Genomic DNA, 57,671 nt, shown 5'->3' on the forward strand with positions numbered 1-57,671 from the left:
CTTCACTTCTTTTAAACGATTTTGCTACTGCTGGAATCGGCTGATCTTGATCATCTAATGCATACAATCCTTCAAATATGTTTTGCATAATGTGTGCTGACGTACCATCCATCGTTTTCGCTGTATCAAGAGAAGGAATTTCTTCTGATACTGTTACATTTAATACTTGTTTTTTTGCCTCTTTATCACTTTTATTTTCCTTATTATTACAAGCTGTTAATAATAAAGATGTAACAAGTGCCATTACCATTAAATGGCTCTTTTTTCGCTTCATGAGTTGTTCTCCTTAAATATAAAATATTATAAAGCGTAATATATTATAGCAGAAATACTACCAGAAAGATGCGACATTCTTTTGAATATTTATTCGTTCAAGAAAAAAGCTACTCTTTAAAAAAGGATAGCTAAAGATTGAATATTTAATCTGCGCTGTTCGCTCAAGTATTTATAAAAAATCTCTTATTGCATACCTCTCTTTTTATTTTAACTTTTCTTCTGTTTCATGTAAATTTCCCCATAACTAACTTAATAGACGTATAGGGTACAGTTTGGTTGGGATATCTTCCTATCTCCATTCAGCAATGCCACTTTGTTTTTTGGAATTCAGATCAAGTAGAAAGTGATATTTTACAAATCTTATACACTTAAGGATTTTGTAAGGATCAAGTAAGAAAAACGTGAACTTTGTTTCGTATAGTCAAAATATAAAGTGAAGGAAGAAAGGTTAGGAATTACCAGAGCGATTACGACAAAATTAGAACTGTTGGTTTTAGATGAACATATCAATGATTTAGACATTGTTACAACAGCACCTTAATTTATCATACCTATTTTTCACCATCACATATTGGAGGTTAAAACATGAATAAAAAAAAGAAAATACAAAAATCAATACTTTCCTTTACCCTGCTCTTTTCTTTAGGCATTTCATCTTTTCCGCTTACAACAGCTATTCACGCAAATACACGTGAGGAACCATCTGTAGAAAAAAAACGAGTCTCTTTAACGGAGCGTACATCATTATTTTTTGAATATCTCCAGCAAGATAAGTATGCAGAGGCACTTCAGTTGACGTCTGCTGCTTTTCAATCCAAGTTTACAGCAAACACATTACAAAACTGGTGGACACAGAGTGGCTGGATCGGTATAAAAAGCATGGGGCCCCCCGTGATAAAAGAACGAAACTTAGTCCATCAGACGGTGGAAATGCCAGCAGTTATCGAAGGAACTACCATACCGCTACTCCTTAAATTTACACCTGGCAGGAAAGTAGATGAAATTGGAGAAAGGCCTCCCAAGGAATCATATACCATCCCGCATCCTAGCTATGATCAACCTGACTCTTATCAAGAACGTGAAATCGTCATCGGAAATTCCACCTATCCGTTACCAGCGACATTAACGGTTCCGAAACATAAGCCTGGTGAAAAGCTACCCGTAGTTGTTCTTGTTCATGGTGCTGGCATCCATGATCGCGATAGCACATATATGGGAACAAAAATTTTACGCGACCTTGCGGTAGGCCTTTCGTCCAACGGAATTGCAGTGTTGCGCTATGAAAAACGCACCTTAGAACACGCATTAAAGATGAGTGCAGAACCTGTTACGTTAGACCGTGATACTACAGATGATGCCATATATGCAGCAAAATCAGCAGCGCAGCAGGAAGGCATTGATCCAAACAATATTTTCATTCTTGGACATAGTCTAGGAGCTGGCACAATGCCGCGTATACTAAGCAAAGCACCTTCCTCACTTGTTAGAGGCGGTATCTTACTCGCACCACCTGCACGGGCATTAACTGACATTGCCATTGATCAGAATCAATACCTCGGGGCGCCAAAGGAAGTAATGGATGAACTAAAAAGACAAGTCGCTTTTATCCAGGATCCTACTTTCAATCCTGACCACCCTCCAGCTGGCTACAATTTTGGGTCACCCCATTTTATGTATGATGTTTCTAGGTGGCGTCCAGTTGAAGAAGCAAAATCACGAAAAGAGCCTTTACTGATTCTGCAAGGAACACGCGATTATCAAGTAACAGTAAAAAATGAATATACAAAATGGCAGGAAGGGCTTTCAAACCGCAAGAATGTTCAGTTCAATGAATACCCAAAATTGAATCATTTCTTCACGGAGGGTGATGGGGCATTAAGCCTTCCTAGTGAATATGAAATCCCTGCTAATGTTCCTGAGTACGTTATCCAGGACATTATTAAATGGGTCAACGAGACAAAAAAATAAGAAACATTTAAATCCTTCATATAATCATTATTACGTGAAGGATTTTTGAAACTAGTGATTTTATCTAAATCATTCTCTTCTGTTTTATTAATAAAAAAAGTTCAGACAAAAAACAGGCTGTGGAGAAGTCTTTCTCCACAGCCTAAAAATACCTATCTTTGTAAACCTCGTTTATAACGACTTGCTTCAAATATAATACGCTCTTCATCTAACGTTTTACATTCGCCATTCCAAACGACACGTTTTCCATTAATAATTACATCGCTTATATCTTTTCCACTAGCAGCATATACAAGGTGTGATAACACTTCATCCGCTGGTTGTAAATGAGGCTTATTAGACGGATCAATTGTAATGAAATCAGCGCACTTTCCAACCTCAAGTGATCCTGTTTGTTTCATGCCGATTACTTCAGCCGCTCCTTTAGTTGCAAGTGTAAGAGCTGTTTCAACCGGTAACGCTGTTGCATCTTGATGAATACCTTTTTGTAATAATGTTGCGATGCGCATTTCTTCAAACATATCTAAATTGTTGTTTGATGCCACACTATCTGTTGCAATACCTACTTTCACTCCTGTTTCTAGCATCGCTTTTACATTCGCTATACCAGAACCTAGTTTTAAATTACTATTCGGGTTATGTGCTACTCGAACATCATGTTCTGCTAAAAATGCACGCTCATTTTCATTTAATACTACACCGTGTGCAATAACTGTTGGGCGTTTAAATAACCCACAACTTGCTGCATATTCTACTGGACGTTTTCCGTACTGTGCTTCAATATCACGTACTTCACGCTCTGTTTCCGAAAGGTGAATATGAACCATCGTTTGATTTTCTACTGCAATACGTGCGCATTCTTCTAACAGTTCTGTACTGCATGTATATGGACTATGCGGTGCAACCATCGTAGTTAACATACCACTTTCATTATAGTAACGCTTCACATATTTTTCAGCTTCTTCAACGGCTTTCTTTTCATCATCTTTCGTTCCGAAGCTAAATAAAGTTCTTGAAACAGCAGCTCGCATTCCACTCTTTGATACCGTTTCCATAATTGCATCTTGATCTACTCCAATTGGATTAAACATATCAGAGAATGATGTTGTACCACTTTTCACCATTTCAAGTAATCCTAATTCCGTACTAGCGACCGCAAGCTCTGGAGTAAACTGACTTTCAAGTGGCCAAATTCTCGTCTCAAGCCATGGTTGTAATAACATATCATCACCAATACCTCTTAAGAGACTCATTACAACGTGTGTATGTGTATTGACAAGCCCTGGTAAAACCCACTTTCCTTTCATGTCAATTACTTCATCTACTTCAAAATCATTAGCGAATTCTCCGCTCTTCACATCTATAATTTGATCATTTTCTACAATGATATATCCATTTTCTATCACTTCATTTTGTTCATTCATCGTTACGATTGTAGCGTTTACATAAGTTGTTTTCAAAAGTATTTCCCCTTTCAACTCTATGAAGTTCCCTTTAATAAGTTACCACCATTATAGTAACTTATTAAAGATTAAGAGTCAAAAGATAATTTCAATTCTTTCGTTATCTTTTTCTTCAACATGCTATATTGTTTTTCATTTGTATCTGCAAATGCTTCTTCTCGATTTGATTCTATATCCATATAATTCAGTTTTTCATTAAATTGAGCCTCTGTAAAATCAAACCTTTGTCCATCTATAAAGTTATAAAAGTGCCACGCCTCTCTTACTTTTGTCTTTTTAATCTCTCCTCCGTATATGTCTTGAACGACTAGAGCTGTAACACCACACTGTCCCTTTGCTGGATTTTCAATTGTCCACTTTGAGCTTGTTTCAATCGACCACGATCTTATTAGTGCTTCATATATTTGCTTTCTCTTTACATGATCCATTCTCAGCTTCTCCTACTATTAATAGTTTTACACATCATATTTCAAAAGAGGCAGTAAACGATCCTTAAAGACCGTTGATGGTGTCTCTCCGATTAACTGTGCGCCCATTTTCAAGTAATATCCTTTTGCATTCGGATCACTATCAATCGTAAAACTTTTTAAGCCTAGTTCATTTGCTTTTTCTATTACATACTTCCAAAGTATTTTCCCGTAGCCTTTCCCTTTGTAACGAGGATGAATGTACAGGAAATCGAGAGCTTTATCATTACTTAAAAATGAGAAAAATCCAATCTTCGTATTATCGTTTTCAAAAACATATACAAAATTATTATTTATATACTCTTCTGTAATAGTTAAATCTTCCTTACAGGCAATTATGAATTCTTCACTATAATTCCACGTCGCTTTTGATTGTAGTGCGAGTTCACTTAATTCATTTGCTTCACTTAATAACGCTTCTCTTATCTTCATGATTCTTTCTCCTCACTTTCGATATGTAAACTATTAAAATGATTCGAAAAGTAATTAAAAAAACCTCTTATTTTCATAAATTAGAGATTACTTTTATAAAGTGAAACTTTAATCAGTACGGCTTGTAACAATATATTTAAAGAAAAAAACGCCATCTTTGAAAGTTGGCGTTTTCTTCTTGTAAAATTTTTTTCAAACTCAATCTTTCGTTTTGCTATTTCTAACGATATACACCTATACAGTTTCTACTACCGCTTCAAGCATTGTTCCATTTTTAGCATAATTCGTATGCCAAGAAAAAGCTTTCTCTAAAATATGAGGAGTTTGTCCACCTCTTGTTTTTGCTTCCTCGTAATAAGCTCGTAACTGGTCACGATACATTGGATGTGCGCAATTCTCAATAATGAGTTCCACTCTTTCTCTTGGCGCTAATCCTCTTAAATCAGCATACCCTTGTTCAGTAACAATAACATCTACATCGTGTTCCGTATGATCTACATGTGAAACAAAAGGAACGATACTTGAAATATTGCCACCTTTCGCAATTGATTTCGTAACAAAGATAGCTAGGCGGGCATTTCTTGCAAAGTCACCAGAACCACCAATACCATTCATCATTTTTGTACCTAAAACGTGAGTAGAGTTTACATTTCCGTATATATCTAATTCTAAAGCAGTATTAATCGAAATTAACCCAAGGCGACGAATGATTTCAGGATGATTAGAGATTTCTTGCGGGCGCATCATTAATTTGTCACGATATTGTTCAAAGTTAGAAAATACTTTTTGCATTTTCTCTTCTGAGAGCGTGATCGAGCAGCAGGATGCAAAATTGACTTTTCCAGCATCCATAAGATCAAAGACCGCATCCTGTAAAACTTCAGAATACACTTCTAAATCTTCAAACTCGGAATCTAGCATTCCATGAAGAACTGCATTGGCCACTGAGCCAATTCCCGATTGTAACGGCGCTAAACGATTTGTTAATCGGCCTACTTCGACTTCTTTTCGAAGGAACTCTATTAAATGCTGTGCCATAATAACAGTTTCTTCATCCGGAGGAACAATTGTCGATGGTGAGTCTAATTGGTTCGTAAACACAATCCCTTTCACCTTTTCAACATCGATTGGAATGCCAATCGTTCCAATTCGATCATCCGTTTTCACAATCGGAATTGGAAGTCTTTCTCCTTGCTTACCTGGTTCATATAAATCATGCAGTCCTTCTAACTGCGTGGATTGAGCCATATTCATTTCAATAATAATGGACTTAGCATTTAAAGAAAACGCTAAAGAATTTCCTATTGAAGTTGTCGGAATAATCATGCCATCTTCAGTAATCGCAACCGCTTCCAAAATAGCAAAATCTACATCCATAACGTCAGCGCGAAGTAACTCTGCTGTATGAGATAAGTGCTGGTCCACAAATAAAAAATCTCCGTTATTAATTCCTTTTCGCATAGTCGCATCAGCTTGGAAAGGCAATCTTTTCCCTAAAATTCCTGCTTCCGCAAATAATTTATCTACATCAGAACCTAAAGAGGCACCAGTATAAACATTTACTTTAAAAGATGTATCATTCTTAACTCGGTTTACAAGCGCAAATGGGACTGCTTTTACATCACCTGCACGTGTAAACCCACTTAAGCCTAAAGTCATTCCACTTTCAATCCATGAAGCTGCTTCTTCAGGTGTAACTACGCGATCTTTCAGACGTTCATCCCTAATTCTATCCAAATTATTCTCCATATGTAATTCCTCTCCCTATGAATATTCATAATTATTTTACACTTTAACAGTATCTAAATAGGGATTTCAGTATACAATGGCAAAAATTCAGACAAAACAGCGAATCTAACCTCTAAAGCAGAATAATTTAGAATCCTAGAAGCTTACGAAAATAACTAGCGTATGACTGACTTACTGGTACCCTTTCACCATTATCCATAGAAAGTAAAAAAGTTGAATGCGTATCAGGATAAATCGCTTTAATATGATTCACATTTACAATAAAGGAACGGTGGCATCTAATAAATGCATCTTTCGGAAGTAAGTATTCGAATTCTTGTAACGAGTATTTATGTGTCCCTGTTAACTCTTCTGCATTCACATACGTCTTTTTATCTTTCGCCTCTAAATACATGACCTTTGAAAAAGGAACCGGAATCCATCCGTCCGTTGTTTTTAAAGTAACGACTGACTTTCCGTCCGTTAAAGCTGGATAAATAGCTGTCACGCAACCTTCAAGCTTCCCATTGTTTGAAAATGGGACAGCCATACCATGATAAGGAATACCAAAAACATCCCGATTCATAAACTCAGAGGTTTTTTGGTTCGTCACCATTGCTTTATGAGCAATCGTTCCTTCCTTTATAGGATCACCGACACTAATCTTTAAATCAATTCGTTTACTTGGCCGATAGTATATATATTCTTTCGTATTCGATACAGCAATTGAAATTTCATCTGAAAATAATTCCCCAACAACATCTAATAGTAAACCTAATGTTTTATCTTCCATTCTATTAACACCTCATTCACTATTATACTACTATTATGAATGAGCATCAGTTGCTTTATAAAATGAAACCTCAATCAGTGTTTTTTCCATCCCGACTAATTATCAATTAAGCCAATCAATTTTTTATGCACAGTTGATGTGGGATAGATTCTTCACTATAATTCCAAATTGCTTTTAAATGTAGTGGAACTTTACTTCGTTCACCTGCTTCAATTACTATCGATTTTCTTACTTTCATAGACTTTAAATCTACTTGCTTCTTATATATCTTGCATTATAAAATAGATAAGTATTCTAAAAAACATTTCATTTAAGGGGGAATTGCCTATGCCGTTGGATTACATTTCAGGTAACGAATAATCCAACATTTAAAGGAGTGCCTGAAATTTGCTAAATTCATACATTAATTCATTTTTATATACGAATATAGAGAAATTCAACGGAACAATTTTAATAGCCCATAAAGAAGAGACTCTTTATAAGCAATCATTTGGAAAAGCTAATTATAATTGGGATATACCTAATACCTCTACAACAAAGTTTCGTATCGGATCAATAACTAAAATTTTCACAGCAGTTTCAATCTTAATACTTGTAGAAGAGAAAAAATTACAACTACATGATACCTTAGATACATTCATTCCTAATTTTCCAAAAGGAAATCAAATTATGATCAAGCATTTACTAAATCATACTGCTGGAGTTGGTAATATTACTGCTCAACATGATTTTTTATCGCAATCTTGTCAACCTCGAACACCAGATGAACTAATACAATGGGTTATTGCATGTCCCTTTGAATCTAGACCTGGTGAAAAATTCAATTATTCGAATTCAGGTTATATTATATTAGGAAAAATTATTGAAGTTATAAGTGGAATATCTTATGAGGAATTTCTTAAAAAGAAAATTTTCTATCCAATCTCCATAATGAACACAAGTATTGATTTGAATCACACTATTCAAAAGCATAAAGCAACTGGCTATGAGTTACATCCAAATTATGGCCTACAGAACGCATCATTTATTCATATGTCTAATTCATATTCAGCTGGTGGATTAGTTTCTACGGCCGAAGATTTATATAGATTTGATAAGGCGCTAAAAGAAAATCGCTTCTTATCAAGTAGGATGACGTCTCGTATGCTTACTGCAGTAATCTTACGGATATGGTTACGGTTGGAATATTGCTATAACTAAAAAAAATAATAAACTTATATTTCATCACGGAGGAATTAACGGCTTTACGTCCTCCTATTTACGATTAATTGACAAAGAGGCTACAATCATCATTTTAAGCAATGTATCAACACTATTAACATCGACTCTTGCTAATGAAATCGCTTCTTATATAGAAAATAATTTTTAAATCTATTATGATTTGAAAAACCGTTCAGCGTTTTGAACGGTTTTTCAAACAATTTAGTTCACCTTAGCCCCATAACACCTTGCTACTGCAACTGCCTGCGCTATATCTAATTTTACATTTTTTAAATCGAAACTTGTAAAATCAATTCTATCAACCATCGCTCCTTTTAAATTTGCACCGCTAAGTTTCGCCTTACCTAACTGTGCACCGGTTAAATCAGCCTCACGTAAATCTGCTTTTTCTAAATTACATTCATATAAGTCCGCTTCAATTAAACGTATACCTTTTAACATTTGTTTACTTAAGTTCGCGAACCTTAAATTCGTGTATGACCAATCACCCGATATGATAGTTATTCCATCTAAATTCGCTTCTTCAAAATCAGAGCCAGTCATTTTACATTCTTCAAACTTCGATACAAATAAATTCGCACCAACAAGCTTACAATTTGCAAATGTAGTTCCTTGATGGATAGAAGCGTTAAAAAGAGCACCGGTAAAATCACATTCTATGAAATTACAATTTTCAGTAGAAATTTCCGATGCATCTATCCCTCTAAAACGACATTTTATGAAAGTACAATTCTTCAATTTCTCTTCTTTAATCAAAACATCTTGAAAATCTATTTCTACATATTCTTTATTAACAAATTCACTCATAACTATTCCTCCATCTCCTTAAAGAAACCTCACTTCAAAAAAGCGAGGTTTTTTCTCATACAATATTGCTTTACTTTTTCACTACTTCTAATAACTTCTTAACAAAATGAATGGAATGATGCGAAGCAGAAGCACAATTATCTTCAAATACTTCTATGCCCGACGCTTCTTCTGTATCTGTTATTGATCTCACTGCTAAAAATGGAATCGTATTTGCATAACAGACGTGAGCTATACTTGCGGTTTCCATATCTACACAAAGTGGATTGTATTTAGAAATTATTTCTACACGACCACTTTCACTAATAAACGCTTCCCCAGTAACAACTTTTCCAAAATAAATATTTTGGATAAATTGATTGTTCTCGATTACTTCACGGCTCAATTCAAGAAGTGTACTATCCGTTTTAAAATATACACTTTCCATCCACGGATGATATTCAGTTAATATCCCTTCATCAACATCGTGATATGCTATTTCTGTTGAAATTACTGTATCTCCGATTTTTAATACTTTGTCAATCGCTCCTGCAACACCTGTTACAATAATATAAGTTACATCAAACTTATCGATTAATATTTGAGTTGCAATAGCTGCGTTAACTTTACATACACCACAATACAATGCAACAACTTCCACATTTTCATATTTCCCACTATAAAACGTTAACATCGCAAGGTTCGTTATTTCTTTATTGGTCATCTCTTCAATAAATGGCATAATTTCATCTTCCGATGGACCGATAATTCCAAATTTCATATATTCATCTCCTTGAAACTATTTTTATATTGTTTTACGCAAAATTCTTTGTCCTCATCTATAACAAATATATACATACAAGCCCAAACTATAAACGGTTTGGGCTTAACTTTCTTATCTATTATGCGCATCTAACCACGAAATCAAATCTTTAAATACTTCATCTCTATTCACTTCATGGAACATTTCATGTCTTCCATTTTCATATAGACGCAGCGTTACATCTTTCACGCCACATTTTTTATAATTTTCATATACTTCTTTTACACCTTTTCCCATATCTCCAACAGGATCACGATCTCCTGAAAAAATATGTATTGGAAGGTTTTGCGGTGTTTTCTTAAACTCTTCTAGTTTATTTACTTCTAATACACCAGAAAATAATTCTCGATAAAAACTAGTCGTACAAATGAATCCACATAATGGATCCGCAATATATTTATCTACTTGACTGTTATCTGAAGATAGCCAATCAAATTTTGTACGATTTGGTTTAAAGTGCGAATTGAAATTTCCGAAAGATAAAAAGTTTAGCATCGGACTTTTCGTTTTCGCTCCGCGTAGTTTCATCTCGATTGTCGCTACTTTATGACCGATACTTCCTAAAAACCCTGGATTTCCACCAGTTCCTGAAATAAGGAATCCATCATACAATTCACCTTTCAATTGTACAGCACGCCTTGATAAAAAAGAACCCATACTATGTCCAAGTAAAAATAGCGGGCATGTCTGCTCTTTTCTTATCGTTTCTGATACAAAAATAACATCAGACACAGCCTCATTCCAACCTACATTTGGTTTAAAATGACCATAATCTTCTTCTCTTTTCACTGTTTTCCCATGCCCTTTATGATCATGTGCATAAACACCATACCCTGCTTCTAATAACGAAGCAATAAAGTCTGTATAAACACCTGCATGTTCTGTCATACCATGTGCAATTTGAATAATCCCTTTCGGTTCACCTTCTGGTAACCACTTGCGTAAATAAATTTCTGATCCATCCAATGCCGTAACGAAACTTTCCTGTACGTTCATTTCGTCAGCCCCCAACTCTATTATGTATCTCAAAAAATGAATATCCATTCATTATTCTTATTATGTATTATATGCAATTGCCTTCATTATGACAAATGACTCACTTCTCCAATTAGCTCTTAAACTAATATATTGACGAACTGAAAATAAAATTATATAGTTACTTACATAAAGTAATTATTATATTTTTAGGAGGTTTCTATTATGATGCCATCATTATTTTTAGCACACGGATCACCGATGCTCGCTATTCAAGATACAGAATATACAAGTTTTTTAAAAACCCTTGGAGAAACATACAAACCGAAAGCAATTGTTATTTTCACTGCTCACTGGGAAAGCGAAGTATTAACGATTTCTTCATCAGATAAAGAATATGAAACAATTTATGATTTTGGAGGTTTTCCCCCTGAATTATACGAAATTAAATATCGTGCAAAAGGTTCTTCTAACATTGCATCCATGTTAGAAACAAAATTTAAAAATAAAGGTATTCCAGTTCATCATAATATGACGAGAGGGTTAGATCATGGCTCATGGACTCTTCTGCATCGCATGTATCCAGAAGCAAATATTCCTGTTGTCCAAATATCAGTCAATCCATTCCTACCTGCAAAAGAGCAATTTAAGATTGGAGAAGCACTAAAAGGACTTGGTCAAGAAGATATTTTAGTAATCGGGAGCGGTGTTACCGTTCATAACTTACGAGCTTTGAAATGGAATCAAACGACACCCGAACAATGGGCAATTGAATTTGATGATTGGATTATTAAACATATGCAGACTACTGATAAAGATGCATTATTTAATTGGGAGAACAATGCCCCTCATGCACAATTAGCAGTACCAAGAGCAGAGCATTTCGTTCCTTTATTTATCGCTATGGGAAGTGGTGAAAATATTGGTGAAGTCATTCACCGCAGTTACGAGCTTGGTACGTTAAGTTATCTTTGTCTCCAATTTTAAATAAAAAGGATGAAGCAATCATTGCTTCATCCTTTTCTTTTTTATTCACCTAGTTAACTAACTTCCAAATGTCGTTTCTCTGATACCTCTTCGTTCTTATTATGAAAATAAACCCAAATGCACGCAATAAACAATAGTGATGATGTAGAGAAGAAAACATATTGAAAACCAGCATGCGCTGCAATTTGTCCACCAAGTATTGGTCCAATCATATTTCCTAAAAACTGAAACGATTGATTATATCCAAATATTCGTCCCGTTACATGGGTTGGTGTATGTTGTTTTAGTAGAGTTTGTACGGAAGGTAATAATCCTGCTTGTGCGATACCTAATAAAAATCGAAGAATTAATAGTTGCCAAGCTGAGGTTACAAATGCTTGCGGAATAAAAATAATTCCTGCAGCAAACAACGCTACAACTAACGTTTTTTGAGGACCGATATGATCTGATAATCGTCCGAGTCTTGGTGCTGCCAAAATAACAGCTAATCCTGTCGCTGACATAACGGCGCCCGCAATTGTTTCAATATGCGCAGTTTGAGGACCAACTAAATTTTTCACGTATAATGTAACAATTGGCTGAACAGACATATTAGCAAGTTGAATAATAAATGTTGTTACAAACAAACTAATAATTAAATGCTTAGCTGGAACCATCGTCCATACTTTTTTCGTTTGTACTTTTTTTGCTTGAGCAGAGTGATTTTCTTCATGTAAGAAGAAAAAAACGATGAGAAAGGAAAGGAATAAAAAAGCTCCTGTAACAAGAAAAACATGGCGCATTCCAATTAACTCAGACAAATATCCTCCAAGTAATGGACCAAGTAAAGAACCGCTCACGCCACCAGTTGAAATTGTAGAAATTGCCCAACCTGAATGTTCTTTCGGAGTTTCTGCTGCAATAAATGTCATTGCGGTTGAAAGGAAACCGGATACTGCTCCCATTAAAAATCTTAGTGCGACTAATTGATATACATCCGTTACAAACCCCATAAGCGTCATAATGATCGCCATACCAAGGCTAGCACGAATTAGCATCAATTTCCGTCCATGTATATCACCAAGCTTTCCCCATATTGGTGATACGATCGCACCCATTAAAAATGTTACACCAAATGCAAGTCCCGACCACTGTGCAATACTAGAAGTGCCAGTCACACCTAATTCCTCAATATAAAAAGATAAAAAAGGAATTACTAAACTCATACCGGCTGCAGTGGTAAAACAACCTAGCCAACAAATCATTAAATTTCGTTTCCAGCTGGCCATTTTCACACCTTCTTTCTTTAGATACCCATTCTACACCCTTTCTTGTAAAAAGTTTAGTAATTTGCTTTACTTGTAAGATTTACTACAAAACCCGCTATTTTCTAGTGAAAATCACTACAATCCCACATTTTTTTCATAATAAAACCAACTCCCACTAAATGAAGTTGGTTAATAATCCATTAAACTATAACCATAAATAAGTGAAACAATGATTCCAACTACTAATATACCTGGAAGTAAATTTGCGACTTTAATTTTAATAAATCCGAGTAAGTTCAATCCAATAGCGGCTATCATAATACCACCTGTAGCTGTCATTTCTACTATAAATTGATTCATTAATTCTTTCGGGACAACACTATTAATTTGTGTTGCAAAAACTGCAATACCACCCTCATATAAAATAACGGGAATCGCTGAAAATACTACGCCAATTCCTAAAGTTGTCGTTAATATAATAGAAATGAATCCATCGATAATCGCCTTTGTAAATAAAATATCATGATTTCCGCGAATCCCACTGTCGAGTGCACCAAGTATCCCCATCGCACCAATTGCAAAAATTAAAGTAGCTGTTACAAAACCTTCTGATATGCTTCCTTTTCCCTTCGATCCAACTTTATTTTCTAGCCAATCCCCTAACAGTTTTAATTTTTCTTCTAATTGTAACCATTCTCCGATTACCGTACCAATTACTAAACTTAAAATAACAACAAGAAAATTTTCACTTTTCAATGCCATTTGAAGTCCAAGCACAGTAACCGCTAAACCGATTGCATGCATTATGGTTCCCTTCATACTTTCTGGAATTCTACTAAATAATTTACCTAGTAAAGTACCAAATATAATACAAATCCCATTTACAACTGCTCCTAATATAACCATTTCTCATTCTTCACCCTTCGAATTCTTTATTTCTATATTTTGGTTTATTCATTGATTTACAGGTTATCTATATGTTAACTTAATATTGAGAATATTAACAAATGTTTTCCACAACATAAATCGCAATTTTTTGTAGTTATACATAATGTAAAACTTCAATTAACGTGAGTTTTATTACCCACAAATTGCGGTATAAATCCAAAAGGGAAGGTATTTATGAAAACTTTACTAAAACGATTTCTGTTAATAGCTTTTTGCATTACACCAATTGTTTTATTAGTTAACTACTCTTTTATTTCAAAAGCGAAAGACAAACCCGATTTGCAAAACAAATCTAGTAAAACCGCTTCAACAAGTGAAAAGAAAATAGAAGACCCGGAAATCACACTCACCTTCTCTGGTGATACAATGTTCGATTGGCAATTACGTCCTGTAATCGAAAAAAACGGGGCTGATTATCCATTCCAACATGTAAAAGAAGAAATAACAAAAGCTGATATTTCTTTCGTTAATTTAGAGTCAGCATTTACAACGAGAGAAAAGAAAGCACCTGGACAGCTATTTTGGATTAAAAGTGATCCATCCACGCTTCAAGCGATAAAAAACACTGGATATGACATCGTAAATATCGGAAATAACCATACACTTGATTATGGGCAAGACGGATTATTAGACACGATTTCTCACGTAGAAAAATTAAAGTTTCCTTACATTGGAGCCGGAAAAAATGCAAAAGATGCATATACAGCAAGAGAAATGACTGTAAAAGGGAAAAAGTTCAAATTTCTTTCCTTCGTTCGATTTATGCCTGATACAAATTGGGTAGCTGGTGACAATAAACCTGGTGTTGCGAACGGGTATGATTTAAATCTTGTAACAAAAACAATTAAAGAGCAAAAGAAAGATGCAGACTATTTAATCGTCTATATGCATTGGGGCGTTGAAAAATCAAATCGTCCGGTAGAATACCAAAAACAATATGTACCTAAAATGGTAGAAGCCGGAGCTGACGCGATTGTCGGGAGTCACCCGCATTGGTTACAAGGATTTGAGTATTATAATAAAGTTCCTATCGCTTATTCATTAGGTAACTTTTTATTCCCAAGTTATGTGAGCGGGAAAAGCGCCGAAACTGGCGTATTAACTTTAACTTTTAAAGGAAAGGATGTCCAAATGTCATTCAATCCTTACATCATTCGAAACAACCAAGTTTCCCCTGTGAATGAGGAGGAAAAGAGAAAAGCTCTACGATATTTACAAACCATTTCAACTGATGTAGAAATTGATGATACAGGGAACATAAAAAACAAACGAAACTAAACAACGCAAAATCTATTTCTCTGTAACATACTTTACAGAATAGGTGATAAACATGCTGAAAGACTTATTAGAAAATGTAAGTTTGTTAGAAAATATTTATAAAATATCTATAGCCGTCCTACTTTTATGTTCACTTTTCTCTGTTAGACTTCTAAAAAAACTAAAACGGGTACGAACACTTACTACCTTTGAATTTACTATGTATGTAATCATTCGTATTGCGATATTTTTTTGGTTAGCTAGCTTTATTCTTCTTGAATTTAATGAATATCTATTTTAACTATAAAAAAGATAGAACAAGCATTATATTTCCTTGCTTGTTCTATCTTTTTTATTTGGATACCAACTTTTTCCTTCTATTAAATAAGCAAATCAAACAAAACAGGATTTTTATTAAGCTCCATAAATTGAATATTATTTTCTTTAAAACGGGTAATTAACTGCGCGTAATCTTCTTTATGTTTTAACTCTACTCCGACTAACGCTGGACCATTTTCCTTATTATGTTTCTTAATATACTCAAAGCGCGTAATATCATCTTCTGGTCCTAATCCTTTATCAAGAAATTCTCTTAGCGCACCTGAACGCTGCGGGAATTCAATGATGAAATAATGTTTTAATCCTTCGTAAATGAGAGAACGTTCTTTCATCTCTTGCATTCTATCAATATCGTTATTTCCACCGCTTAGCGTACATACAACTGTTTTACCTTTTATTTCATCTCTATATAAATCAAGCGCCGCAATAGAGAGTGCACCAGCTGGTTCAGCTACAATCGCATTTTTCTTATACAGTTCTAAAATCGTCGTACAAACCTTTCCTTCTGGTACTAAAACGATGTCATCAATTACATCTTTACACGTTTCAAATGTTAACTTTCCTACCTTTTTAACTGCTGCTCCATCAACAAAACTATCTATTTTCTCTAACGCGACATTTTCATTTTGAAGAAAAGCCTCTTTCATAGATGCGGCTCCCATTGGCTCTACCCCAATAACCTTTGTAGTAGGACTAACACCTTTCACATATGTACCAACACCTGATGCTAATCCACCACCACCAATTGCTGTAAAGATATAATCAACTGGTTTCTCCATATCATGCATAATTTCAACTGCCACAGTCCCTTGACCAGCAACTACATACGGATCATCAAATGGATGAACAAACGTCATTCTATTTTCTTCACAATAACGCTGTGCTTCTTGAAAAGAGCTATCGAATGTATCACCAACTAATACAATCTCTGCGAAATCACCACCGAAAAATTGAACTTGTGATACTTTTTGCTTCGGTGTTGTTGTTGGCATGAAAATTTTTGACGGAATCTTCAATAAATTACACGTATAAGCTACCCCTTGTGCGTGATTACCAGCGCTTGCACAAACAACACCGTTTTGTAATTGTTCTTTCGGTAAGCTTTGAATTAAATTATACGCACCACGAATTTTGAAAGAGCGAATCAATTGTAAATCTTCTCTTTTTACATAAACGTCACAATCATATTTCTCAGATAAAACTGTATCACGTTGTAACGGTGTTTTAATAACGATATCTTTCATGCAATTATGGGCCATTAAGATATCTTCAATTTTCACTCTCTCCTTTACCTTTTGCACCATTTCATATCATCCTTATCTCTTTTAAATTGGCTCAATCAAAATTCGGGACTTTTAGGACTGCACCTGTATTCGCCGACGTTACCATCTGTGCGTAGCGCCCAAGCCAGCCCGTTTTCACTTTCGGTTCTGGTCGTTTCCATTCTTTTTTACGCTGATCTAATTCTTCTTCACTCACTCTTACTTCTAACAATCTTTCCTCAACATCGATACAAACGATATCCCCTTGTTCAAGAAGTGCAATCGTTCCGCCCGCAGCTGCTTCTGGTGAAATATGCCCTACTGAAATACCACGTGAAGCACCAGAGAAACGACCATCCGTTAATAGCGCAACATCTGCACCTAATCCCATGCCAGCAATTGCTGACGTTGGTGCTAACATTTCCGGCATACCAGGGCCACCTCTTGGTCCTTCATAGCGAATAACAACTACATCCCCTTTCTTAACCTTACCAAGCATAATGCCCGCAAGCGCCTCATCTTGTGAATTAAAAATAACGCAAGGTCCTTCAAATCGTTTTACTTCGGTCGCTCCGCTTTTAATAACTGCCCCATCTTTCGCAAGATTTCCTTTTAATATACGTAATCCACCTTCTTCACTATGAGGGTTTTCAAGAGAATGAATAACTTCCTTATCTTTAATCTCTGCATGAGCAATATTTTCTCTTAATGTTTGTCCCGTAGCAGTAATACGATCTAAATGAAGTACCCCTTCTTTTCGGCTCATCTCTTTCAAAATTGCACTAATCCCGCCCGCGCGATCAATATCCTCCATATGCCAATTGGAAGCAGGGCTTACTTTACATAAATGTGGTACACGTCTTGAAACGGCATCAATACGGCTCATATCATAATCTAGTCCTGCCTCATGTGCGAGTGCTAGTGTATGTAACACTGTATTTGTTGAGCCACCCATCGCCATATCAAGCGCGAAAGCATCATCAATTGCTTCTTCCGTTACAATGTCTCGTGGTTTAATATCTCTTTCAATTAAAATCTTTAATTTCTCTGCTGCTTGTTTAATTAATTCTTCACGTCTTGGATCAATAGCTAAAATACTCCCGTTACCAGGAAGAGCTAACCCTAATACTTCGCATAAACAGTTCATAGAGTTCGCTGTAAACATACCGGAACAAGAACCACAAGATGGACAGCCATGATCTTCAATATCCTTTAACTCTTCTTCTGAAATTTTTCCAGATTGATATGCTCCTACTCCTTCGAACACAGAACTTAAATCGACAACTTCTCCTTTAGATGTTTTCCCGGCCGCCATCGGACCACCTGAAACAAAAACAGTTGGAATGTTAATACGAAGTGCCGCCATCATCATACCAGGTGTGATTTTGTCACAGTTTGGAATACAAATCATACCATCAAACCAATGGGCATTTACAACCGTTTCTACTGAATCTGCAATAATTTCACGACTCGGAAGCGAATAACGCATACCGATATGCCCCATCGCAATACCGTCATCTACTCCAATTGTATTAAATTCAAATGGAACCATACCTGCTGCACGCACTGCTTCTTTAACAAGTTTCCCAAACTCATTTAAGTGCTTATGACCTGGAATAATTTCAATAAAAGAATTACAGATTGCTATAAACGGTTTATCAAAATCTTCATCTTTCAAACCAGTTGCTTTTAATAAACTACGATGCGGCGCTTTATCAAAACCTTTTTTAATCATGTCACTTCTCATCTTGTCAAATCCCCTCTTACGTATTTTTCACTTGCAATCTATTACCCTATTTCTTTACTAATTCTTTCGGTGCATCAATCCAGCTCATCATTTCACGAAGCTCAGCCCCTACTTTTTCTAACTGATGATTTTGCTCTGCTTTTTTCATCGCATTATATGTTGGACGCCCCGCTTGATTTTCTAAAATCCATTTCTTCGCGAATTCACCTTGCTGAATTTCTGTAAGTACTCGTTTCATCTCTTTCTTCGTTTCATCTGTAACAATTCTCGATCCTGTTACATAATCTCCAAACTCTGCCGTATCGGAAATAGAATGGCGCATGTTCGTTAAACCACCTTCGTACATTAAATCAACAATTAACTTTAATTCATGTAAACATTCGAAGTATGCAATTTCAGGTCGATATCCGCCTTCCGTTAATGTTTCAAAACCAGCTTTTACAAGTGCAGTTACACCTCCGCAAAGTACCGCTTGCTCACCAAACAAATCGGTTTCTGTTTCTTCTTGGAATGTCGTTTCAATTACACCTGCACGTGTACACCCTACACCTTTTGCATACGCAAGTGCTACATGTAATGCGGTGCCTGTTGCATCTTGATGTACTGCGACTAATGCCGGAACACCATTTCCTTCTTGGAACACACGGCGAACGAGATGACCTGGACTTTTTGGTGCGACCATCGCTACATCTACGTAACTTGGCGGATTAATTTGTCCGAAGTGAATATTAAATCCATGTGAGAAAAGTAACATTTGCCCTTCACGGAGATTCTCTTCTACTTCTGCTTTATACACATGTGCTTGCTGTTCATCTGGCAGTAACATTTGTACAACTTGCGCGGTTCTAACTGCTTCTGAAACAGACATTACTTCAAACCCGTCTGCTTTTGCTACTTCAAAAGACTTACCTGGTCGAACACCAACTACAACTTCCACACCAGAATCACGTAAATTTTGCGCCTGCGCATGACCTTGAGATCCATAACCAATTACCGCAACTGTTTTCCCTTGTAATAACTCTACATTTGCATCTTTCTCATAATACGTTTTCATTTTCCATACACTCCTTATAATTTATTTACTTGCAGTACATCAATTAATTTTTTCAACTGACTAACGAGTAATGTCGCTTCATTTTCAGTACAAACTGCTGTGAGTTTCATTTCAGAAACACCATTATTATCTCTTTCGTTTAAATGTAAAGAAGAAATATAATAACCACGCCGAGCAAAAATCCCACTTATACGTAATAAGACGCTTGGCTCGTTATGAATAACGAGTGAAAAAGTATGACTCATTCTTCCCACCTCTTCATAATCATTTCGTTATTCCCTTTGTTTGGCGGAACCATCGGAAATACGTTTTCACCTTCTTCTACACAAAAATCAACTACGACAGGACCTTCATGAGCAAATGCTTCTAACATCACTTGTTTCGCCTCTGTTGAATTTGTTGCCCTTAACCCCTTCACTCCGTATGCTTCTGCCACTTTCACAAAATCTGGTGATCCAATTCTCGATTCTGACAAACGATTTTCATAAAACATTTCTTGCCATTGCCTTACCATCCCTAAAAATTTGTTATTTATAATAAACACTTTGACAGGGATGTTATTTTCAGCAATTGTTTGTAGTTCTTGAATGTTCATTTGAAAAGAAGCATCACCTGCAATACAAATAACAAGTTCTTCTTCTTTTGCAAGCTGAGCACCAATTGCCGCCGGGAAACCAAATCCCATCGTTCCAAGTCCACCAGATGTTAGAAAAGTCCTTGGGTTTTTCGCTTTATAAAAATGCGCAGCCCACATTTGGTGCTGTCCTACTTCTGTCGTAACAATCGCTTCACCATTTGTTACTTCACTTACTAGGCTAATAACATGTTGCGGTTTTAAATCACTTTCTTTTTGATTATAGGAAAGAGGGTATTCCGCTTTCCATTCCTCGGTTTTCGTAAGCCATTCATCTGTCTGTGTATAAATCGGCATATGTAACAACATGTGTAACGCTTTTTTCACATCCCCAACAACTGGATATTCCACAGTTACATTTTTATGAAACTCCGAAGAATCTATATCAATATGTACCTTTTTGGAATGGGGAGAAAAGAGTTCTAATTTTCCTGTTACACGGTCATCAAAACGAACACCTAAAGCAAGCAGTAAATCACATGCTGTGACTGCCATGTTTGCCGCGTACGTTCCATGCATACCGAGCATTCCTAAAAATAACGGATCTCCCGGCGGATATGCACCCAGTCCCATTAAAGTGGAAACGACTGGAATACGATTCTCACTCGCAAATTTGATTAGTTCCTCAGATCCACCCGAATGAATGACACCTCCTCCAATATAAAGAAGTGGGCGTTTAGCTTTTGAAATTTCTTTAGCTACTTCTCTAAGCTTTATACTGTCTGGCATAGGCTCTATTTTGTACCCTGGAATCTCAATTACTTCATTGTAAAAACTTGTTACCTTTTCGTTTTGAACATCTTTTGGAATATCAATTAATACTGGTCCCGGCCGCCCGCTTTCGGCTATGTAAAAAGCTTCTTGTACAATGCGTGATAAATGATTCACATCACGAACTTGGTAATTATGCTTCGTAACAGGTACTGTGATTCCAACAACATCCGCTTCTTGAAATCCATCTTTACCAATTAAGGACCTTGCAACTTGCCCTGTAATGACAACTAAAGGAATCGAATCCATATAAGCATCCGCTAAGCCTGTAACTAAATTTGTCGCTCCCGGGCCAGAGGTAGCAAAGACTACCCCGACCTTTCCAGAAGCTCTCGCATATCCTTCTGCCGCATGAATGGCAGCCTGTTCATGGCGAGTTAAAACGTGCTTCAAACCACTTCTATATAACGCATCGTATACTGGCAAAATCGCCCCGCCCGGATAACCAAAAACAGTCGTTACGCCTAATTTTTTCAAACATTGAATCACGTGTCCGGCACCTGTCACTTCTTCACACTGTAATTTCTCACATGCTGTATACTGCTGCTCCATTTCAATTAACTCCTCTCCCTTTCTATGCTAAGCTCTCTGCAAGTCCTGGAACACGTACGCCTCTTTCTCTCGTTAACTTTTTAAATTCCTCTGTCAATTGTTTCGTTACACTTCCTGGTTTCCCATCCCCAATTTCTCTTGAATCAACTTTTACAACTGGAATTAATTCTGCTGCCGTTCCTGTTAAAAACACTTCATCCGCTACATATACGTCATGGCGAGTGAATGGTCTTTCCTCACATGGGATACTCAATCGCTCACATAACTCGATAACACTATTTCTCGTAATACCTTCTAACGCCCCTAAATACGAAGGCGGTGTTAACACTTTTCCATCTTTCACAACGAAAACATTATCTCCAGATCCTTCACAAACATATCCTTGTTGATTTAACATAAGGGCCTCTAGCACTCCTGCTTGTGCCGCTTCAATTTTTACAAGTACATTATTTAAGTAGTTCATCGACTTAATGCGTGGGTCTAATGCATCTGGTGTATTACGTCTTGATGCAACAGATACAACACTTAGTCCATTATCGTAAAATTCTTGCGGGAATAACTTTAATTGTTCTGCAATGATAATAACGCTCGGTTTCACACAACTTCTAGGATCAAGTCCTAAGTCCCCTTTTCCTCTTGAAACAATTAAGCGAATGTAGGCATCTGCATACTCATTTTTTTGAAGTGTCTGTAAAACCGCTTCTTCCATTTCTTCAACTGTCAGTGGGATTGTAAGTAAAATAGATTTTGCTGATTCATACAATCGTTTTACATGCTCTTTTAAACAAAATACATTTCCACCGTAACTACGAATCCCTTCAAATACACCATCTCCGTATAAAAAACCGTGATCATATACTGAAACAACTGCCTTTTCTTTTTCTACAAATTCCCCATTCATATAAATGTACTGGTTTCCCATCTCACATCGCTCCTCTTTTTTTCTCTCTATTTTTGCAATCCATTTCCATATCGATTGCTGAGACGAGTTATTTTAACAGAATATTCAGTATATAAACTCTAAAAATATACTCGTCTCAACAATCGATTACATACATACTTGTAGTGATCCATTGCTGAGACGAGGGAATCGTGGTACCACTCAGCTTCCTTACACTTCTCACGAAATATAAGCTCTGCAAGTCCAATTAGACTTTTGTTTTTCTATCGGAAACAACTCCGCTACTTTTTACTAGTTTTCAAAAGTAGTGCTCCGAGGTGATCTTCAATAATGAAATTGTTACCACCCTCACAGCATCTAGGTAGCTCTCTGAAACAATTTTTATCATTTACTCTCCTCTTCTACGCATTCTCTTATTGTATTTTTAAAATAAAAACTCTCGCCTCAGCAATCAACTACTACAATTTAGTAGCTTTGATTGCTGAGGCGAGAGTTTCGCGTTACCACTCAGCTTCCTTATACTTCTCACGAAATATAAGCTCTGTAGGTCCAATTAGACCCCCGTCCTTTTACCGGAGACGATGCCGTCGCCCTCTACTCAGTTTCCCTTTCGCAAGCGATGCTCCGAGGTGATCTTCAATGATTCGATTGTTACTACCCTCACAGCCTAGGAGCAGCTCTCTGAAACGATCATAATCATCTACTTTCCTCTTCTTTGCATATGCAATATATAAAGTTAGAAAATTCTTAATTCACTTTTATTTGTTACACGTATTATAGGACGTTGTTCTTTTCATTGTCAACATGTTTTCAGAAAATATTTTTAATAATACATATATTTTCGAATCTTTTTTATTGCGTAATAAAACGTTTTGTATAATACTATATAAAACATATATATTTAGGAGGATTACAGCAATGTCCGAAAAAACATACGAACTCGCAACCTTTGCAGGCGGTTGCTTTTGGTGCATGGTAAAGCCATTTGATGAACTTCCTGGTATTCATAAAGTACTTTCCGGCTATGCAGGTGGTCATGTAGAAAATCCAACATATGAACAAGTTAAAGCTGGTACATCTGGTCATTTAGAAGTCGTACAAATTGCATTCGACCCTTCTATTTTTCCATATAAAAAATTACTAGATTTATACTGGCCACAAATCGATCCAACTGATGATGGCGGACAATTTTTTGACCGTGGTCCATCTTATCGCACCGCTATTTTTTATCATACTGAAATACAAAAAGAGCTTGCTGAAAAATCAAAACAAGCTCTTGCAGAAAGCGGTATGTTTAAAGAGCCAATCGTAACTGAAATTCGCCCGGCTGCACCTTTTTATGAAGCCGAGGAATACCATCAACATTTCTATAAAAAGAACCCAGAAAAATACGCTACTGAGCAAAAGGAATCTGGCCGTGAAGACTTTATAAAAGAAAATTGGCAAAAAAAATAATAAAAAGGCATCGTGCTTTTTAGTACGATGCCTTTTTATTTTTGATAAAAATACCATACAACGATAAAAACAAAAGCTGTTAATGTCCAAAGTATTATCTCATTTTTAGCTTTATTCTTTTTATTAGTCATTTTATTTTCTCCTTATAGCTATTCAACATATTCAATTTCATTGTCCACCTTATATACGTGAATACATCTTTACAAATCCTTATAACAAGACCACCAACGATTGCAATTGAAATTACTAACATCTGTACAAAACTAAGAGTAGTTGTGTATGTTATGTAGATAACAATGCATACAAGTAAAACATCCGGTAAAGAAAGCAAAAACTTTTTAAGCATTTTTCAGCTCTCCTATGTTGTATTTATAAATTATATCTCTCAAAAAGGAAATCTATTACCATTCTCAAAATAAAAGACCTCCAGTTTAAGTACTAGAGGTCTTCCATTTTATTTCTTTAATCGCTCAATAAAATCATGTAATTTATCAAGTGACTTCATATTCTGATTACAAGCTACACCATCTTTGCAAATATAGTTTCCCTTTTTAACGAAAGTTCCTGGTATATCACCTTTAATTTCAACTAAAAACATCCCAACTTCTTCATGTCCATGACATAATGAACAAATGCTTTTTTTATTTAAACTTTGGAACGTTCCTTGCAGACCAACAAACTTATTTTTATCATTTTTCGCTATAATAAATTTCCTGCTTGACCCTTTATCAATCCAGCTTAAATAAGATAGTTCTTTCATATCCAATTCTTCCATATCAGGAAGTTTCAACTTTTTCACTTTAGGAAATAATTTTTTTAATGTTTGCGCTGTAACTTCCTGAAACGGAATCACATACGGATTTATTTTCGTTAAAAATGATTCTGCATCTTCTCTATTTTGAACTGTTAATACCGTATCAATTAACTCTTTCTGTTCATCCGTTAAATTCTCAAATACATGTATTATTTTTTCAATTGCTAATGATTTTAACGCTTGAATGACACCTCTATCATTTGCCGTTGCATGCCCATTCGCTAAAATATACGCTTGTGATTTTATAAAATTGTATTGATCACTTCTAATAAAAGCTTCCATCTTTATCACTCCATACAAATTGTTGATCTAGTTTTATTGTATACAATGATTACGTTTTTTGATATGTAAAAGATAACTTAGAAACAAACATTACATACATCACTTATTCTCTACCGCTGCATTTCCTGACAAAAGAAGCCATCATCTGTTTTCCATTCCGCATATAATACGTCTTCAAACTTAGTTATCCCCTTTTGTTTTATTTGCTTATACAGCCATCCTTCATCAAAACCAGCTTCTCTCAAATTATCTTTCACTACTTTTCCGTCACTAATTAATGAAATTGGTAAATATACAGGCTTATGTTTTAAACTTAAATCATTTATAGTAGGAGATTCATATTCGCTCTTTTTCAGAACACTTATGTTTCCGTTAGGTTCCAATATCATATATTCAACTTCTCGAATTGAAAAAATATCTTTTTGTTGTCTAAGCATTTGTTGTAATTGATTAATATCCAAATGATTTGAACTTAATTGTTCTCGGTCAATCTTTCCATTACGGATAATGATAGAAGGGGAGCCTTCAAAAAAACTTCTCGTCCCTCTAAATTTTTGTGTTATCACTTCTATTGAATAGATTAACACTACCCATACAAGTACTGCATATAAAATAGACCATACTTTTATTTCCGGATCATATATAGTATTTCCGACTAATTCTCCGAGAACAATGGCAGAAATAAAATCAAATGGCGTTAACTGAGATATTTGTGTCTTCCCTAATATTTTAGTAGCAATCAATAGCACAAAAAAACCAAAAAATAGTTCTATCGTTATTTGTCCTAAATGATTCATATATGCTCACCTTTCTGCTTTTCACTCAAATGCTCTATATTCTAGTAAAAAAACGGCACATTTTTTCTATTATCTTGTCCATTTATACACAATATATCCCGTACATACAAAGCAAAAAGAGTCTAGTTCAAAATAATATTTGAACTAGACTCTTTTATCTTCATTTAGAATACACTATTTTTTTAATCGTTTCTCCGGAAAGAAAATACTCCTCTGCAAGTTGATGAACCGAAATCCCACTTTTAAATGCTTCTTTAATCGCTTTATTTCTTTCATCTAACTGTTTTCTTCCTCCAGATCGTGTACCCCATTTATAACGTTTTGTTTCTTGTTTTGGAATGTATATTGTTTCACCTTGTATATACTTTTGAATTTCAACAATTAAACTTTCTGGTAAAACCGTCGCTGCTTTAACGTATTTCATTTCTGCTCGCCCCTTATTTTTTATGGTTCATTTCAATAAGGTGCAAAGCCAAATATAAAAAATGATACGAGCTCATTTAGGCGATTGTATATTACTTGTCTACCTCACGCAAAGTATCGCCATTTCCATACTTGGCTTTGCATGAGACGCTGCAGTGTCCGGCAATTGAATTATAATCGCCATGTAAACACCTCCTAATATACCTTTTTCATTACATTATATGATAAATCCCTTCCCCTTGCATCCACATCCTTTTTAAAGCATGAAATTACTTAGTTTGATATAATACTTTTTAGTCCAATCAAAAACTATAGTGAGGTCGCGTTATGAAGAAGAAAAAAATCATTACAATCGTTACAATATTCATTATTACTGTAGCATTATTCGGAACATACAAATTGATGAATGCAAGAAGCTTTCAATTATTTGGAGATTTAACAAATCGAGTAGAAACAAATGAAAAGGTGATTGCTTTAACTTTTGATGATGGCCCTACTAACAATGTAAAACAAATATTACCGCTACTAGATACATACAATGCAAAAGCTACTTTCTTTTTAATTGGAAATGAATTGGAGAAAAACCTATCGTTAGGAGAATCTATCGTACAATCTGGACACCAAATTGGAAACCATACATATTCTCATAACAGAATGGTTTTTAAAACACCTTCTTTTATTAAAGAAGAAATAGAAAAAACGAATGCATTAATCCGCCAAATAGGATTTACAGGCGCAATTGATTTTAGACCACCTAACGGGAAAAAGCTAATTGGTCTGCCCTATTATTTAAATAAAAACAATATCGAAACAATCACCTGGGACCTTGAACCTGATACTTTTTATAAATCTGCTGCTGATAAAATTGAATATGTTAATAAAAATGTAAAACCAGGTTCTATCATTTTACTGCACTCTATGTATGATGAGTCTAATGAAAGTTTACAGACCATTGAAGGCATTTTAGACTCTTTATCTAAGAATGGCTATCAGTTCGTAACAGTAAACGAACTGCAAAAAAGAGTAAAATAAGAAAGGTAGCGTATCATTGTATGATAGGCTACCTTTCTGTTTAAATAATGCCAAGTACATTTAAAAATACGATAATAATCGCAATTGGAGCGATAAAGCGAAGTAAGAATAACCATAATACGAACAATTTATAGCCTTTATTTTTACTTACACCAAGCTCTTTCATTAATACATCTTTCTTCATTTTTAAAGGAACGAAGATAGAAACTAATAAAACACCAAGTGGCATGAGTACGTTACTAACTGCATAATCTGCTAAATCAAAGACTGTCTTTCCGAAAATCTTCAGATCGCTTAATATACCAAATGACAATGCTGATGGTACTCCCACAACGAAGATTAGTAATCCTACGATTAACGCCATTTTTTCACGTTTTCCTTTACCTTTTGCAGTTAAAGATGCCACGCTAATTTCTAACATCGAAATGGCTGATGTAATAGTAGCAAAGAAGAATAGTAATAAGAAAACAATGAAGAATAATTTTCCAAATGCCATTTTACTGAAAATAGCTGGCAATACGATAAATAATAGTCCCGGTCCTTGAGATGGTTCCATTCCAAATGCGAACACTACTGGGAAAATTGCAAGTCCTGCAAGTAATGTAATCACAAGCGTTAAAGCTACGATAGAAAATGCTGAACGCGGTAAACTTTCCTCTTTCGGTAAGTATGAGCTATACGTTACCATTACTGCTACTCCGACTGATAGTGAGAAGAACGATTGTCCCATCGCATATAAAATAACTTCTGATGTTACATGTGAGAAATCAGGTTGTAAGAAGAAACGAACTCCTTCTCCGGCACCATCTAATGTAAGTGCACGAACGATTAATACAAAGAATAAAACGAATAGTGCTGGCATGAAATATTTATTTACTTTTTCAACACCATTTTGTACACCTTTACTTACGATAAAAATAGTAATAAGGATGAATAATAGCTGTGAGCCAACTGCTAAATACGGATTGGAAATGATTTCACCAAACGTAGCTTCGTATGCGCCATTCCCTTCCCATAGTCTACCTGTAATTGCATTCCATAAATATAATAAAATCCAGCCTCCTACAACACTGTAGAAAGAAAGTAATATGAAACATGTTACAATCCCTAATTTCCCTAACCATGGCCATAGTGTTTTTGGTGCGATTTCTCTATACGCATCAACGGCCTCTTTTTGTGTACTTCTTCCGATAACAAATTCAGCTAATAATAGCGGTAAGCCAATTAATAATGTGAAACCGATGAAAATAAGGAAGAACGCGCCGCCCCCTCCAATTCCGGCCATGTACGGGAACTTCCAAATTGCCCCTAGACCAATCGCTGAACCTGCTGCAGCTAATACGAAACCTAATTTCGATGTCCATTGCTGTGAATTCATTTGTTAATCTCCTCTCTTTATCTTTTTCTGTTTTACAATTCGGTATTTATATTGTTCTATCCCCACTCTTTCCTAATACGTTCACTTCCTCCCTACTAATAAAAAACGCCCCTACGTAAATACGTAGGGACGACAAAAATATCGCGGTACCACCCTAGTTATGAAGATACAACAAAGTTAGGACCTAAATAAAAAACGCCCCTACGCAAATACGTAGGGACGATAAAATATCGCGGTACCACCCTAGTTATGAAGATACAACAAAGTTAGGACTTAAATAAAAAACGTCCCTACGTAAATACGTAGGGACGATAAATATCGCGGTACCACCCTAGTTGTGAAACAATCTTCACCACTTTATTTGATAACGGTATAAACTACCGTCTTTCATTTCCTCATAATGTGAGATTTATGAAAGATGCTCCAGGACGAACTTCATGAATAATCTATATACTGATTCACACCAACCATCAGCTCTCTGAAATAGGGAGATATTCACTACTATACCCTTTCATTGCCCAAATATTATTTTCCGAATTGATTACTATCATTTTTATCATACATTAAAAATAGTGTCAACTTATATTTTGAATTTTTATGTATTACATTCTATTTAAAAATTCAAAATATGACTTTTAAATGAATAGTATTAGAACATTTATGGTTTATACTGTATTAACTTCCCTAGCAGGTTTATAGTAGTATACGATGAATGCAAGACAGCAAGAGTAGGAGGAAAGAATTTTGTCTACGTCAAAAGTTTTAAAAGGAACTGCTTTATTAAGCGGGGCCACAATGATTTCACGTATATTAGGTTTTATATACTTCTTCCCTTTTCAATTACTAGTTGGAACGCAAGGGGTTGCTTTATATGGATATGCATACTCTTGGTACGGTATTTTATTAAGCTTTTCAACAGCGGGTATTCCTATTGCCGTCTCCAAATTTGTTGCAAAGCATAATGCGTTTGGTGATTATAGTACAAGCAAAAAATTATATCACTCTAGTGTAAAATTAATGTTGTTTATGGGCTTTTTAGGATTTTTAATTTTATTTATTGGAGCACCGTACATATCACAATTTATTATTCGCTCGAAAACACCAGATCCACAATTTATCGCTGACGTAACACTTACGATGAGAGCATTAAGTTTTGCACTTATTATCGTACCAGCTATGAGTGTTACACGTGGTTATTTCCAAGGATTTCAACATATGAAACCAAGTGCTGTTTCTCAAGTTGTGGAACAAATTGCACGTGTTGTTTTCATTTTAGTTGGTAGCTTCATCGTCTCAAAACTATTAGGCGGTTCCGTAGCTTCTTCTGTTGCAGTCGCTACGTTTGGCGCTGTTATTGGAGCACTTGCAAGCGTCTCTATTTTAATGATGTACTGGAAAAAATATAATGGGTTAAAACCTCCCGAAGGTGAATTAAAATCAAGAGCATCCCATATCCCATTAAAAAATATTTATATAGAATTACTTCGTTATGCAATCCCAATTGTATTTGTCGGCATCGCAATTCCACTTTACACGTTAGTAGATCAATATACTGTAGCTGATGTCCTTAGAGCGATGGGAGAGCCGTTAGAAACAGCAAATGCAGTTTTCGCTTATATAACGAACTATGCCCAAAAGTTAATTATGATTCCAGCTTCACTTGCAACTGGATTCTCTTTAACAATCATTCCGGCTATAACGAAATCTTATACAAGCGGGAAATTAGAAGAATTACAAGAACAAATTTCAAAGATATTTCAAGTCTTGTTATTCTTCACTATCCCGGCTGCATTTGGTCTTGCTAGTATCGCTTACGATGCATTCCGCATGGTTTATGTAAATCCTGAAATTGCACTTGGTGGATCACAATATTTAATTTCATTTGCACCGTCTGCTATATTAAGTGCGATTTTCACAGTTTCAGCAGCTATTTTACAAGGAATCGATTATCAAAGAAAAACGATGATTGCTTTCTCAGTCAGTATTCTCGTTAAAGTTGTAGTAAATACACCACTTTTACATTTATTTGGTGGACACGGCGCTGTATTTGGAACTATTCTTGGATACCTCGTTTCAAATAGTATTATGTTGTACTGCATCGTTAAGTTTGCGAAATTTAAAATTGGTGAGACAGCAAAAACAGTATTTCTTATTACAATTTACTCAGCAGCAATGTCTGCTGTTGTAATTGCATTAAAAGCAATTTTAACATGGTTAATTCCTGGACAATCTTATATCGAATCACTTCTCATTGTTGTTATATGCGGCGCTGTAGGAGGACTTGTTTACCTTTTATTCGTATTAACTAGTGGACTTGCTTCACATATTCTCGGTGATAGAATTCAACGCTTACCTATACTGGGGAAATTAGTAAAATAAAAAAAAGAGATGTAACAAGGGTTACATCTCTTTTTTTTTATTTCGCATATTGAATACGCTTTTGCTGTTCAGCAATATGTAATTCCGGAGCATGGTGTTCTACTAACTGTAATAGCTCCTCGATTAACACTTCTAACTCCTGTATACTATACTCCGGTTTCCCTATTAACGTATTCGCCATACGCTCATATAAGTTTTCAGGCTTAATAATCATTCTTTCCACATTATATGGCATCCATTTAAACGCCGGGTGATGTACATACATTTTATTCAAACCAAATAAGACCCCAAATATATTTCTTTGTGCTTCACAAATAACATCATATAGCATAAGCCAGTCTTTTCGTTTTAAAAGTGCCTCTCGATTATGCCAGCGATTACTTAACCAAAGATTTTCTGAAATCATCCGTTTCGCTAGGTCTTCTGGATATGCCATCACCCTATCTTTTAATTCATTTACTTTCTCTTCCCCATACAAACTAACTCCGTCATGCACGGATGATACGATACATTGTTTTTCATAACTAATATCATATTGAACCACCACATCCTCAATAACTTTCTCTACTGTTTCTGTTAAAAAGTTACTAATCTCTAATTTAATTCCTTCTTTCGTCAAATATGTTTCCGACCATTCTTCTTCCTCGTAAGGATGGTATGACAAAATTGTTCCACCAATATAATTAATAGGCCCTTTACGATCCTCATCCTCTGGTGGCATTGACCATAAAATATGTAGTTCTATATCTGAATGTTCATCTTCTAGCTTTCTAGCTACTGAACCAGCTAAAATAATAGCCTCCACTTTCGGATTTTGCCTATAAATCTCCGACATTTCTATTGCTTTCTCTTTTAATTCCACTTCATTTCCCCCTATAATTGCAGTACGCATTTAACTTTTCATTTATCTATTTCGATATTATGCATTGTATTCCCTGTTCAATGTTCCACTAAATCATATTTCTACCCAATAACGCTGAACAATTCCCCCAGTATGAGAAGAAACTACTTCATTTTCTAGCACACCGCCAACCTTTTGAATCGTTTTAGCCGAAGCAATATTAGCTTTATAGCAAGTTATTAACACTTTCTGCAATCCTAACTTTTGCGCTTCATATAATGCGAGTTTCAATTGTTTTATCGCGTAACCTTGACGACGTTTATTTGGATGTACACTATATCCAATATGACCACTTTCCCGCAATAATTCTTCGTTTAATCGATGTCTAATATTCACAAAACCTATAAGTTCCCCTTTTTCAAAGCTTAAAAATTGACTAGATGGTACTCGATTAGCTTTTAAGTTTTCCCCAAGTTCTTGTATATTCACTTTTTCAAACCATTCATCGAGAGAATCAAAATTTTGTAAAGAACTACTGCCATGTGGTTGTTCTCCTGATTGTAAAAACGCATGTTTATATTCCATAATTTCTCCACTATATTCATGTGTTGGTTTTAATAGTTTCATTTTTATTCTCCCCCTCTTTACAACCTAAAACAAACACCGTACTCGTAACAATTTCACGAGTACGGTGTTTTTATCCTTTTCATTCAAATAATCCCATACTCAAATAACGCTCACCTGTATCAGGTGCAATACATAAAACTTTTTTACCAGCGCCTAATCGTTTTGCAATCATAATCGCTGCGTAAACAGAAGCGCCTGAAGACGGCCCAACTAATAATCCCTCTTGTCTAGCTAAGTTTCTCATCGTCGTTAAAGCCTCTTCGTCTGCAATTTGAATAATTTCGTTATACACTTCTGTATTTAAGTTTTTCGGGATAAACCCTGGACTTGTTCCTACTAGCTTATGAGGACCCGGAACACCACCTGATAAAACAGGTGATCCTTTTGGTTCTACTACTGCAATATATAAGTTTGGTAGTTTCTCTTTTAACGTTTCCCCAGTCCCTGTAATCGTTCCGCCTGTTCCTGCCGTTGCAACAAAAGCATCAAGCTCTCCATCCATTTGTTCATAAATTTCAAGTGCAGTTGTATAACGGTGAATATTCGGGTTTGCTGGGTTTTCAAATTGCTGGGGAATAAAACTATTTGGAATTTGCTTTTGTAGTTCTAACGCCTTCGCAATTGCTCCTGGCATTCTTTGTTCTGCCGGTGTTAAAACTACCTCTGCCCCGTATGCTTTCAATAAGTTAATTCTTTCTTTAGACATATTATCCGGCATAATTAAAATTGCTTTATATCCTTTAGCAGCTGCATTCATTGCTAAACCAATCCCAGTATTCCCACTCGTTGGTTCAATAATTGTATCTCCTGGTTTTATGAGACCTTTCTCTTCAGCAACGTGCAGTAAATTGTATGCAGCACGGTCTTTCACACTGCGCGATGGATTGAACATTTCTAGTTTTACATACACTTCTGCTGCGTCTTCTGGAATAAATTTAGATAATCGGACGACAGGTGTATCTCCTATTAATTCTGTTACATTTTCACATAATTTCATAGTGCATCCCCTATTCTATCGTTTTCTTATCACTTGGTAATAACCATGAAGTAAGTCCAATTAATGGTAGACAACTACATAGTAACATAATAAATTGTAGACTATATATATCAGCCAATTTCCCAAGAACTACAGAGCCTAAAGCACCGAGTCCAAACGCAAGCCCTACAATTAATCCTGATACCATTCCTACTTTTCCAGGAACAAGCTCTTGCGCATAAACAACAATTACACTAAAACTACTTGAACTAATAAAACCGATACATAAAAATAGCGGTACAACCCACACGAGCGAAACGTGAGGTAATAAAAGTGCAAGTGGTGCTGAACCTAGCATTGAAAATACAATAATTGTTTTCTTTCCAAATCGATCCGCTAATGGACCACCGAAGAAAGTTCCTAACACACCAGCAATCATAAATGCGAATACGAAATACTGAGCATTTTTTATCGATAAACCGTAATGCTCAATTAAATAAAATTGATAAAAATTCCCGATACCAGCACCGTACCAAGAGCGTACAAAAGTAAGAAAAACAAGAAGTAAAATAACAAATTTAATATGTGTACTGACAATCGCATGTTCCGCCTCAAGCGCAGCCCTCTTTTTTCTTCTCACAGCGCCAGTTGCTAATTCATTTCTATACCAATTTGATACGAAAATTAATAATACAATGCCTACCGCTGCAAAGGCTGTAAAACCTAAAGAACCAATTTGACCGAGCGGAACGAAAATTAACGCTGTAAAAATAGGAGCTAAAGAATTCCCTGTATTTCCTCCCACTTGATAAATCGCTTGCGCTAATCCCCGCTTTGCACCGGACGCCATATAAGCCACTCGGGCACCTTCTGGATGAAAGACTGCGGAACCTAATCCGATAAATAAAACAGAAATAATAACAATAATAAAATTCGGTGCAAATGCAAGTCCGATCATCCCGAGCATACTTGAAAACATACCGAGCGGTAATAAAAATGGTGACGGCTTCTTATCCGAATACATACCAAAAACCGGCTGCATAATCGATGACGTCATATTTAATGCAAACGCAATCCACCCTACTTGCATATAGGATAAATTCATCGTTTTTTCCAAAATAGGAAATAAAGCGGGCACAACTGCTTGCATCGAATCATTTAAAAAATGACCGAAGCTAATCGCAAATAATATTCGATATATTGTCGGTGTTTCTACTGTGTTTTTTTGTGAAACTGCCTGCATATATGAATCTCTCCTTCCTGTACAAAATATATATTTATTACAGTAGGTGTAATAAATTCTGACTTTTGAAACATTTCTATTCTATACTGGTTTCATTTCTTTTTCCAGAAATATCACTTTTCACATAATATATTTTTTCTATATGCTTTATCGGATTTATTTATAGAAATTTTCTATATTTTCTTTTATACTAAGGCAGAGATGAAGGGAAGGTTGACAAATATGAAGAAAAAAACAAAAGGGATCGTTTCACTCTCAATCACATTATCTATGTTTTTAACAGCATGTGGTCAAAAACAAGAGGCAACAACTACCGGAGAAAAGAAAAAAGCATCTTCAAAACAAGTATTAAACATTGTAGAAGCTGGGGAAATTTCTACACTTGATTCATCTATCGCAACCGATGGATTTTCTTACGCTGCATTAAACAACGTAATGGAAGGATTATATATGCCTGGTCCTGACAATAAACCTGTTCCTGCAGCTGCTGAATCATACAAACTGAGTGAAGACGGAAAAACATATACATTTACATTACACGATTCAAAATGGTCAAATGGCGATCCAGTAACTGCTCATGATTTTGAATATGCATGGAAACGTGCCGTAAATCCAGAAACCGCTTCTGAATACGCACATATTATGTTCGATATTAAAAACGCAGAAAAAATAAATAAAAAAGAATTGCCAATTGACTCATTTGGTGTAAAAGCAATTGACGATAAAACATTAGAAGTACAGTTAGAACACCCTGTCCCATACTTTTTAGGTTTAATGGGATTTGCAACATTTTATCCTCAAAACAAAAAGGTTGTAGAAGCACAAGGGAAAAATTACGGACTTGAAGCTGCAAATGTAGTGTATAACGGACCTTTCCAATTAAGTGAATGGAAACATGATACAAGTTATAAAATGACGAAAAACCCGAACTACTGGGATAATAAAAATGTGAAATTAAATGAAATTAATGTAAATATTGTAAAAGATACTTCAACAGCTGTTAATTTATTTGAAAGCAAACAAGTAGACCGTATTACGATAAATTCAGAGTTTGTTGATAAATATCAAAAAGATCCTAGCTTAAAGAAAATGGAACGTCCTTCTGTGACGTTTTTCCGATTTAGTCAAAAGAATACTTTATTAGCAAACAAAAATGCTCGTAAAGCTATTTCTCTTGCTTTTGATAAACAAGGAATCGCAACAACGATTTTAAACAATGGTTCTATACCTGCGAATGCATTCGTTCCAAAAGGATTCGTAAAAGGACCTGACAATAAAGATTTTCGCAGTACAAGTAATGTAAAAGTAGAAACAAATGTGAAAGAAGCTAAAACACTATGGGAAACTGCGAAAAAAGAAACAAATTTACAAAACGCTTCTCTTTCAATTATAACAACTGATGAATCTAACGATAAAAAAATTAGTGAGTTTTTAAAAGGTGAACTAGAGAAAAACTTACCTGGATTAAAAATTACATTACAACCACTTCCAGTAAAGGCATTTTTAGATCGTGAAGGAAATGGTGATTTTGAAATTTCACTTTCTACTTGGGGACCAGATTATCCTGATCCTACAACATTTTTAAATATGTTTGTCACAGACGGACCATTTAATAAGATGAGTTATTCAAACAAACAATACGACGAATTAATTGAAAAAACGAGCTCTACTTTAGTAACTGACTTACCAGCACGTTGGAAAGCGTTCCAAGATGCTGAGAAAATCTTACTTGAAGATGATGCAGCTATCGCTCCAATCTTCCAATCAGGACTTGTATATTTAGAACGTCCAACAGTAAAAGGTGTTGTTGTTCGTCCATTTGCAGGAATTTATTCTTATAAGTGGGCCTCTATTATAGAATAAGAAAAAGGCGATCCTAAAACATATTAGGATCGCCTTTTTTATTAAATTGCAAAACGCTTATACTTTTCGTAATCGCTCGTCTTACATTCTACTTCTAGTTTCGTACCTTCGTTTTCATAACTCGTAGATAGAACGTGCGCATGATTATTGAAATAAGAAACTACCTGTCCTTGATCATATGGAATTAACATTTCACACTTCGTATACTCTTTATAGATGTGTGAGCGAATCATTTTTACAAGTTCTTCAATTCCAACGTGTTTCTTCGCTGATAAATAAACACGGTCTTCTTGTACTTTCGGAATTTCAACATCTACCATATCTGATTTGTTATAAGCATAGATTGTTGGGATATTTTCTACTCCAATTTTCTTTAACGTTTCATTTGTAATATCAATTAACTGTTCATAATTTGGATTTGCGTAATCTACAACATGAATAAGTAAGTCTGCTTCCGCTACCTCTTCTAATGTTGAACGGAATGCTTTCACAAGATGATGCGGTAATTTACTTACAAATCCAACTGTATCTGTTAATAAGAATGATTTGTTATCTGGTAAATCAATATTTCGCACCGATGTTTCTAACGTCGCGAATAACATATCTTTTTCAAATACTTGTTTTTCTTCTGTACCATTGTAAATTTCAAGCATCGCATTCATCGTCGTTGATTTTCCTGCGTTCGTATAACCTACTAATGCTACAACAGGAATTTCATTTTTCTTACGTTGTTTTCGCTGCGTTTGACGCTGCGCAACAAGAGCTTCTAAATCTTTATTTAAAACTGAAATTTGTTCTTCAATTTTACGACGATCCAACTCTAATTTCTTCTCACCGACACCTTTATTTTTCGTACCAACTCCGCCGCTCTGTCTTCCTAACGATTCACGAAGACCAATTAAACGAGGCATCATATATTGAAGGTGGGCCACTTCTACTTGCAGCTGCGCTTCTTTCGTTTTCGCACGTTGCGCAAAAATATCTAAAATTAATATGGTACGGTCAATTACTTTACAATCTAAATCCGCTTCTAAATTTCGAATTTGTGAAGGAGATAATTCGTCATTAAAGATTACCATATTCGCACCTACTTCATTTACATAGGCTGCTACTTCTTCAATCTTTCCTTTTCCAATATAATGGGATGGATTTACACGTTGTAAATTTTGCGTCACTTGTCCAATTACCTCTACATCACAAGCTTCTGCAAGATTCATTAGCTCTTCCATCGAATATGCAAAATCATCCTCATTACCTAAATTTACTCCAACTAAAACTGCTCTTTGTAATAATTCTTCCATATATTTATTCCTCCATTTCGATTACGTAAAATAAAAAACACAGGTCGCTGCCTGTGTTTTCGTAAACGGATAAGGGTTCACCAAAGAAATAGAAGAAAGCTATGCTTTCATCCTATCTCATAGTCAAAAAGTCCCAAAATCATATACGTATCCACAATAAGTGTTCACCTATACGATCCCATTCTATTTATAAAGGCAAAACAAAAAGAGGGCGTATTCGTCCCTCCCTCTTTTTCACATATAAGCTTAGTAAAGGGTTCCTTTAAAATAGGCAGACCAATCCCGTTCACTCTGTACACAGACAGAGCCTTTGAGCGCTATTCAATTATTGGCACAAAGTATTGAGACGTAATCTGATTAAGATCAAAGGAAGCCCCTCCGTTCATTTTAAGTTACATAAAGTGTAGCATAAGTAATTCGCTTTCACAAGATTAAACCACCTATAGAAACAGAAAGAAAATCTTTGTATTTTTACTTTAATCGTCATTTTTTGCGTGTTCTTCTCACAACAAAAACAATGATTAATAATAGACAAATGGAAATGATAGCAACTTGCCACCTACTGAAACCGCTCACCATCTCCCCTTTTAAATCCACTTCCTTCGTTGGAACAGACTCTTTTGCAATTTGACTTAAAGCCACTTTGTCCGCCCCTGCCTCATCTAATCTCTTCGTTCTACTACAACCATTTGTGTGTAATTGTTTTTCAGACCCTCTTTGAGAAGAATATACTAAGTACTCTCCTCCTTCCACAAAGTGAAATACACAATCACCACCATTTGTATATACAATAATTTGCGAAGAATTTGTCCCTTTCCAAATTTTCTTCACTTCAAATAATACTTCAATTACAACCCCTTCTTTCCTTCCAACCTCAATTACTTTTCCCTCAAACACTACATCGTTTTTTTGAAAGGCCTCTTCTGCTGATACGTTAATACAATCACAAGCATAAGATTTCTCTGAAAAAATAATAAGAATAAAGCTACAAATAATGACAACAGGCAACATGCGTAAAACTGTTTTCAAGGAGCTCAACTCACTTCATTATCAATTTTAAAAACTTCTCGTATATTATTTTTACAACACTCACCAAATTCCTTCATAGTACATTAAGCATTATCGTTTCAATACAACAAAAATCGTTATTGACAATTTTATAATCTGATATTAGTATCAGGTTATAAAATATAGTTAGGAGCTGTTCCTATGAATTCTAAATCCCGTATTACTGCAATTGGTACTCATGTTCCCAATCAAATACTCTCTAATAACGATTTAGAAAAAATGATTGATACGAATGACGAATGGATTGTACAAAGAACAGGAATGAAGGAAAGAAGAATAGCTAGCGAAGATGAATACTCCTCAAACTTAGCCATTAAAGCAATTGAAAATTTATGTACAACATATAAGAAAAACTTAGAAGATGTTGACTGTGTCATTGTCGCTACTACTACTGCTGATTACGTTTTCCCTAGTGTTGCTTGCCAAATACAACAATACTTCAACATACCTCATACAATGGTATTTGATTTAAATGCCACTTGCGCTGGTTTCACATATGGCCTGCACGTTGGTAATAGCTTAATCACTTCTGGATCACACGAAAAAGTACTTGTCGTAGCAACAGAGACATTATCTAAAGTTGCTGATTACACCGATAGAACGACTTGCATTTTATTTGGCGATGGTGCTGGCGCTATTTTATTAGAAAGAGATGAAAACAAACCGAGCTTTATTGCTGCTCATATGGGCACAAATGGGCACGGCGGTATTCATCTATACAGAACAAATTTATCTACTACTATGAATGACACACCGCTGCAAACAAATGAAAAAATCGTTCAAAATGGGAGAGAAGTATATAAATGGGCAACACGCACAGTACCAGCAGGTATAAAAGAACTATTACATACCGCAAATATGCAAAAAGATGATATAGACTGGTTCATTCCTCATAGCGCTAACTTACGCATGATTGAATCTATTTGTGAAAAATCTCAAATTCCAATACAAAAAACATTAACGAGCGTGGAATATATGGGGAATACATCTTCTGTCTCTATTCCACTCGCTCTAGATTTAGCTAGAAAAGAAGGGAAATTAAATAACGGAGACACACTTTTACTGTACGGATTTGGTGGTGGTCTTACACATTTAGGCCTTATTGTGGAGTGGGATTTAAGTTAAATGCATGAAAAAGAGATTCTAGTCAATAACTAGAACCTCTTCTTTAATTTCTTTCTCCTTTTTGAGACCATATCACAACAGGAATCAGCATGAAAGCTAACACTCCTCCAGCTAATGACAATGCCGCATAACTTGAATTCGCTACTACCATTCCTGACATCGCTCCACCAGAAGCTCCAGCTAACGCAATAAACACATCTATCTTCCCTTGTGTTTTTGCACGTGTGGAAGGTATAGTTGCATCAACAATTTGAGCAGTACCACTGATTAAACCGAGGTTCCACCCTAATCCAAGTAAAGACAAAGCAACGATTAATAGTATTAAAGAATCACTTGGCGCTATCGCAGCTATGACACCTGCTGCTAATAAGATTACTCCACCAGCTATACTCATCGTAGTTCTGCCAATTTTATCAATTAACATTCCTGTAACGAGAGATGGAAGATACATTGCACCTACATGAAAACCAATTACAAGACCTACTGCACTTAAAGCATGACCATGGTGTCCCATATGAACTGGCGTCATTGTCATAATTGCAACCATCACGATTTGTGTAAGTATCATTATGATAGCTCCAACAGTAATACCTCGCTTGTTTTCTATTGCCTCTTCTGTTATTGGTTTCCCTTTATATGTATGCTCTTGTTTATATGTTTCTATCATATTAGCAATAAGTAACGGATCTGGACGTAGCATAACAAAAAGGACAAGACCCACCAGTATAAACGCTGCCGCTGATAATATGAATGGGCCAGCAAGTTCAGGAATTCCAATTGAATGAGCAAACCTTCCCATTACACCTACTAAATTTGGACCTGCGACTGCACCAAAAGTCGTCATTACCATCGTAATACTAATGGCAGTTGCTCTTTGCTTCTTATCTGCTAGATCTGTACCTGCATAACGAGCTTGTAAATTCGTAGCTGTACCTGCACCGTAAATGAGTAAAGAAACTAGTAAAAAAATAATACTATTTGTTATTGCAGCCAATACAACTCCAATAGCCCCTAGTCCACCTACTATAAAACCTGCTGCAAGTCCTATGCGACGACCATGTTTTTGCGATAACTTCCCGACAAAGAAAGCCGCTATCGCCGATCCCATTGTAAACATAGCAGCCGGTAAACCTGCAAATGCATCTGTCCCAAGCATTTGCTGCGCAAGAAGTGCACCTACTGTAATGCCAGCAGCTAACCCAGCTCCGCCGAACATTTGTGAAATACTTACGATTATTAATGTTCTTTTGTATAATTTTTGTTGTTCTTCTTCTGTATACATTCGATTACTTTTTAAAGCTCCCGCCCTATCTAACAATTCCTCATCCTCCCTTTGAAATGAAACCCTCTTGTTAATGTACTATGTTTAACGTTACATATTCAATGGCATTTTCCATCCTTCTCTTTCATTCTAAAAAACTCTCTAACCGAATTCATCTTCTCCCATGCTATATTAAAAATATTACTATTCACAATATGCAAGGAGAACACAATAAAAAAACAGACTACTATTAGCCTGTTTTTTTATGCTCCCTCTACCACTCTCCCCCTTCTCTTTTTACTCAAAGTCTTTCTTTCCCAAAATAACAAACTTACTAAAGCACAAATTAAAATAATTGGCACACTTGCTTTATATAAATCTGTAAAACTCATAGCCATCTGATTCTTAGCATAATGGTTTACATCATTCGAAAATGCGAGTACTTCTTTCTTTATACTTTCCTCTTGTTTTTCAACTTCATTTGTCACTTGATTCATAACTTCTTCTCTTTTTATATCTCGATATTCTACTGGAACAGCATTTAATACTTCATCTACTTTTTGGTGAATTAATTCGTCTTTTTTCTCTTTATTTAACCCTACAAATTTTTCATTTTGATGCTTTTCCACATTCGTTTCTATACTTTGATTCTCTATTTTTTCTTTTGTTACTTGTAATATCTCAGCTTGCTCGACACTACTCACATGAATATTACGCACCTTTTCTTCTGCATAACGATATACATTCTCTTTATTTACAGTTAAGTTGTGAGTTAAGTTAGATACAAATATTGCGACCGCTAAAACAATACCTACTTGCCGCAACATTGACACAACACTTTGAGAAGCAGTTAATAATTCCCCTTCAAACGAAGAAGCACTTAAAACTGTAATTGGACCTACTACTAAACCATACCCAACACCCAATATCATACATGGAATAATAATTTCTATATTTGTTGAGTTAACATCAATCATTTGCAACCAATAATAAGATAAGCCCATAACAAGAAAGCCTGATAAAATAATAGTTACTTTTCCGAGTTTTTTAATTAAAGTTGCTGCAGCTGGTGAGACAAAAAATATCATTGCTGAAATAGGTGTCACTAAAAAAGCTGCTTCAATTTCCGTTCGACCTTGTATTTTCGTTAAGAATGTTGGAAGTAATACAGTAACTCCAATTAAAAATACATTACTTAATATGACAACGATAGATGCTCCGACAAACATTCGATCTTTAAATAAATTTAAATTCACCATCGGATTATGAATCTTTCGCTCTACTAGAACAAATAGAATAAGAGAAATAGTACTAAGTGCATAACAAGACAAAGCTATATTACTTTGCCATCCCCATGTATTTCCTTTTACTAATATGAGAGTAAAAGAGAAAATTGCTAAGCTACTTAATAGTAGTCCTACCCAATCTATTTTTGAGATAATACGTTCTTCATTTTTTATTTTTAACATAGTGCAGCATAAAATGATTCCAAGAATACAAATTGGAACATTTACGAAGAACACCCATCTCCAACCAAAATTTTGCGTAATAACTCCACCTATTACTGGTCCCATTGCAGCTGACAATCCTTGTGTTACACCTAAAATTGCTAGTGCAACATGCCTCTTAGCTAATGGCATTGCAGATACACCAATTACCATACTAGTTGGAAATAAAATCGCTGCCCCTATACTTTGTATAAAGCGAGAAAAGATAAGAAAATCCCCTGTATTAGCAAAAGCACACAGCACTGACCCGCCACCAAAAATAATCAAACCAACAATATACATCTTTGCTTTCCCAAAAATATCAGCTATCCGCCCTAGTGGAATAGCAAGTACTGCTATTGTCATTGTATAAACATTTAATACCCAAGACATCTTTTCTAATGAAGTATTTACACTCGTTTGTATCGCTGGTAAAGCTATATTCATAATTGTCGTATCAATCATACAAAGAAATATACCTAAACACATTAAAAGGACAATCTTAATACCCTTTGATTGCTCCATATTCATCCACCCCTTTATTTATTGTGAACGTGTTTTTCATTCTTCTGTTTTATTGTTTTTTTGCTTCTAATTGTTCTAGTTTTCTTTTCAATGTCTCAACTTGAGCACTATACGATGCGATACCTACATCGAGTGAAATTTCCTCAACAAAAGTAATACCTTCTCTCCACTTTTCATATTTCAGACGTAGATCCGCAATGTATGCTTCTTTCCTTTCAATTTCGTCCTTAATCCATTTTTTTATCGCCTGATCATCGGTATAATTACCGAAATACATCCTCATTAAAAAATCTGAACGTAAAACATCTTTCTCTACATCCGTTTGCATGTATTGATAAAACTCTTCACGCCCCTCATCTGTAATAAAGTACATTTTCTTATTTGGTTTCCCTTCTTGCATAACAACTTCTTTTTTTATTTTCCCCTCTTTTTCCAACTGACGTAACGTTGGATAGATCATTCCAAAACTTCCATCAAAGAAATGAGTAAATACGTCTTCAAACACAATTTTAATATCATAACCAGATAATTCTTTTTCCATTAGTAAACCTAAAACAACATCTCTTCCCTTCACAATAAGACCCCCACACACTATATAATCAATAATCATATTAACAATATTAATATGATTATTGATTATATATCTTATTTCATTAATTGTAAAATGTTTCTAAATAAAAAATACCTTGTAATTTTGTTATTCAAAATTACAAGGTATCTCTACTTTATATTTCATATACAAACTTTGTACTATTTTACAACTACATCTTGATTTGTTTCAAAGTGTTCTGCCTTACCTTCTTTCATTTCATAATAATAAGAAGGCAATTCTATACCATGCTCTACAAAATAATCCTCAATTAACGAAATAATTACTTTCAACGTTTTCAAACGTGCGTATAATTTATCGTTGCTCGCGATGATTTGCCATTTTGCATTGGGCTTATTTGTTTTTTCAAACATTTCTTCCATTGCTTCAACATACTCGTCCCATTTTTCACGGTTACGCCAATCTTCATCTGTAATTTTCCATCTTTTTAAAGGATTGTTCTCTCTATCCTTAAACCTCTTTAACTGTTCATCTTTACTAATATGATAGAAAAACTTCCCGATTATATAATGATCATCTGTTAGTAGTTTTTCAAAATCATTGATCTCATCGTACGCTCTCTTCCACTCTTCCCTTGTAGCAAAATCTTCAACCCGCTCAACCAATACCCTGCCGTACCATGAGCGATCAAAAATAGTAATTTGCCCGTACTGAGGAAGTTTCCGCCAGAACCGTTGCAAGTAATGGTATCGTTTCTCATGAGGTGCTGGTGCTCCAATTGGATTTACTTGAAACCCACGCGGATCAAGGTGCTCTGTCACTCGTTTAATCGCTCCGCCTTTTCCAGCCGCATCCCAGCCTTCCATAACAAGTATAACTGCGATTTTTTCTTCTTTTACTATTTGCTGCAACGCCAATAAGCGCCTTTGATATTTTTCGAGTTTCCTATTGTACTTAGATTTTGATTCAATTTTTTTCGTTAAGTCTACTTTAGCAAGATGTACATTTTCCATAAAACAAATCCCCCTTGTTGTATGACAATGTTATTTTAACATATCCATTGGGATTTTTTTCAAATTAAATTTTTTCGAAAAACAATCTCTACTTTTTTTATATCGATAAATTAACTTCACCAATATACCTTTAAGCACACCTATTATTAATTACAAAAACAAAAAAGGAGACTATGCAAAAAAATCTCTACACAGTTTCCTTTTTTAAGATGTATGTCGCTTACTTAGAAAGACTAACAATAAAAATAGGAACTCCATCGATTCACTCATACTACAAACGAATGACAGGCGGAATACCTCCTTCTGGTAAAAAATAAGCAAATACTGTAAATCCAATGATTAACATTGAAAATAATGTTATTATAATTCCGCCTGGTAATGTTAGAAAAAGAGTATTCGGCCTTCTCTTCATAGAGAAAATCATCGAGTATACCCCCAGAAGAAGACTTATTATAGCAATAGTCACATAAACAACTACTGCATACCATGGGTTGAGTTCTAATAAAACACCAGAAATAAATATATACAAAAATAATAATTGTAGAAAAATACTGCTTCCCATACTTACGAGCTCTTTCAATATATCCTCCCCCTAAACCGCATGGTATATTATCTTAAAAAGAGAAGAAAATAACAAACAAATTCATTAAAGAATGGGAGCTCTCAAAAAATGAAACGAAAAATATTAACTCTCTTTACGCTTATATGTTTAGCACTACCAATACAAGCTAGTGCATACACATTTCAATCCCTACCAATTGCATCAAAGTCTAAACAGTGGTATATCGAAATTGATAAATCTCATAACTCAAACAAGCAAGCAATCCAACCAAAACAGGGTGTATTTGATACATATAGTTTACTCGTAAAAAACATCGGTCATGATGTATCAAACGTATCCGTGGAAATACTTGATAACAATCCTACCTCTAAAGCTACCTTTAAACCTACTACACCTAATGAAAATTTTTCCAAAAGTCATACAAGCTTTGACTACATCGTATTCCCATTAGACTTTAATAGCCATAATTTTAAAGTTGTGATTACTTGGGAAGAAAAGAACTTTTCTTACAACGGCCATCCGATAAATGAGAGTAAACAAATGAAACAAACATTTGTGTTTAATGAAGAGTAAGCCCTAATTTGATTAGGGCTTACTCTTTATTTATAAAACCAGATTGAATTGCTTCTGTCACTTCTTTTGTAATATCCAGTTTTGTTGCATCGGTGCTAATTTTCTTATGCCAAATATGCACGGAAGGCTTTTCATTACAAAAATGTTTTATTAATACTAGTTGGTTATATGCTAGCTTATTTTCTCTATGCGTAGCAATATAGACTGTGAAATTTTTTGCTTCAAAGATCTTTTCCTGCAAAGTATATTGGTTGTCCAATTCGTTTGCGACTATATCTTTCAAATCTTCTATAATCATATAAATCGTTCCCCCTCCCCTTATATCATCAATCAAATCTTCGAATACTCGGCACACATAATGCTACTCCAATTGTTACAAGTACTAAAATAGCTAATGTTATAATCGTTATCTCGCCACCTATGACAGTAGCTAACCATCCTACAGCTACATAACCTAGTGGCAATAAAGCAAATGAACCTAACATATCAAGGCTTGCCACTCTTCCAAATGCTTCTTCTGGCACGAGCTCTTGTAAACTCGTTTCCCAAATGAGTCCAAATATCATCATACCGAACCCTTCAATTGCCATTAATACAATTAAAACAGGTGCCCAAGTAATGAACGGCATTATTAAAAGCGCACAACCACTTATTAAAACACCACCATAGGCAAGTATTCCCCGCTTATACCACCGTTCTCTCCCGCCGAATATTAGCGCAGCAACTACAGCTCCAACACCAGAGGATGCCATTCCTAATCCATACACATATGCTTCAAAATGATGATGAACATTAAATAACCATGGGATTAATACGACGATAATTCCTGCATAACAAATATTGATGAAAGAAAAGACTAAAATTGTAATCCATAGCCACGGATGACTTTTTAAAACAAAAACACCTTCCATAAACTCTTTTTTATAATCGACTTTTTTCTTTTCAATAGGTTTTACTTTTTTAAACTTTATTTCTCTTAAAAATAATAAACAAAAAAATGATAACAAATATGTTACTGCATCTAGTCCAAACCCTATTCCGGCAGATGCAACTGAAACGATCAATCCTCCAAGAGCCGGTCCAATTAGTCGTATACCTTGATTGCTCATTTGCGTTAATGCATTAGCTGCATTTCGAATTTCTGGTACAAATACTTTCGCTCTTACAGCCGCATATGCTGGCTGAAATATCCCTTCCATAAGTCCATATAATGCTACAAGTACATATAGAAGTGGAATTGTTAAAACATCCATAAATATAAGTATTGCAAGTAATAGCATTAATACGCAGCGAATTATATCTGTAAATAACATTACCTTCACCCGATCCATTCGATCTACTACTAATCCAGCAAACGGTAACGCAAGAATATTAGGAAGCATGTACATTGCCATAGTCATTCCCATTACAACTGTTGAACCAGTTAATGAATACACAACGACTGGCAAAATAACCATCGTTATCGAACTACCTAAAGTCGAAAGCAATTGCCCAATCCATAAAAATTTAAAATGTGGTGACGCTTTAACTGGCAATAGCAATTTACCGATATAACTTAATTTTTTCTCTGTTGGTATTTCTCCTTGCATACCTCTCTCCTCTTTTCGAAGGATTAAATCCTCCCAATAAAATGTTTTATTTTTAATAATATTCAATCTAATTATATATGAAATTATCAAATTTATGGTAATATTATCAAAAACATAAAGGAGATAATATATGAAAACAATTGAGACAGAAAGACTCATACTACGCTCATTACAATTATATGACGCTCTAGTAATCGAAAAATTAGCTGGCGATTATGATGTTGCTAAAACAACCCTATCTATTCCAAACCCATACCCAAAAGGCTCTGCAAAAGATTTTATTACACATATGCTACAAGCAGAAACTGATAAAAAAGTTGTGATTTTTTCTATATTAGCTAAGAATACTAAAAAATTAATAGGTGTGATTAATTTCAATTTAAATCATATCCATAAACGTGGAGAACTGGCCTATTGGATTGGAAAACCTTATTGGGGAAACGGATTTGGTACTGAAGCGGCGAAAGCACTACTACACTATGGATTCAACGAGCTACATTTAAATAAAATATTCGCAGCAGCTTTTACAAATAATCCTGGTTCATGGCGAATTATGGAGAAAATCGGAATGAAACATGAAGGGACGTTTAATCAACATGTTGTAAAATCTGGTGAACCTATGGATATTACATATTATGGAATATCGCTTGATGAATATAAATAAAAAGGTGTTTTCATAAATGAAAACACCTTTTTATTTATAATTTTAAGTTCTTCTTCAATGTCCAATATTTTTCTTGCGCATTTTCAAATGAAAATTCTACCCAGCCATTTGGATCTTCACGATATACATTTACTTTTGTACCATTTTCTAATTTTCCAACTTCATTTTGTGTCACATTTGGTACACTCTTAATTGGATTGTTAAACGGGAATGGAACTTGATAGTAAGATCCTACAGATTGGACAGTAGCTTTTGCATCTTTTGCATAATCTGTATAAGGAATCGCTTCACTTAATACTTCTACATTTAATGTATTAGGGTTTTTCGGTAGTCGTTTTGCATTTTGGTAATCTGCTTTATTAAAAGGCTTAATGCGTTCCATGATATTAGCGATTTTCCCAGCCCATGCTGTATCTGTTGAATACATAACATTCATTGCTGGCAATGTGTAACCTTTGAAATATCTTGCACCATCTTCTAAGTAGTTCTTTTTTACATAATCAGCGTTATATGAAATACTTAGTCCGTATGACGGTAAATATTTTGCATATGCAAATGGATCACGATCATATGCTCTTAAACCAAATAAATTATGTTTACGATATGCAATTTCTGATTTACCGTAACCAGATTCTAAGATTGCATGTGCAGCTAAGTATAGTGCATTCACACCATACTCATTTTGCGCTTTAATAAAGTCTTGTCCAATTCCAACTAACGGGCTATCTGGATGGAATCTTTGAATATAATTATCAATCTCTTGCGCTGTTACGTTAGATGGTAATGTCACATCTAGATTAATATATGAAGGCTGTTCAGCAGGAACATCCTTTTTAATTTGCATCGCTTTATATAACAATTGTGCATAGCTTTCACGTGTTAATACACCTGATGGATCAAATCCTCCAAGTCCATTCCCTATTGATACACCATTAGATTGCAATGCACTAATTGCTTCTTTTGCCCACCAATATGATGCATCTATATCATTAAATGTATGTGGTGCTTTTACTTCTAATTTAAATGCTCTTTGCAAAATAACAGACATTTCAGCACGGGTTAATGATTCTTTCGGTCTAAACGTTCCTTTATCATCACCTACAAAAATCCCCATATCTGTTAATGCTAAAATTTCCTTTGGGAACATTGTCGTTCCTGCACTAATATCAGAGTATGGATTTTTATAATCACTTTTTGCTTCTGGTTTTAATGCGCGATACATTAATGCTGCTACTTGCTCACGAGTTACAACATCTCCGAAGCCGAATTTACCATTATCGTAACCTGCAATAATTCCTTTTGACGTTAAATCAGTAATTGCTTCAAGTGCCCAATGATTTTTTGGAACGTCTGGAAATTCTTTTGTAGATGCAAACGAAGTTGCTGGAGCCATCACTACTTGAAGCGCGACTGTCACTGCTAACACATTAGAAATAACTTTTTTCATAAATTTTTTAACACGTTTTTTATATGCTTGTCCCGTGTTAACTTGCCTCCCTTTATCGTATAATTTTCCCTATTAAACTAACAAACTCTTAATTAGTCAACAGTAAAAGTATACGTGATAAAAATAAACTAATCTACCATTATTTTATTCATAATTAGTATAATACGATATATCTTTTTATTCCGATACAAAATTACATAAACTTACATAAAAAGCCCATCTATATAAAGACGATGGGCTTAGCAATCAACATTGTTATTTAGCTAAACGATATTTTGCAACATCGAAACCTTTCCATTCATAATAATCTAAAATACCAGCATAAACTGCCTCAGCAGCAATTTGTCTTCCTGATTCAGTAGCTAATTTACCATTATCTATATCATTATCAATAAAGGCAAGCTCTGTCAAAACTGCTGGTACTGTATTATTATTTACTACATAAAGTGAGTGATTGTCTTTTATCCTCCTATCTCTTGTATGTAGTGCTTCTACTACTCTATTTTGAATTTTATTCGCTAATACTTCACTATCCTTTTCAATCTGTGTCTCTTCTCCACGCTTGGATTTTTTATAATAATATGTTTCCGTTCCATGACCATCATGTTTTTCAGAAGAATTTGCATGAATGCTTACAAATATATCTGCATTGTTCTCTTGACCAAATTTTACTCGATTCGCAAGAGATTCATTTTTGTTACTTCCTGGATTTCCGTTTTCTTCACGTGTTAACAAAGCTTTTAAAGGTGTATTTTTTTCTAACAACTTCTGTAATCTTAAAGATGTATCAAATACAATTTTACTTTCCTCTACGCCTTGCCCTGGATTCCCCGGATCAAATCCTCCATGACCAGGATCAATAATAACTACCTTTTCTACTAAAGGGTTACCTATTTTAAGAGCATCTGCCTTTTTTATAAATTGAGCTGCCTCTGCTTTAGTTAGAATTTTTTCGGGCTCCCATTTGTCACCAGTTCCAATAGAAATCCCTAATTCAACTAGAATGTTAGCTTTTGCTTTACCCCAGCTTTTTTCTAGATCACTAAATTTAGTTGCTGGAGTACCATTTACTTTAGAATCTAATTTGTAAGCTTCTACAATAAGAGAGGCCATTGAAACTCGGTCAATTTTCCCAGTTGGATCGAATACGCCCGCTCCTTTCCCTTTTACAACGCCAGCTTTTTCTACAGCTGCGATGAATGGGGTATACCATTGGTTTTGAGAATCACCGAAAGATGGTTTAGCATTTTTATCGATTGGTAAGTTTAAGATTTGAGCCATCATTGTAGCTGCTTCTGCACGAGTGATTTCTTTTCCTGGCTCAAACATTCCTTTTTCGTTACCTGTAACTGCACCTTTCTCTACTAAATAGTAAATAGAGTCTTCTGCCCAATGTTTAGCTGGGACATCTGGAAATTTTTTCGTTTGCGCGAAACTACTAGATGAATAAGATAATATACTAGCTGCAATTATTCCTGCTGCAATTATTCTATTTTTCATAGAATATATTCCCCTCTCAAGTACGATGTATTTATATAACAGACTAATTATAGTTCTGAAAATTAGTAATAGTCAATCAAAATTGTATAATTTTGTATTATTATTGTATTTTTTGTCATACATAACTATAGTTAAAAACTATAAGATTTTATTAAGAGGAGAGATTCATATGAGCTACAATTGGAAAGATATAGAGCACCGTATGTATACAATGTGTATGATTCAGCAGAATAACAAAGTATTGTTAATACAGCGCCCCAATCATCTTGGCTTCCCTGGTTACATCGCTCCCGGAGGAAAAGTAGATTTTCCAGAAAGTATCGTTCAAGCTGCTAAACGAGAAGTAAAAGAAGAAACTGGATTACTTGTTTCAACTTTAACCTTTAAGGGATTAGATGAATATGTAAATCCGAAAGAAAATGTTCGATATATGGTATTTAACTATTGGACAGATTCATTTGAAGGTGAACTCCTTTCGAATCCTCCTGAAGGCAAATTATTATGGGTACCAATCGATACAGCACTAAATCTTCCTATGCAAGATTGTTTTAAAGAAAGATTTCCATTATTTTTTGAAAAAGGTACGTTTGAAATTCAACGTGTTTGGGACAAAGACTTAGATAAACAAGTCGCTATGACCATTACCCATACGTAAAAAAGCTTGGAATCTCTCCAAGCTTTTCTTACTTCTCCTCTATTTTCTTAATCTCATAATCAATTTCTAAAAACTTAACTCTGAATATCCACATTTCATGGTGAGCTGTTAGCATTTGACCTTTTACCTCTTTAATAATAAACGTCTCAGCTAACGGTAAACGGATTGTAAAAAAACGAGTATGTAAATAGATTCCCTCATCTCCCTTACCATTTCCTCTCAGCTTACTAGTAATAATTAAATCGTCGTGATCATTGCGTAATTTTAAAATCCCCGTCATATTCGAATATGGTAGAGGTAATGCGATATTCATATATGTCTCATTCTTATACGTATGTTTGGAGTAAAGAGCTACAAAAATAGATGCTCCTGCTTCATTTTTTCTTAACCAAGCTCTTACATTCTCCCTTCCATCCTTCTCATCCATTACCCCTATGATAGAGCCGTGCATTGTTTCCCACTTGCCGCCCATTCCTAAATGTATTTGTTCTACACGCTTACTCATTTTCTCATAACAAAATGCAAACAGGCGGAACGAACGAGTCCATTTAATATGCGATTGTAACTCATACTCTTTTGTATTTTCATAAAACCGAATAATGCTTAAAGGTATCTTTGTCACGTCAAATGCTTCACTATGAAAATCATTCATTTTATCAACTAAACCGTTGTATTCCTTACTATCTATTACATTTCTGTTATGTAAAAATGCTTCACCAACTGTCGCCTTTCCTCTTAATCTGCTCATTGGTTTCCCGTAATATTTATAGTTCGGAACACTCTTTTCAATCATCCAGCCGACAAATGCCGGTAACGCTACTCCAATTCCATTCACAACACCGTGAATCCAAACCATTTGGGCAATTGTAATCGTCATTACATGTTTCAAATTCCCATACGAATATATAAGTGAAAACATAATTGTTACCATGAGTGTACTAGACGATATGATCAGGAGAATCTTTGCGCTGATAGCATTAAATTTCGTGCGCCAAACATAAATCCCATAACCATAAATAGCACATAAATATAGGAACACTGCAAAAAATTCAAATATCCTTGAGTATGTAATTCCAATCGCAACTGTCATCGGTGAAATGACTATAATAAACATAATTGCATCATATACTTTACTGCTCTTTTCTTTCTTCCGCCCTATTAAACCAGCTGATAATGGCAATAGAAACGCCGAATAATGAAAGTGTGCAGCTGTGAGTAGAACAATGTCAGAAGTAAACTGCATAATCGAAATCTTTGCTACTGAGGCAAAAAACCAGAAACCACCTAAAAACAAATAAATAAACGCACTATCGATTGCCGTTTCTTCTAACGGTTTCCATCCTCTTTCTAGTAATCTACTCACTCCAAATAACGCGACAATTCCTGTATATACAAACCAAAATAGCGCAAAGAAATAGTGACTTGTTACGAAAGCTAGCATTGCACTAATTGCTGCGATTGGATATAAAAACGATACAAATTTATAAAAGAATACATATGATCCATTTCTTGTTTTCTTATCAATGATGCTAAATGACATCGGTATAAATAACAACATAGATAATAAAATAATTGCTTCCACTGGGTTTATATTTGACCAATCACATATTAGAAAAACAATATAACAAACAAGTCCAACTATTATATTTTTCATATTATTTATTTCCTCTCCACAAATGTTCCCTTATATGAAAATAATGAACCAATTAATGGATTGCGTACTTGTACATGAATTCGAAAGCATTGTAGTGTTTCATCATAACTTTCTACAATGTTGGCCTCTCCGTATAAGAATCTAGGTAACGGAACTTTCCTTCCAAACATGTAAAACCATTGTTTCTTTGAGGAAATATGCATTGCCCCCACCTCATCAATATGAAAATTCAATGTAGAAACAAGTATGTGTGGTTCACCAAAACAATCTACAATTTCATTATTCCCTTCATCCAACTGCATAACGGCGTTAAAATATCTTTTCTTATTATGAAAATAAAAAGTACGATTCCACCGCACAAGTTCATGTCCATGTTCATCACGCTCAGCGGTATTATGTATTGTAAATGGCACTCCCTTACCTCTCTCAGAGAAAAACATTCGAAACTTCGATGCAATTTTTAATATGAATTTTACGAAAAAAGAACCACCGTAAATTTCATCCATCTTTCCTTCTCCAATAAAGCTATTTTCTTCTGTAATCTCATAACGTTTCTGTAATTTCGGATGAAGTTTTTTATAAGAATCCCCTAATAGTCTTTCATACATATTAGCCATACATTATCCCTTTCTCTTCCTCTTGCAATTTTTTACACTTGGCAAATTCGTACTATTTATATAACCGACAATCGATAATCCAATTAGAAGTAGATTTAACGTAATTGGATTAAACGGCTCTGTAAAGCTTGCGACATTCGTAAATCCTGCCGCTATCGTTAAGGCTATTAACATAAAAATATGTACGACAAATACTTTTCGTTTTGGAAATGGCAACAGCCATAGGACACCAAAAGTAATTTCTAGTAATCCAATTATTTTAAGTACAAAAATACTATGTTCAGTTGAACCAATCATCACATATAACATTTTTACTTCTTCTGAATGAGTAAACACTAGTTTCGGTACTATTCCTTGATACATCCATACGAAAGCAAATAAAAAACATACGAACCAATATGTCATTGTTCTTCTAATGAGCAATCTAGGATGAAGTCCCTTTTCTAACCATAATTTTAAAGCATCAAAACTCCAAGCTGTCGCCCAGCCTAATAATGGCCGAAACATATAGAAATCTATTACATTCCCTATACGACCAAACCTCGTATCATAATCATATTGTGTCTCAAAATGAATGTGTTCTTTACACGGTGTATACTTCCAATAACCACGCCCTATTTGAATAAGTGATAATTGATTGTCTGTCCAAAATTTTAAAGAAGAAATCCGTTCACCTGTTTCTTTTCTTATTTCACCTATCGATTCCCCTTCACCAGCTATTTCAAGTCCAAATCCGATTTTTGTTTTATATAAAAACTTCTGCGGTTCTCCTTCTTTTTTCTCTAAATACGAAATTTCAGTAAAGCGAGCATCCCATTCTGTATGTATATGTGGTTCTTGCGTGTATTCCCATAATTTTTCCATTGTTGTATTCATTTCTGCCGAAACATAAATAGGCTTTTTCCCCTTCATTCTTCCACCTCCTATGCGCTATAAGTTTAATGTACATGCAATAAATTTATTTTGCTACATTTTTCACAAACTTCCTTTCATAAAAGAAAGAATTTTTAAAATTTATACAAAACACTTGATTCCCCAAAAAATTTAAATTATTATAAAACAAATGTTACCAACAACTTCATAAATCAAACACTCTCGCCTAAAACGTGAGATAGAGGTTGCGATACTTATGAGTATTCTAATGGAGACACAGAGATGTCTATGAAATTAGATGAAAGGAAGTATTGCCGAAATCGATATATTTCTCTGTATGTATCGATTGGGGCTGTTTTCGAATAGAAACAGAACTGTCATATGTACAGACGTGTACGTATGAAGAGCTATCTACAAAAAAGAGATATCATTTTTATGGTATTCCTTTTTTGGCGGTTTTTTTATTAGCTCCGTTTTCTGTTTCCCTTTTCCTGTAACAGCACCATCCTCACTTATTTGAGATGGTGTTTTTTGTTTTTCTCTGGTAACTACAGGAATATTGGGATTTATATATGTCCTAATCTATTCTTAAAAATGGATGAAAGAAGGAATTCGCAATGGAAACGATTGTACAAAAATTTGGTGGCACTTCTGTCGGAAGTGTTGAGCGTATTCAACATGTAGCAAATTTAATTATTGAAGAATATGAACGAGGACATAGTATCGTCTCTGTCGTTTCAGCAATGGGAAAAAGTACAGATGAACTTGTAGTACTTGCTAACGCAATTACAGAAAATCCAAGTAAACGCGAAATGGATATGCTTCTATCGACAGGAGAGCAAGTAACTATTTCATTATTAACGATGGCACTACAAGCAAAAGGGTATAACGCGATTTCATTAACAGGATGGCAAGCTGGTATTACGACAGAATCTGTACATAGTAGTGCACGGATTACTGAAATTAATACAGATCGAATTCAGTCTTATCTTACTAAAGGCACGATTGTTATTGTAGCTGGTTTCCAAGGAGTCAGTGAAGATTTTGAAATTACAACGCTTGGACGAGGCGGTTCTGATACAACTGCTGTCGCATTAGCTGCTGCACTAAACGCAAAAAAATGTGATATTTACACAGATGTGACTGGCGTATACACGACGGATCCACGAGTTGTAAAAGATGCTTATAAATTAGATAAAATTTCTTATGACGAAATGTTAGAACTTGCAAACCTCGGTGCTGGTGTATTACACCCGCGTGCTGTTGAGTTTGCTAAAAATCATAATGTCATTTTAGAAGTTCGCTCAAGTATGGAACAAGAAAACGGAACAATTGTAAAAGGAGAATGTAACATGGAACAACAATCAATCGTTAAAGGTATTGCATTTGAAGATAATATTACACGCATCACAGTGAAAGGATTAGAACAAGGTTCACTTTCAACTGTTTTCTCTACATTAGCAGCGGCACATATTAATGTAGATATCATCATTCAAAGTATTACAAATGAAGGAACTGTTCATCTCTCCTTCTCCATCCATTCTAATGATTTAAGAGAAACATTAGAAGTATTGGAACAAAATCAAGAGGCACTTCACTATGAATCAGTAGAATATGAAAATCATTTAGCAAAAGTATCAATTGTAGGATCTGGTATGGTCTCTAATCCAGGTGTTGCTGCGAATATGTTCACTACTTTAAAAGAAGAAAATATTCATATTAAAATGGTAAGTACATCAGAAATTAAAGTGTCTGTCGTTATTGACCGCCTTCATTTAGTGACAGGTGTTGAGGCGCTGCATCAATCATTTATGGCGAAAATCGAGCCTTTAGTACAAATGAGTTAATTTCCAGCGGTACTACTTAAAACAAATTATATGAATCTATTTCCTTCCTATTAAAAATAGAAAGCTGTTTGCATTATATAGAGTGACAAAAAATTTATGTGTCATTAAAAAAATACAATTAATTCTATACAACAATCGGATCATTTAATGTAGTACAGGATAGAAATATTTTTGCAAGGAAGTCTCGGTATTGTTTGTTAACAAGATACTATATGACATACTTAAAAACACCTTGTCATATTTTCCTAAACTGTGACAAGGTGTTTTTGTTTGAAAGGAATTTGTAATTTTTAATAGTATAATTAGGAAGATGATTAGATAATACACTTTTACATATAAGGAGATAAAGACAATGTCAAAAAATAAATTACTCAGAATGGACAATGTTAGCATCGTTGTAGAATCCCTTGATAATGCAATCTCTTTCTTCGAGGAGATTGGGTTAAAACTCGAAGGGCGCGCCACTGTAGAGGGTGAATGGGCTGGTCGCGTAACCGGACTCGGTTCGCAGTGCGTAGAGATTGCTATGATGGTGACTCCAGATGGTCATAGCCGAATTGAACTTTCGCGATTTCTTACCCCGCCCGCTATAGGAGATCACCGGACAGCTCCTGTCAAT

53 protein-coding genes, 2 pseudogenes, 1 riboswitch and 3 other annotated features (2 of these 59 running past the window's edge) are annotated in these 57,671 nt (G+C 35.1%); of the genes and pseudogenes, 15 read left to right on the plus strand and 40 right to left on the minus strand.

Annotated elements, in window-relative coordinates:
* A protein-coding gene (locus AC0NJG_RS14170; RefSeq protein WP_088327259.1) for a peptide ABC transporter substrate-binding protein crosses the window boundary here: on the minus strand, positions 1-274 show its 5' end (the start). The gene continues 1,355 nt to the left of window position 1, outside the view; the window shows 274 of its 1,629 coding nt (coding positions 1-274); it begins with the start codon at positions 272-274; its stop codon lies off the left edge, out of view.
* A gap of 587 nt (positions 275-861) precedes the next feature.
* Between AC0NJG_RS14170 and AC0NJG_RS14175 the strand changes: the two genes are divergently transcribed.
* On the plus strand, positions 862-2,244 hold the full coding sequence (locus tag AC0NJG_RS14175) for an alpha/beta hydrolase family protein (protein WP_474063158.1): 1,383 nt from the start codon (positions 862-864) through the stop codon (positions 2,242-2,244).
* A gap of 152 nt (positions 2,245-2,396) precedes the next feature.
* Here the strand turns inward: AC0NJG_RS14175 and AC0NJG_RS14180 are convergent, their stop codons facing one another.
* The 5 genes from AC0NJG_RS14180 to AC0NJG_RS14200 all read right to left on the minus strand — a co-directional run bounded on the left by AC0NJG_RS14180 (position 2,397) and on the right by AC0NJG_RS14200 (position 7,127).
* Positions 2,397-3,722: a bifunctional S-methyl-5'-thioadenosine deaminase/S-adenosylhomocysteine deaminase gene (locus AC0NJG_RS14180; protein WP_113741978.1), complete on the minus strand. Its 1,326-nt coding sequence runs from the start codon at positions 3,720-3,722 to the stop codon at positions 2,397-2,399.
* Positions 3,723-3,775: 53 nt separating this feature from the next.
* On the minus strand, positions 3,776-4,135 hold the full coding sequence (locus AC0NJG_RS14185; RefSeq protein ID WP_087952954.1) for a YunG family protein: 360 nt from the start codon (positions 4,133-4,135) through the stop codon (positions 3,776-3,778).
* Between the two features lie 27 nt (positions 4,136-4,162).
* Positions 4,163-4,606 carry a GNAT family N-acetyltransferase gene (locus AC0NJG_RS14190; RefSeq protein WP_087994313.1) on the minus strand — a complete coding sequence of 148 codons (444 nt, stop codon included), beginning with the start codon at positions 4,604-4,606 and terminating at the stop codon, positions 4,163-4,165.
* Between the two features lie 234 nt (positions 4,607-4,840).
* A complete protein-coding gene (locus AC0NJG_RS14195; protein WP_088327251.1) occupies positions 4,841-6,355 on the minus strand; it encodes an acetyl-CoA hydrolase/transferase family protein in 1,515 nt (504 codons plus the stop codon).
* 127 nt (positions 6,356-6,482) lie between these two features.
* Complete coding sequence (locus tag AC0NJG_RS14200) at positions 6,483-7,127, minus strand: LytTR family DNA-binding domain-containing protein (protein ID WP_474063159.1); 645 nt, start codon at positions 7,125-7,127, stop codon at positions 6,483-6,485.
* A gap of 387 nt (positions 7,128-7,514) precedes the next feature.
* Between AC0NJG_RS14200 and AC0NJG_RS14205 the strand changes: the two are divergent.
* Positions 7,515-8,496 (plus strand): annotated as a pseudogene (locus tag AC0NJG_RS14205) (serine hydrolase domain-containing protein).
* Positions 8,497-8,549: 53 nt separating this feature from the next.
* On the opposite strand, the gene AC0NJG_RS14210 reads toward AC0NJG_RS14205, so the two are convergent.
* From AC0NJG_RS14210 to AC0NJG_RS14220, 3 genes are all read right to left on the minus strand, one after another.
* The gene (locus AC0NJG_RS14210) at positions 8,550-9,155 is read right to left on the minus strand and encodes a pentapeptide repeat-containing protein (RefSeq protein ID WP_474063160.1); all 606 of its coding nucleotides are present in this window, start codon (positions 9,153-9,155) and stop codon (positions 8,550-8,552) included.
* Between the two features lie 70 nt (positions 9,156-9,225).
* Positions 9,226-9,915: a 5'-methylthioadenosine/adenosylhomocysteine nucleosidase gene (locus AC0NJG_RS14215; protein WP_474063161.1), complete on the minus strand. Its 690-nt coding sequence runs from the start codon at positions 9,913-9,915 to the stop codon at positions 9,226-9,228.
* A gap of 114 nt (positions 9,916-10,029) precedes the next feature.
* Positions 10,030-10,953: an alpha/beta hydrolase gene (locus AC0NJG_RS14220; protein WP_308900604.1), complete on the minus strand. Its 924-nt coding sequence runs from the start codon at positions 10,951-10,953 to the stop codon at positions 10,030-10,032.
* Between the two features lie 204 nt (positions 10,954-11,157).
* Between AC0NJG_RS14220 and AC0NJG_RS14225 the strand changes: the two genes are divergently transcribed.
* Positions 11,158-11,919 (plus strand): DODA-type extradiol aromatic ring-opening family dioxygenase, encoded by a 762-nt coding sequence (locus AC0NJG_RS14225; protein WP_087952961.1) that lies wholly within the window; start codon positions 11,158-11,160, stop codon positions 11,917-11,919.
* A gap of 53 nt (positions 11,920-11,972) precedes the next feature.
* On the opposite strand, the gene AC0NJG_RS14230 is transcribed toward AC0NJG_RS14225, so the two are convergent.
* Entirely contained in the window at positions 11,973-13,187 is a 1,215-nt protein-coding gene (locus AC0NJG_RS14230) for a multidrug efflux MFS transporter (protein WP_000179308.1), read from the minus strand.
* 168 nt (positions 13,188-13,355) lie between these two features.
* On the minus strand, positions 13,356-14,072 hold the full coding sequence (locus AC0NJG_RS14235; RefSeq protein WP_087952962.1) for a DUF554 domain-containing protein: 717 nt from the start codon (positions 14,070-14,072) through the stop codon (positions 13,356-13,358).
* A gap of 216 nt (positions 14,073-14,288) precedes the next feature.
* On the opposite strand from AC0NJG_RS14235, the gene AC0NJG_RS14240 reads away from it, so the two are divergent.
* Together AC0NJG_RS14240 and AC0NJG_RS14245 are read left to right on the plus strand one after the other, a co-directional pair.
* Entirely contained in the window at positions 14,289-15,392 is a 1,104-nt protein-coding gene (locus AC0NJG_RS14240) for a CapA family protein (RefSeq protein ID WP_474063162.1), read from the plus strand.
* 52 nt (positions 15,393-15,444) lie between these two features.
* Complete coding sequence (locus AC0NJG_RS14245; RefSeq protein WP_474063163.1) at positions 15,445-15,672, plus strand: hypothetical protein; 228 nt, start codon at positions 15,445-15,447, stop codon at positions 15,670-15,672.
* Positions 15,673-15,751: 79 nt separating this feature from the next.
* Here AC0NJG_RS14245 and ilvA read toward each other — a convergent pair whose 3' ends face one another.
* The 6 genes from ilvA to ilvE are packed head-to-tail and all read right to left on the minus strand — an operon-like array spanning position 15,752 to position 22,652.
* The gene (gene ilvA, locus AC0NJG_RS14250; RefSeq protein ID WP_087952965.1) at positions 15,752-17,014 is read right to left on the minus strand and encodes a threonine ammonia-lyase IlvA; all 1,263 of its coding nucleotides are present in this window, start codon (positions 17,012-17,014) and stop codon (positions 15,752-15,754) included.
* A 31-nt stretch (positions 17,015-17,045) separates the two neighbouring features.
* The gene (gene ilvD / locus AC0NJG_RS14255) at positions 17,046-18,719 is read right to left on the minus strand and encodes a dihydroxy-acid dehydratase (RefSeq protein WP_087952966.1); all 1,674 of its coding nucleotides are present in this window, start codon (positions 18,717-18,719) and stop codon (positions 17,046-17,048) included.
* A gap of 46 nt (positions 18,720-18,765) precedes the next feature.
* The gene (gene ilvC / locus AC0NJG_RS14260) at positions 18,766-19,773 is read right to left on the minus strand and encodes a ketol-acid reductoisomerase (protein WP_088327237.1); all 1,008 of its coding nucleotides are present in this window, start codon (positions 19,771-19,773) and stop codon (positions 18,766-18,768) included.
* A 14-nt stretch (positions 19,774-19,787) separates the two neighbouring features.
* Positions 19,788-20,018: an ACT domain-containing protein gene (locus tag AC0NJG_RS14265; protein ID WP_140168436.1), complete on the minus strand. Its 231-nt coding sequence runs from the start codon at positions 20,016-20,018 to the stop codon at positions 19,788-19,790.
* A complete protein-coding gene (ilvB, locus tag AC0NJG_RS14270) occupies positions 20,015-21,730 on the minus strand; it encodes an acetolactate synthase large subunit (RefSeq protein ID WP_087952969.1) in 1,716 nt (571 codons plus the stop codon). Before ilvB ends, AC0NJG_RS14265 begins: the two co-directional genes overlap by 4 nt.
* A gap of 22 nt (positions 21,731-21,752) precedes the next feature.
* A complete protein-coding gene (ilvE, locus tag AC0NJG_RS14275; RefSeq protein WP_087952970.1) occupies positions 21,753-22,652 on the minus strand; it encodes a branched-chain-amino-acid transaminase in 900 nt (299 codons plus the stop codon).
* Positions 22,653-22,804: 152 nt separating this feature from the next.
* Positions 22,805-23,044 (minus strand) — a binding site (T-box leader).
* Positions 23,045-23,110: 66 nt separating this feature from the next.
* Positions 23,111-23,356: a binding site (T-box leader), on the minus strand.
* Between the two features lie 193 nt (positions 23,357-23,549).
* Here ilvE and msrA point away from each other — a divergent pair.
* Positions 23,550-24,086 (plus strand): peptide-methionine (S)-S-oxide reductase MsrA, encoded by a 537-nt coding sequence (gene msrA, locus AC0NJG_RS14280; protein ID WP_143881010.1) that lies wholly within the window; start codon positions 23,550-23,552, stop codon positions 24,084-24,086.
* 127 nt (positions 24,087-24,213) lie between these two features.
* Here the strand turns inward: msrA and AC0NJG_RS14285 are convergent, their stop codons facing one another.
* From AC0NJG_RS14285 to AC0NJG_RS14300, 4 genes are all read right to left on the minus strand, one after another.
* Positions 24,214-24,432: a hypothetical protein gene (locus AC0NJG_RS14285; RefSeq protein ID WP_087952973.1), complete on the minus strand. Its 219-nt coding sequence runs from the start codon at positions 24,430-24,432 to the stop codon at positions 24,214-24,216.
* A 108-nt stretch (positions 24,433-24,540) separates the two neighbouring features.
* A complete protein-coding gene (locus AC0NJG_RS14290; RefSeq protein ID WP_087952974.1) occupies positions 24,541-25,182 on the minus strand; it encodes a FusB/FusC family EF-G-binding protein in 642 nt (213 codons plus the stop codon).
* Positions 25,183-25,292: 110 nt separating this feature from the next.
* A complete protein-coding gene (locus AC0NJG_RS14295) occupies positions 25,293-25,979 on the minus strand; it encodes a DUF421 domain-containing protein (RefSeq protein WP_474063164.1) in 687 nt (228 codons plus the stop codon).
* A gap of 160 nt (positions 25,980-26,139) precedes the next feature.
* On the minus strand, positions 26,140-26,403 hold the full coding sequence (locus AC0NJG_RS14300) for a CD3324 family protein (RefSeq protein ID WP_087968132.1): 264 nt from the start codon (positions 26,401-26,403) through the stop codon (positions 26,140-26,142).
* A gap of 326 nt (positions 26,404-26,729) precedes the next feature.
* On the opposite strand from AC0NJG_RS14300, the gene AC0NJG_RS14305 reads away from it, so the two are divergent.
* Positions 26,730-27,434, plus strand: coding sequence for a polysaccharide deacetylase family protein (locus tag AC0NJG_RS14305; RefSeq protein ID WP_474063165.1), 705 nt, complete (start codon positions 26,730-26,732; stop codon positions 27,432-27,434).
* 40 nt (positions 27,435-27,474) lie between these two features.
* On the opposite strand, the gene AC0NJG_RS14310 is transcribed toward AC0NJG_RS14305, so the two are convergent.
* Positions 27,475-28,812 carry a sodium-dependent transporter gene (locus AC0NJG_RS14310; RefSeq protein WP_001088183.1) on the minus strand — a complete coding sequence of 446 codons (1,338 nt, stop codon included), beginning with the start codon at positions 28,810-28,812 and terminating at the stop codon, positions 27,475-27,477.
* Positions 28,813-29,113: 301 nt separating this feature from the next.
* Positions 29,114-29,336, minus strand: a binding site (T-box leader).
* Positions 29,337-29,556: 220 nt separating this feature from the next.
* Here AC0NJG_RS14310 and AC0NJG_RS14315 point away from each other — a divergent pair.
* The gene (locus AC0NJG_RS14315; protein ID WP_474063166.1) at positions 29,557-31,191 is read left to right on the plus strand and encodes a putative polysaccharide biosynthesis protein; all 1,635 of its coding nucleotides are present in this window, start codon (positions 29,557-29,559) and stop codon (positions 31,189-31,191) included.
* Between the two features lie 37 nt (positions 31,192-31,228).
* Here the strand turns inward: AC0NJG_RS14315 and AC0NJG_RS14320 are convergent, their stop codons facing one another.
* From AC0NJG_RS14320 to AC0NJG_RS14335, 4 genes are all read right to left on the minus strand, one after another.
* Positions 31,229-32,053: a DUF4037 domain-containing protein gene (locus tag AC0NJG_RS14320; protein WP_087952980.1), complete on the minus strand. Its 825-nt coding sequence runs from the start codon at positions 32,051-32,053 to the stop codon at positions 31,229-31,231.
* A gap of 93 nt (positions 32,054-32,146) precedes the next feature.
* The gene (locus AC0NJG_RS14325; protein ID WP_474063167.1) at positions 32,147-32,659 is read right to left on the minus strand and encodes a GNAT family N-acetyltransferase; all 513 of its coding nucleotides are present in this window, start codon (positions 32,657-32,659) and stop codon (positions 32,147-32,149) included.
* A 79-nt stretch (positions 32,660-32,738) separates the two neighbouring features.
* Positions 32,739-33,656: a cysteine synthase A gene (gene cysK, locus AC0NJG_RS14330; RefSeq protein WP_097852417.1), complete on the minus strand. Its 918-nt coding sequence runs from the start codon at positions 33,654-33,656 to the stop codon at positions 32,739-32,741.
* Between the two features lie 10 nt (positions 33,657-33,666).
* Positions 33,667-34,878: an MFS transporter gene (locus AC0NJG_RS14335; RefSeq protein WP_087952983.1), complete on the minus strand. Its 1,212-nt coding sequence runs from the start codon at positions 34,876-34,878 to the stop codon at positions 33,667-33,669.
* Between the two features lie 222 nt (positions 34,879-35,100).
* Here AC0NJG_RS14335 and AC0NJG_RS14340 point away from each other — a divergent pair, with 222 nt between their 5' ends.
* On the plus strand, positions 35,101-36,741 hold the full coding sequence (locus tag AC0NJG_RS14340) for a peptide ABC transporter substrate-binding protein (protein WP_474063168.1): 1,641 nt from the start codon (positions 35,101-35,103) through the stop codon (positions 36,739-36,741).
* Positions 36,742-36,782: 41 nt separating this feature from the next.
* Here AC0NJG_RS14340 and hflX read toward each other — a convergent pair whose 3' ends face one another.
* Together hflX and AC0NJG_RS14350 are read right to left on the minus strand one after the other, a co-directional pair.
* Positions 36,783-38,042: a GTPase HflX gene (gene hflX, locus AC0NJG_RS14345; RefSeq protein WP_070805735.1), complete on the minus strand. Its 1,260-nt coding sequence runs from the start codon at positions 38,040-38,042 to the stop codon at positions 36,783-36,785.
* A gap of 483 nt (positions 38,043-38,525) precedes the next feature.
* Positions 38,526-39,071 (minus strand): cobalamin biosynthesis protein CbiN, encoded by a 546-nt coding sequence (locus AC0NJG_RS14350; protein WP_087994323.1) that lies wholly within the window; start codon positions 39,069-39,071, stop codon positions 38,526-38,528.
* A 180-nt stretch (positions 39,072-39,251) separates the two neighbouring features.
* Between AC0NJG_RS14350 and AC0NJG_RS14355 the strand changes: the two genes are divergently transcribed.
* Positions 39,252-40,235 (plus strand): beta-ketoacyl-ACP synthase 3, encoded by a 984-nt coding sequence (locus tag AC0NJG_RS14355; RefSeq protein ID WP_474063169.1) that lies wholly within the window; start codon positions 39,252-39,254, stop codon positions 40,233-40,235.
* A gap of 43 nt (positions 40,236-40,278) precedes the next feature.
* Here the strand turns inward: AC0NJG_RS14355 and AC0NJG_RS14360 are convergent, their stop codons facing one another.
* The 5 genes and pseudogenes from AC0NJG_RS14360 to AC0NJG_RS14380 form a co-directional block, all read right to left on the minus strand.
* A complete protein-coding gene (locus AC0NJG_RS14360; protein WP_474063170.1) occupies positions 40,279-41,553 on the minus strand; it encodes an MFS transporter in 1,275 nt (424 codons plus the stop codon).
* Positions 41,554-41,759: 206 nt separating this feature from the next.
* Positions 41,760-43,508, minus strand: coding sequence for an MFS transporter (locus tag AC0NJG_RS14365; RefSeq protein WP_087994326.1), 1,749 nt, complete (start codon positions 43,506-43,508; stop codon positions 41,760-41,762).
* A gap of 36 nt (positions 43,509-43,544) precedes the next feature.
* A pseudogene (locus tag AC0NJG_RS14370) lies at positions 43,545-44,082 on the minus strand (PadR family transcriptional regulator).
* Positions 44,083-44,258: 176 nt separating this feature from the next.
* Positions 44,259-45,071 carry a polyphosphate kinase 2 family protein gene (locus AC0NJG_RS14375; RefSeq protein WP_087952989.1) on the minus strand — a complete coding sequence of 271 codons (813 nt, stop codon included), beginning with the start codon at positions 45,069-45,071 and terminating at the stop codon, positions 44,259-44,261.
* A gap of 271 nt (positions 45,072-45,342) precedes the next feature.
* Positions 45,343-45,651, minus strand: coding sequence for a hypothetical protein (locus AC0NJG_RS14380; RefSeq protein ID WP_000661601.1), 309 nt, complete (start codon positions 45,649-45,651; stop codon positions 45,343-45,345).
* Between the two features lie 90 nt (positions 45,652-45,741).
* Here AC0NJG_RS14380 and AC0NJG_RS14385 point away from each other — a divergent pair, with 90 nt between their 5' ends.
* A complete protein-coding gene (locus tag AC0NJG_RS14385) occupies positions 45,742-46,206 on the plus strand; it encodes a hypothetical protein (protein WP_087952990.1) in 465 nt (154 codons plus the stop codon).
* Positions 46,207-46,225: 19 nt separating this feature from the next.
* On the opposite strand, the gene AC0NJG_RS14390 is transcribed toward AC0NJG_RS14385, so the two are convergent.
* Positions 46,226-46,504, minus strand: a complete 279-nt coding sequence (locus AC0NJG_RS14390; RefSeq protein WP_087952991.1) for a hypothetical protein — start codon at positions 46,502-46,504, stop codon at positions 46,226-46,228.
* 28 nt (positions 46,505-46,532) lie between these two features.
* Positions 46,533-47,795: an MFS transporter gene (locus AC0NJG_RS14395; RefSeq protein ID WP_087952992.1), complete on the minus strand. Its 1,263-nt coding sequence runs from the start codon at positions 47,793-47,795 to the stop codon at positions 46,533-46,535.
* 130 nt (positions 47,796-47,925) lie between these two features.
* Between AC0NJG_RS14395 and AC0NJG_RS14400 the strand changes: the two genes are divergently transcribed.
* Complete coding sequence (locus AC0NJG_RS14400; RefSeq protein ID WP_087994328.1) at positions 47,926-48,459, plus strand: GNAT family N-acetyltransferase; 534 nt, start codon at positions 47,926-47,928, stop codon at positions 48,457-48,459.
* Between the two features lie 34 nt (positions 48,460-48,493).
* On the opposite strand, the gene AC0NJG_RS14405 is transcribed toward AC0NJG_RS14400, so the two are convergent.
* Both AC0NJG_RS14405 and AC0NJG_RS14410 read right to left on the minus strand, forming a co-directional pair.
* Positions 48,494-49,906: an S-layer homology domain-containing protein gene (locus AC0NJG_RS14405; protein WP_087952994.1), complete on the minus strand. Its 1,413-nt coding sequence runs from the start codon at positions 49,904-49,906 to the stop codon at positions 48,494-48,496.
* Between the two features lie 255 nt (positions 49,907-50,161).
* Positions 50,162-51,406, minus strand: a complete 1,245-nt coding sequence (locus AC0NJG_RS14410; RefSeq protein WP_087994329.1) for an N-acetylmuramoyl-L-alanine amidase — start codon at positions 51,404-51,406, stop codon at positions 50,162-50,164.
* A 169-nt stretch (positions 51,407-51,575) separates the two neighbouring features.
* Here AC0NJG_RS14410 and AC0NJG_RS14415 point away from each other — a divergent pair, with 169 nt between their 5' ends.
* Positions 51,576-52,061, plus strand: coding sequence for an NUDIX domain-containing protein (locus tag AC0NJG_RS14415; protein ID WP_474063171.1), 486 nt, complete (start codon positions 51,576-51,578; stop codon positions 52,059-52,061).
* Positions 52,062-52,089: 28 nt separating this feature from the next.
* Here AC0NJG_RS14415 and AC0NJG_RS14420 read toward each other — a convergent pair whose 3' ends face one another.
* The 3 genes from AC0NJG_RS14420 to AC0NJG_RS14430 are packed head-to-tail and all read right to left on the minus strand — an operon-like array spanning position 52,090 to position 55,244.
* On the minus strand, positions 52,090-53,715 hold the full coding sequence (locus AC0NJG_RS14420; RefSeq protein ID WP_474063172.1) for a YndJ family protein: 1,626 nt from the start codon (positions 53,713-53,715) through the stop codon (positions 52,090-52,092).
* 5 nt (positions 53,716-53,720) lie between these two features.
* On the minus strand, positions 53,721-54,332 hold the full coding sequence (locus AC0NJG_RS14425) for a DUF4166 domain-containing protein (protein ID WP_087952998.1): 612 nt from the start codon (positions 54,330-54,332) through the stop codon (positions 53,721-53,723).
* Positions 54,333-54,335: 3 nt separating this feature from the next.
* Entirely contained in the window at positions 54,336-55,244 is a 909-nt protein-coding gene (locus AC0NJG_RS14430; RefSeq protein WP_087994331.1) for a DoxX-like family protein, read from the minus strand.
* Positions 55,245-55,436: 192 nt separating this feature from the next.
* A riboswitch (Lysine riboswitch) is annotated at positions 55,437-55,623 on the plus strand.
* A gap of 199 nt (positions 55,624-55,822) precedes the next feature.
* Here AC0NJG_RS14430 and AC0NJG_RS14435 point away from each other — a divergent pair.
* The gene (locus AC0NJG_RS14435) at positions 55,823-57,052 is read left to right on the plus strand and encodes an aspartate kinase (protein ID WP_474063173.1); all 1,230 of its coding nucleotides are present in this window, start codon (positions 55,823-55,825) and stop codon (positions 57,050-57,052) included.
* Between the two features lie 352 nt (positions 57,053-57,404).
* Positions 57,405-57,671, plus strand: the 5' portion of a protein-coding gene (locus AC0NJG_RS14440; RefSeq protein ID WP_087953001.1) for a VOC family protein. Its footprint extends 189 nt past the window's final position; the window shows 267 of its 456 coding nt (coding positions 1-267); it begins with the start codon at positions 57,405-57,407; the stop codon falls past the right edge of the window.

Source organism: Bacillus sp. SSR7 (assembly GCF_055902415.1).

Bases quoted from the DNA above. Each gene is read 5' to 3' on its own strand.
- AC0NJG_RS14395 (WP_087952992.1), bottom strand. From the start codon at position 47,795: ATGCAAGGAGAAATACCAACAGAGAAAAAATTAAGTTATATCGGTAAA.
- AC0NJG_RS14185 (WP_087952954.1), bottom strand. From the start codon at position 4,135: ATGGATCATGTAAAGAGAAAGCAAATATATGAAGCACTAATAAGATCG.
- ilvA (WP_087952965.1), bottom strand. From the start codon at position 17,014: ATGGTGCAAAAGGTAAAGGAGAGAGTGAAAATTGAAGATATCTTAATG.
- AC0NJG_RS14210 (WP_474063160.1), bottom strand. From the start codon at position 9,155: ATGAGTGAATTTGTTAATAAAGAATATGTAGAAATAGATTTTCAAGAT.
- AC0NJG_RS14215 (WP_474063161.1), bottom strand. From the start codon at position 9,915: ATGAAATTTGGAATTATCGGTCCATCGGAAGATGAAATTATGCCATTT.
- ilvE (WP_087952970.1), bottom strand. From the start codon at position 22,652: ATGGGAAACCAGTACATTTATATGAATGGGGAATTTGTAGAAAAAGAA.
- msrA (WP_143881010.1), top strand. From the start codon at position 23,550: ATGTCCGAAAAAACATACGAACTCGCAACCTTTGCAGGCGGTTGCTTT.
- AC0NJG_RS14400 (WP_087994328.1), top strand. From the start codon at position 47,926: ATGAAAACAATTGAGACAGAAAGACTCATACTACGCTCATTACAATTA.
- AC0NJG_RS14245 (WP_474063163.1), top strand. From the start codon at position 15,445: ATGCTGAAAGACTTATTAGAAAATGTAAGTTTGTTAGAAAATATTTAT.
- AC0NJG_RS14175 (WP_474063158.1), top strand. From the start codon at position 862: ATGAATAAAAAAAAGAAAATACAAAAATCAATACTTTCCTTTACCCTG.
- AC0NJG_RS14230 (WP_000179308.1), bottom strand. From the start codon at position 13,187: ATGGCCAGCTGGAAACGAAATTTAATGATTTGTTGGCTAGGTTGTTTT.
- AC0NJG_RS14430 (WP_087994331.1), bottom strand. From the start codon at position 55,244: ATGAAGGGGAAAAAGCCTATTTATGTTTCGGCAGAAATGAATACAACA.
- AC0NJG_RS14285 (WP_087952973.1), bottom strand. From the start codon at position 24,432: ATGCTTAAAAAGTTTTTGCTTTCTTTACCGGATGTTTTACTTGTATGC.
- AC0NJG_RS14375 (WP_087952989.1), bottom strand. From the start codon at position 45,071: ATGGAAAATGTACATCTTGCTAAAGTAGACTTAACGAAAAAAATTGAA.
- AC0NJG_RS14415 (WP_474063171.1), top strand. From the start codon at position 51,576: ATGAGCTACAATTGGAAAGATATAGAGCACCGTATGTATACAATGTGT.
- AC0NJG_RS14390 (WP_087952991.1), bottom strand. From the start codon at position 46,504: ATGATTATAGAAGATTTGAAAGATATAGTCGCAAACGAATTGGACAAC.
- AC0NJG_RS14425 (WP_087952998.1), bottom strand. From the start codon at position 54,332: ATGGCTAATATGTATGAAAGACTATTAGGGGATTCTTATAAAAAACTT.
- AC0NJG_RS14340 (WP_474063168.1), top strand. From the start codon at position 35,101: ATGAAGAAAAAAACAAAAGGGATCGTTTCACTCTCAATCACATTATCT.
- AC0NJG_RS14240 (WP_474063162.1), top strand. From the start codon at position 14,289: ATGAAAACTTTACTAAAACGATTTCTGTTAATAGCTTTTTGCATTACA.
- hflX (WP_070805735.1), bottom strand. From the start codon at position 38,042: ATGGAAGAATTATTACAAAGAGCAGTTTTAGTTGGAGTAAATTTAGGT.
- AC0NJG_RS14405 (WP_087952994.1), bottom strand. From the start codon at position 49,906: ATGAAAAAAGTTATTTCTAATGTGTTAGCAGTGACAGTCGCGCTTCAA.
- AC0NJG_RS14385 (WP_087952990.1), top strand. From the start codon at position 45,742: ATGAAACGAAAAATATTAACTCTCTTTACGCTTATATGTTTAGCACTA.
- cysK (WP_097852417.1), bottom strand. From the start codon at position 33,656: ATGAAATTATGTGAAAATGTAACAGAATTAATAGGAGATACACCTGTC.
- AC0NJG_RS14300 (WP_087968132.1), bottom strand. From the start codon at position 26,403: ATGAAATACGTTAAAGCAGCGACGGTTTTACCAGAAAGTTTAATTGTT.
- AC0NJG_RS14420 (WP_474063172.1), bottom strand. From the start codon at position 53,715: ATGAAAAATATAATAGTTGGACTTGTTTGTTATATTGTTTTTCTAATA.
- AC0NJG_RS14265 (WP_140168436.1), bottom strand. From the start codon at position 20,018: ATGAGTCATACTTTTTCACTCGTTATTCATAACGAGCCAAGCGTCTTA.
- AC0NJG_RS14195 (WP_088327251.1), bottom strand. From the start codon at position 6,355: ATGGAGAATAATTTGGATAGAATTAGGGATGAACGTCTGAAAGATCGC.
- AC0NJG_RS14325 (WP_474063167.1), bottom strand. From the start codon at position 32,659: ATGAAACTATTAAAACCAACACATGAATATAGTGGAGAAATTATGGAA.
- AC0NJG_RS14295 (WP_474063164.1), bottom strand. From the start codon at position 25,979: ATGAATCATTTAGGACAAATAACGATAGAACTATTTTTTGGTTTTTTT.
- AC0NJG_RS14435 (WP_474063173.1), top strand. From the start codon at position 55,823: ATGGAAACGATTGTACAAAAATTTGGTGGCACTTCTGTCGGAAGTGTT.
- ilvB (WP_087952969.1), bottom strand. From the start codon at position 21,730: ATGGAGCAGCAGTATACAGCATGTGAGAAATTACAGTGTGAAGAAGTG.
- AC0NJG_RS14220 (WP_308900604.1), bottom strand. From the start codon at position 10,953: ATGAACGTACAGGAAAGTTTCGTTACGGCATTGGATGGATCAGAAATT.
- AC0NJG_RS14355 (WP_474063169.1), top strand. From the start codon at position 39,252: ATGAATTCTAAATCCCGTATTACTGCAATTGGTACTCATGTTCCCAAT.
- AC0NJG_RS14365 (WP_087994326.1), bottom strand. From the start codon at position 43,508: ATGGAGCAATCAAAGGGTATTAAGATTGTCCTTTTAATGTGTTTAGGT.
- ilvC (WP_088327237.1), bottom strand. From the start codon at position 19,773: ATGAAAACGTATTATGAGAAAGATGCAAATGTAGAGTTATTACAAGGG.
- AC0NJG_RS14305 (WP_474063165.1), top strand. From the start codon at position 26,730: ATGAAGAAGAAAAAAATCATTACAATCGTTACAATATTCATTATTACT.
- ilvD (WP_087952966.1), bottom strand. From the start codon at position 18,719: ATGAGAAGTGACATGATTAAAAAAGGTTTTGATAAAGCGCCGCATCGT.
- AC0NJG_RS14235 (WP_087952962.1), bottom strand. From the start codon at position 14,072: ATGGTTATATTAGGAGCAGTTGTAAATGGGATTTGTATTATATTTGGT.
- AC0NJG_RS14410 (WP_087994329.1), bottom strand. From the start codon at position 51,406: ATGAAAAATAGAATAATTGCAGCAGGAATAATTGCAGCTAGTATATTA.
- AC0NJG_RS14190 (WP_087994313.1), bottom strand. From the start codon at position 4,606: ATGAAGATAAGAGAAGCGTTATTAAGTGAAGCAAATGAATTAAGTGAA.
- AC0NJG_RS14200 (WP_474063159.1), bottom strand. From the start codon at position 7,127: ATGGAAGATAAAACATTAGGTTTACTATTAGATGTTGTTGGGGAATTA.
- AC0NJG_RS14310 (WP_001088183.1), bottom strand. From the start codon at position 28,812: ATGAATTCACAGCAATGGACATCGAAATTAGGTTTCGTATTAGCTGCA.
- AC0NJG_RS14335 (WP_087952983.1), bottom strand. From the start codon at position 34,878: ATGCAGGCAGTTTCACAAAAAAACACAGTAGAAACACCGACAATATAT.
- AC0NJG_RS14290 (WP_087952974.1), bottom strand. From the start codon at position 25,182: ATGGAAGCTTTTATTAGAAGTGATCAATACAATTTTATAAAATCACAA.
- AC0NJG_RS14225 (WP_087952961.1), top strand. From the start codon at position 11,158: ATGATGCCATCATTATTTTTAGCACACGGATCACCGATGCTCGCTATT.